Source organism: Streptomyces sp. NPDC048506, from assembly GCF_040651315.1.
Classification (GTDB): domain Bacteria; phylum Actinomycetota; class Actinomycetes; order Streptomycetales; family Streptomycetaceae; genus Streptomyces.
The window spans coordinates 1-57,671 of the sequence record NZ_JBEZIX010000050.1 but is presented as its reverse complement, the minus strand read 5'-3'; the positions used below and the strand labels follow the sequence as shown (position 1 = coordinate 57,671).

Sequence of the window (57,671 nt, the reverse complement as noted above, 5' to 3'; positions counted from 1 at the left end):
GCGGCCTCGCGCGGGGTGCGGCCGTTCAGCCCGGCGGTGGCCCGTTCGCTGCCGTGGAGGAGCGACTCGGCCCAGCGGTAGCAGGCCCGGGCGAGCTCGTGCGGGCGCTCCAGCGGCTCAAAGGCGGCGACCACGGCGGCCCAGGCATCGGGGGTCTCGCGGCCCTCGGCGCGGCGGAGTTCGGCGTCGACCGCGAGGCGGTGCGCCTCCCATACCGGGGCGAGCCCGGGCAGCTTCTTGACGGCGTCCCGGATGCCGTCCAGCACTGCGGGCCGGCCGGGCTCGGCGGCCGGCAGCCCGCGGGCGTCCGACTCGGCGGCGGTGGCCCACCACAGCAACGGCCAGGCGTAGCGCTGGGTGCCGGGCGGGAAGCCGAGCTCCATGGCCTGGCCGAGGATCGCGCGGGCGTCGAGGATCCGGCCCTGGCGGGCGGCGATGCGCAGGGCGTGCTGGGCGAGCGGGAGGGCGTGCTGCGGCTGGGGGTCGTGGGTGCCGTAGTGCTCCCGGGCAACGGTCAGTTCGCGCTCGGCGGCGGCGAGGTCGCCCTCGTCCAGCGCGAGGTCGGTGAGGCGGTTGGCGGCCAGGGCGAGGGAGCGGGCGCTCTGGGCGAGCCGGCGGCTGTCGGCGGCGGCTCGGCTCGCCTCCTCCCAGCGGCCCAGCGACTGGAGGGATTCGGCGCGGTTGGCCATCACCCAGCAGGTCTTGTCCTTGAGGCCGTAGCGGGTGGTGAGTTCGATGCCCTGCTCGGTGACCTCGGCCGCTTCGCGGGAGCGGCCGACGCCCTCCAAGGCGGACGGGAGGTTGACGTGGCCGCGCCCGATGACGGCGAAGTAGCCGCGCTCGACGGCCCGGTCGAGGGCGCCGCGGAGGTCGGCGAGGCCCTCGTCGACCTCGCCGGAGTCGACCCGCAGCCCGGCCAGGGTCAGCCGGGAGTTCAGCTCGGCCTCCTCGTCGCCCACCAACTGGGCCAACTCCACGGCCCGTTCGGCCGTGGCGAAGGTGCTCGGCCCCGGTTCGTGCAGGATCGCCCAGCTGGCGACAGCGGCCATCACCTCGGCGTGCACGGAGGACGGCGGCAGCCCGCGCACCAGCTCCTGCGCCCGGCCGAGGTCCTCCCAGCCGTTTCCGCGGCCGGTGCCCTGGCAGAGCCGGGAGCGCTGGACCAGGAACCAGGCGGTGCGGAGGGGGTCGTTCTCCGTGCGCAGGGCCCGCAGGGCGCGCTTGGTGATCGTGAAGGCCCGTTCGCCGTCGCCGGACAGCCGGGCGGCCACCGCGATCTCGGCGAGCAGGTCGAGGAAGCGGAGAGCGTCGTCGCAGCCGCAGGCCGGGTAGCTCTCGGCGTAGTCGACCGGGCGCACGCCCTGGCGGACCTCCGGGGGCGCGTCGTCCCACAGCTCCAGGGCGCGGTCCAGCAGCCGCAGCTGCTCGGCGTAGGCGTGGCGGCGGCGGGCCTGCACGGACGCGGCGAGGACCGCGGGCAGCGCCTTGGCGGCGTCATGGGCCTTGTACCAGTAACTGGCCAACCGGGCGGCGCAGGCGTCGGCCCGGACCAGCGAGGGGTTGGCCTCCAGCGCCTCGGCGTAGCGCCGGTTGAGGCGGGTGCGCTCGCCGGGCAGCAGGTCGTCGACGACCGCCTCGCGGACCAGGGCGTGCCGGAAGCGGTAGCCCGTGCCGTCCTGGGTGGGCACCAGGGTGTTGCTGCCGACGGCGACCCGAAGCGCCTCGATGAGGTCGTCCTCGGTCATCTGGCAGACGGCGGAGAGGAGTTCGTGTTCGACCGTGGAGCCGCCCTCGGAGGCCGTCCGCACCACCCGCTGGGCGTCCTCGGGCAGCGCCTCGACGCGCACCAGCAGCAGATCGCGCAGCGGGTCGCTGAGGCCGTGCAGACAGCCGTCGGCGAGGCTGCGGGCGAGCTCCTCGACGAAGAAGGCGTTGCCCTCGGAGCGCTTGAAGACCCGGTCCACGGTGCCCTCTTCGGGATCGCTGCCGTTGATCCCGGCGATCTGGGAGCGGACCTCCTCGCGGTTGAAACGGGCCAGCTCGATGCGCCGGACCGTGCGCATCCGGTCGATCTCGGCGAGGAACGGGCGCAGCGGGTGCCGGCGGTGGATGTCGTCGGAGCGGTACGTCGCCACCAGCAGGACGTTGGCGTCGTGCAGGGCGCGCAGCAGATAGGCGAGGAGTTCGCGGGTGGAGCGGTCGGCCCAGTGGAGGTCCTCGATGACGATGACGAGGGTGCGGTCGGCCGCGAGCCGCTCCAGGAGGCGGGCGGTCAGCTCGAAGAGCCGGGCCCGGCCGATCTCCTCGTCGTGCGCCTCTCCCGGCGTCTCGCCCAATTCGGGCAGGATGCGGGAGAGTTCGCCCTCCTGGCCGGCGACGGCGGCGGCGAGCTCGTCGCGCAGGTGCCAGTTGAGGGTGTGCAGGATCGCGGAGAACGGCGCGAAGGGCAGGCCCTCCGAGCCGATCTCGATGCAGCCGCCGAGCGCGACCAGCGCGCCCCGGGCACGCGCGGCCTCGCTGAACTCCTCGATGAGGCGGGTCTTGCCGACCCCGGCCTCGCCTCCGATGAGCAGGGCCTGGGGCTCGCCGGACGCCGCGATCCGGGCGAGCGCCTCGCCCAACGCGGCGAGCTCGGCCGTACGGCCGACGAACACGGGACTGACGGACCTGGTCTCCACGCTGCTGAGCATCGCACAGGGGTCTGACACTCCGGCAAGGGGTTCCCTCCCGCGGGACGGCCGGCGGCGCAGGTCAGACGGCGGCACGGCGTACCCGCCACCGCCGGGACGGGCGCGAACTCACCTGCCCTTCGGGTTCGTTCTCCCCGGAGCGGCGGCCGGCGCCACCGGCCTCGGCGCGCAGGACCTCGGTCGCCTCGCGCACCAGGCGCTGCCGGTCGGCCTCGCGGCGCAGCTCTTCGTAACGGACGTGCATCTCCAGCTCGGAGTGGAACATGGTGGGTCTCCCCCGGTGAGGTGGGCTTGGTGCCACGGCCTGCTGCGTTGGCTGTCTGCCGTGGCTTGTTGACGGGCTCAAGCCTCGTCGCCCAGGGGGGTCGCCCACATCGGGAGAGTTCCCGATCTCTGCGTACGGCGGTGCTTAGGCTGCCGGTGCGGTCGGCCGTACGCGACTTAGAAACCGGTCGGGGGCCGGTTCCGACAGCCGTACCCGGCCTCGGAACCGGCCCCCGCACCGCCGTGGTCCTTAGGCGCCCGGACCGGCCCCCTTAGGGATGCTGGGCAGGCTCGCGAACAGATCGAAGTACATGCCTGCGGAGATCAGGATCCCCAGCACCCCGAGCGCCAGCCCGCCCCACGCGACGGCCCGCACCCAGGCGGCCCGCGGCCGGCTCAGCACCACCGCGGCGACCAGCACCGCCAGCAGCGCGAAGACGCCGTTGACCAGGGCGGTGGTGTGCCAGGGGGTGCCGTACATGGCGGCGATCTGGTCGGTCGCCTGGCCGGACTGGAGCTTGATCTGCCCCACCAGCGTCTGCCGTTCGGCCATCAGCCGGCCGAACCAGGTGCCGGTGACGGACGCGAGGCCCAGTCCCGCGGCGACCACGGCGCCGGCTCCGGCGGCGACGGGGGTGGCGGTGGGCCGGGAGGGGTCGGGGTCCGCACCCTCGTCCGCGCCGTCGTCCGCGCCCTCGTGGTCCCCGTGTTCGGCGCCGTCGGACGCCTCGCTGCCGGCGGCGTCCGAGGCAGTGTCCTCGTTCTGCCCGGCGGCAGCCGCCCCCGCGGCCTGCTCTACGGCCTGCTCATCGGCCTTCTCGCCAGGCTTCTCACCGGCCTTCTCGCCGGCCTTCCCCTCCGTGGCGGCGGCCTGCGCCGGCACGGTCTCGTCGTCGGTTCGCTTGTCGGATCGCTGGTCGGATCGCTGGTCGGATCGCTGGTCGGTCGTGGTCGTCCTAGTCGTACTCGTACCCATGTGCGCGACCGTAGGGGCCGCGTCTGAGAGCGAGATGAGAGCCGCAGCGTGCGGTCCGCCGGCCACCGACGGGCACGTCCCGGGCCGGACCCGCCCGCCCGTACCGCCGGTACTCGCCTCAGACGCGCACCAGACCCGCCTCAGACGCGCACCAGCGGCCGCTCCCCGCCCGGCTCCGGCGTGGCATCGTCCTGCTCCGATGTGGCCCCGTCCCGCTCCGGCGGCGGTTCGATGCTGATCCGCGGCAACCTGCGGTCGAGCCAGGAGGGCAGCCACCAGTTGGCGCCGCCCAGCATGTGCATCAGCGCCGGGACCAGCAGCGTGCGCAGCACGAAGGCGTCCAGCGCGACCGCGGATGCCAGGCCGATGCCGAACATCGCGATGGTCCGGTCGCCGCTGAGGATGAACGCGGCGAACACCGCGATCATGATGACCGCCGCCGAGTTGATCACCCGGCTGGTCTCGGCGAGGCCGACCCGTACCGACCGGCGGTTGTCGCCGGTCAGCTGCCACTCCTCGTACATCCGCGACACCAGGAACACCTGGTAGTCCATGGACAGCCCGAACAACACCGACACCATGATCACCGGCAGGAACGGTTCGATCGGCCCGGCGCTGCCCAGCCCCAGCGCCTCGCTCCCCCACCCCCACTGGAAGATCGCGACCACGATCCCGAAGGACGAGGCGACGGCCGCGACGTTCATCAACGCGGCCTTGAGGGGTATGCCGATGCTCCGGAACGCGAGCAGCAACAGGAGCGAGCCAAGCGCCACCACCACGCCGATGAAGAGCGGCAGCTTGCCCACGATGACCGACGCGAAGTCGTCATAGCTCGCCGTGACGCCGCCGACCTGCACCCGCATCGTGGTCCCGTCGGCGGCCTCCGGAAGCACGTCCGTACGCAGCCGCTGTACCAGGTCGGAGGTCTGCCGGGACTGCGGTGAGCTGTCCGGTACGACGGTGATCAGCCCGGTGCTCCGGCTGCCGTCGAACTGCGGGCCGCTGACCTGGGCGACGCCGGGGGTGGTGCGCAGCTGGTGCGGCAGCTTCTCGAAGGCGATCCGGTCCTCGGGGCCGTCGAGGGCACCGACGAGGGTCAGCGGCCCGTTGAACCCTGGCCCGAAGCCCCTGCCGGGGCCGTCCCCCGGCCCTCCTCGCGCCAGCAGGTCGTACGCCTTGCGGGTCGTGGACGTGGCCGGATTGTTCCCCTGGTCGGAGGTGCCCAGGTGCAGACCGAACGTGGGCAGGGCGAGGGTCAGCATGACGGCCGCCGCGGTCGCTCCCAGCAGCTTGGGGTGTCGCTCGACGAAGCCGGCCCAACGGACGGCGATACCGGCGCGCCGCTCGTGCCGCGGCCCCTCCTCGGCGAGCCGACGCCGCTCCCGCCGGCCGAGCACCCGCGTCCCGATCAGCCCGAGCAGCGCCGGCAGCAGCGTCACGGACGCGGCCACCGTGAGGACGACGGTGAGCGAGGCGGCCAGCGCGACGCCGTTGAGGAACCCCAGCCGCAGGATCAGCATCCCCAGCAACGCGATGCACACCGTCGCGCCGGCGAAGACGACCGCCCGCCCCGACACCGCAACGGCCCGCTCGGCGGCCTCCTCGACGGAAAGGCCCGCCCTGAGGCCCTTGCGGTGCCGGGTCACGATGAACAGCGCATAGTCGATGCCGACCCCGAGGCCTATCAGGCTGCCGAGCATCGGCGCGAAGTCGGCGACCGTCATGGCGTGGCTGAGCAGGCTGATGCCGGCCGAGGCGGTGCCGACCGCGGCCACCGCGGTGACGATCGGCAGGAAGGTCGCGGCGAGCGACCCGAAGGCGAGGAACAGCACCACGGCCGCCGCACCCAGCCCGATGACCTCCGGCAACTGCGCCCGCGGCGCCTCGGTCAACGCGATCCCGGCCCCGCCCAGCTCGACCTGGAGCCCGTCCCCGCTCGCGGCCCGCGCGGTGTCCACGACCTCACGTACCTGCGCCGCCTCCAGCTCATCGGCGGGCCGGTCGAACATCAGCGAGGCATACGCGGTCCGCCCGTCCGCACTGATCTGCTGCCCGCCGTGCCCGCTGCCGCCACCATGCCCACCACGGCCGTGCTCACCACGGCCGTGCTCACCACGGCCGTGCCCGATATCGGCCTGCTTGCCGTAGGGCCCCCGTACCTCGGCAACGCCCGGTAGCTGAGCGACCTCCTCCAGCGTCCGCCGCATCGTCTTCTCGACCGCGCCGGACCGCACCGTCCCGTGCTCCGTGTGCCACACGATGGTGTCGCTGTCCCCGGACTGCCCCGGAAACGCGTTCGCCATCAGGACACTCGCCTGCCCGGACTCGGTCCCCGGCACCTCGTAGTCGTTCGAGTACGCGGATCCGGTCACCCCCGCCGCAACGGCAACGCCCGCAAAGGCCGCGAGCCAAAGAACGATCACCACGATGCGGCGCCTGAGACACCACCGAGCCAGAGCGGTCACGACGTCGATGCTTCCCGGGGTTGTGCGTCGATATCTCCCGGGTACGGGTGGTGCCGAGCGCGTATGTACGGGGACGGGCGGGCCCCCGCGCGCCGGTTCGGCACGACGACGGGCCCTAGCAGAGCAGAGTGACACCCGGAAAAGATCCTTTGCCCTGTTTGTGGGCTTCCCCACAAAGAAGCGGGAAGGGAGATCCTGGCCCGGGACTCCGGCTCCGTCGTCTGTGCGGCGCCGCGCCGGGGGCGCCCCGCCCCGGCCATCTGCCACGGCCATCCGCCCGGCCCGCCCGCACGTCAGCCCTTCAGCGGCACCTGCACCTCGGCCCGGATCTTGCCCGTCTCATCAGCAACCGCCTGAAGATCAACCGACTGCGGGTCCTTCCCCAGGTCGGCAGCATCGGTTTCCGCGACACTGACCGTCGTACTGGAGGTCCCCCACACACAGAACGACAGCGTCACCTTCTGCCCTGCTGTCGTCTTCACGTCCACTCCGCAGGTCAGCGGATCCCCACCACTGCCCGGCGTGAACTTCTTCTCGGGAACGGCGACTTCGACATCCGGAGAGTTCGTCATCCCGTGGATCATGCGGGTGACGCCCTCTTCGGGATCGTCGATGGTGCCGTTCAAACCCATCATCACCAACGATTTGGTACCCCCGGTGTACTGACCGGCCGCCGCATGCACACCGTGCGCATTCACCCCGTCATGCGGCACTTGGGCGTCCGCCTGCTGGGATATGTCCTTGGCCAGTGAGTACTTCCCGTCAACCAGCGACTGGGGCACAGTGATCTTGTACTTCGGCCCGCTGGAGGACTTACCGGAACCCCCATCGTCCCCACCGCGGAGCGCCATGGGCGCAACAACGCCGCCGATGACCAACACTCCGGCAATCGCCCCGAGAATTCCCCATACCTTCCCCGCGTTGCTCTTGGGCGGCTGCGGAGGTGGCGGCACCATCCCCGGCCCGCCATAGCCGTACGGAGTCTGCTGCGGCACCCCATAGGCCCCGGGCGGGGGCGGACCGTACGGACTCTGCTGCCCATAGGACCCCGGCGGCACCTGCCCACCCGGCGCCTGCCCGACGGGCGCCTGCGGCGGGTACCCGCCAGGCTGACCCTGCTGCGGAACACCCGACGGCGAGCCGCCCCATCCGTTGTTGGGGAACTGCGGCGTTGTCATTTACGGACCTCGGTCTCTTCCACTCATGGCCCCGCAACCGTGAGGGGCGCACCCGACCCGATCGGCAATGAGCCGGGCCCACTTGCCGAATGCATACGTCTGGACCGTTGTTCGGCGACGGCATCGACAGCACCACCGAACCGCTCGGCCCGGGTCGCGAACACGGTAGCCCAGGGCCACCCTCGTCGGGCCCACAACGACGGGCGCTGTCAGACCTCTTGACCGACCTATTGGTCTGAACCATTCTGTGCGCCAGGGACTGGGACCGCGATCGGCCCGGCCCCGTCACCGGTGGCCACCGTCTCGCGCACCTTCCCCGCACTTCCCCCACACCTCCCCCGCGCCTCCCCGGGCTCTCCCCTTCGGCACTGGAGACCGCCATGTCTCGCACCGCGCGTACCAGACCTTCTCGCCACAGACGCCTGCTCACCACGCTCCTGGCCGCCTTCGCCACCGTCGCAACGGCCACCGCGACGACCACCGCGACCGCGTCCGCAGCCCCCGCACGCGTACCCGCGGCCCCCTCCCCCACCACGTCCGCCACCACGTCCGCCACCGCCGATGTCAACGTCGCCAAGAACGCCGGCTACGAAGCCGGCCTCAGCAACTGGACCTGTTCGGCGGGCAGCGGCAGCACCGTGACCTCCCCCGTGCGCAGCGGCACCGCCGCCCTCAAGGCCACGCCCACCGCCTCGGACAACGCCACCTGCGCGCAGGCCGTCGCCGTCAAGCCCAACGCGACGTACCGGCTCAGCGCGTACGTCCAGGGTTCCTACGTCTACCTGGGCGCCTCCGGCACCGGCACCACGGACGTCTCCACCTGGACCCCGTCCGCCACGGGGTGGCAGGAACTCACGACCACCTTCACCACCGGCCCCAGCACCACCTCCGTCACCGTCTACACCCACGGCTGGTACGGACAACCCACCTACTACGCCGACGACTTCAGCGTCCTGGGACCCGACGTCGGAGGCGGGACCGACCCCGGCCCCGAGGTCCCGGCGACGCCCGGCGGCCTGACCGCCGGCACCGTGACGTCGTCCTCCGTCGCCCTCTCCTGGAACCCGGTTCCCGGCGCGACCGGCTACACGGTTTACCGTGACGGCACCAAGGACCGTACGGCGAACGGCACTTCGGCGACGGCTACCGGCCTCGCCCCCGCCACCACCTACCGCTTCCAGGTCTCCGCCACCAACGCCGCCGGCGAGTCGGCCCGCTCTGCGGAGGTCACGGCGACCACCGCGCCCTCGGGTGGCGGCACCGACCCCACCGTCCCCCGGCACGCGGTCACCGGCTACTGGCAGAACTTCAACAACGGCGCCACGGTCCAGAAGATCAGCGACGTCCCCGGCCAGTACGACATCATCGCGGTCGCCTTCGCCGATGCCACCACCACGCCCGGCGCCGTCACGTTCAACCTCGACTCGGCGGGCCTCGGCGGCTACACCGTCGACCAGTTCAAGGCCGACATCAAGGCCAAGCAGGCGGCCGGCAAGTCGGTCGTCATCTCCGTCGGCGGCGAGAAGGGCGCGGTGTCCGTCAACGACGCAGCCTCGGCGTCCAACTTCGCCAACAGCGTCTACGCGCTCATGCAGCAGTACGGGTTCGACGGCGTCGACATCGACCTGGAGAACGGCCTCAACCCCACCTATATGACGCAGGCGCTGCGCTCGCTCTCCCAGAAGGCGGGCGGCAGGCTCGTGCTCACCATGGCGCCGCAGACCATCGACATGCAGTCCACGTCGGGCGGCTACTTCCAGACCGCGTTGAACGTCAAGGACATCCTCACCGTCGTCAACATGCAGTACTACAACAGCGGTTCGATGCTCGGCTGTGACGGCAAGGTCTACTCCCAGGGCAGCGTCGACTTCCTCACGGCACTCGCCTGCATCCAGCTCGAAGGCGGCCTGGATCCCTCGCAGGTGGGCCTGGGGCTGCCCGCGTCCACCCGCGGCGCGGGCAGCGGCTACGTCGCTCCGAGCGTCGTGAACGCCGCCCTGGACTGCCTCACCAAGGGCACGAGCTGCGGCTCCTTCAAGCCGGCGAAGACCTATCCGGGCGTGCGCGGAGCCATGACCTGGTCCACCAACTGGGACGCGGCGAACGGCAACGCCTGGTCGTCGGCGGTCGGCCCGCACGTTCACGGACTGCCGTAGCCCCGGCCACGAACGCGGAATTCGCACCACACGATCTTCCCCGGCAGGCGCTCGCCGACGCCCCATGCGTCGGCGAGCGCCTGCACGAGCAGCAACCCTCGGCCCGACTCGGCCTCCTCGCCCACGACTGCCCCCGATACGCGCGGCTCCCCGTCCCCGCTGTCGTGCACCTCGACGCGCAGCGGCCCGTCCGCGGCCCCCAGCGTCAGCCACAGCCGGTAACCGCGCCCCGGCGGGACGCCGTGCAGCAGGGCGTTGGTGGCCAGTTCGCTCACGCAGAGCACGATGTCGTCCGCGCGTTGTCTCAGGTCCCAGTCGGCGATGACGGTACGGGCGAACTCCCTGGCCAGCGGCACGGAACGGCGCTCCCGAAGGTAGAAGGCCGAGCGGGTACAGAGAGCCTGGATCTCCTTGTGCATGGCGCCACTGTCACACCCTGTGATTACGCTGGACCACAGCGTGAAGTCGTACAGATTCGATGTACGACTTCCCGCCGCATCAGACAGTCACGACGGGGGGAAGGCAAGCCGCATGCACCCGGCGAACAAACCGAAGAGGATCACGTCCTGGCACGTGATCGGAGCCCAGCTGAGCCACTTCCGGCGGGCGGCCCGCTTAACGCAGCCAGCGCTGGCCGAGGCAGTGGGCCTGCACGAGGACACCATCGGCTCGATCGAGCAGGGCCGTAGACCACTGAAGATCGACCTGGCCGAGACGTTGGATGAACTCCTGGACACCAAGGGGGCGTTGGCGGTCGCGGTGAAGAACGTCCCGGAGCGGGAGAAGCTGCCAGCTTTCGTTCAGAACTACCTTGAGTACGAAGAGGAGGCGCTGACGCTGCTCTGGTACGAGACCCAGGTGGTGCCTGGTCTCTTGCAAACCGAAGCCTACGTCCGCGCCGTCTTCGGCTGCCTCTATCCCCCGGTCGATGGAGACGAGTTGGAGCAGTGGGTCAAGGCGCGACTAGACCGGCAAAAGGCTCTCACCCGCAAGCCGCCTCCGATGATGAGCTTCATCCTGGAGGAGTCAATCCTGCACCGGCCCATTGGCGGAGCCGAAGTACTGCGCAATCAGATCAGGCACTTGCGCCAATGCGCCGAACTCCCTTTTCTCGGGCTACAGATCGTGCCTACGAATAGAGGGAACCACGCTGGGCTGGCGGGGCCGATGATCCTGCTGGAGACCCCCGAGCATGATGATCTGGCCTACGTAGAAGGCCAGCTGACCAGCTTCCTCCATGATGACCCAGATCAGGTGAGTGTGCTCCAGCAGAAGTATGGGATGCTGCGCTCGCAGGCTCTCACGCCCGAGGAGACCATGAGCCTGCTGGACGATCTGCTAGGAGGGTCATGACCAGCGCAGCCGCCCCACACAGCTCGGACGATCTCCCCTGGTTCAAGTCCAGCTACAGCAGCGACCAGGGCGGCGCCTGCGTCGAAGTCGCCACCTGCTCCTCCCCCCGCCCCACCGTCCACGTCCGCGACTCCAAGGACCCCCACGGGCCGACGCTCACCCTCAGCGCCGGCGCCTGGGCCGCGTTCCTCACCCTCGCCACCGCCTGAGCGGTCACGGGCCACGATGCAGTACCGACGACTCGGTAGCCACGGGCCGGACGTCTCCGCGCTCGGCCTCGGCTGCATGGGGATGTCGACCTCGTACGGCGTGCCGGACGACGCCGAGTCCGTGCGGACGCTGGACCGCGCGGTCGAGTTGGGCGTGACGCTGCTCGACACCGCGGACGCCTACGGGCGGGGCGCCAACGAGCAGTTCCTCGGGCGCTGGCTGCGCCGTCGTACGGCGGCGCAGCGGGACGAGCTGGTGGTGGCGACCAAGTTCGGGCTGCGGCACGACGACGCGACCGGGCGGGTCGACGCGGTCGACGGGTCGGCCGCCTGGGTGCGCGCGGCGTGTCATGCCTCGCTGCGGCGCCTCGCGACCGACCACATCGACCTGTACTACCTGCACCGTCGCGATCCGGACGTCCCCATCGAGGAGACGGTCGGGGCGATGGCCGAACTGGTCGCGGCGGGCACCGTACGGCACCTCGGCCTCAGCGAGGTGAGCACGCAAACGCTGCGGCGGGCGCATGCCGTCCACCCCATCGGCGCGGTACAGCTGGAGTACTCGCTCTTCACCCGCGAGGTGGTGGAGGGCGAGATGCTGGCGACCTGCCGGGAGCTGGGCATCGGCATCGTGGCGTACTCACCGCTGGGGCGGGGGATGCTGACCGGCGCGCTGGCGTCCCGCGAGGACCTCACCGAGGAGGACGCACGGCGTCGGTGGCCGCGGTTCGCCGAGGAGAACATCGAGCGGAATCTGCGGCTCGTCCGCGCCCTCCGGGACGTGGCCGGCTCGCTCGGCTGCACCCCGGCGCAGGCCGTTCTCGCCTGGCTGCTGGCCCAGGGCGAGGACATCGTGCCGATCCCCGGCACCAAGCGCCGGGCCTATCTGGAACAGAACGCGGCGGGAGCCGGTATCGCGCTGTCCCCCGAGCAGGCCGCCCGGCTGCGGGCGGCCGTGCCCGACGGTGCGGTGGCCGGGGAGCGCTATCCGCTGGCCGCGCTGGAGCGCCTGGGCCGTTGAGCCGGGTACGTGGCAGCCCACCCACCCACCACGGCAGTACATGGCAGCCCACCCACCACCACCGTGCCTGACGTGCACCCGCTATCGTCTACAGTCCTGTAGACGACAGATCGCTGGGCAGCGACCACCGACCACGCGTGGTCCGCTGAACAGCGCCCGAAATGCAGTTGGTTGCCGAGGCGCGACGCACCGCGCCGGGAGGGCGGACGGGACGATGGCGCAGTCGACCGGCGGGGCAACGACCCTGCCCACCACGGGGGAAGGACGGGGGCACGAGCCCCTGCACCATGCCGGACACGGTCCCGGCTGGAGCAAGGTACCGCAGGTCACGGCCCTGTTCTGGGGAGTGAAGGTGCTCACCACCGGCATGGGCGAGACGGCCTCGGACTACCTCGGCCGGACACTCGGGCCGATACCGGCGGGCTGCCTCGGACTGGCCGGGTTCGTGCTGCTCCTGGTCCTCCAGTTCCGGGCCACCCGCTACCGGCCGTGGACGTACTGGTCCGCGATCGTCATGGTCAGCGTGTTCGGCACGATGGCCGCCGACGTCGTACACGTCATTGCCGGCATCCCCTACACGGTCTCGGCGGTCGCCTTCACCGTCGCGCTGGCAGCCATCCTGACGGCCTGGTACCGGACCGAGGGGACGCTCTCGATCCACAGCGTCCGCACCCGCCGCCGTGAAACGTTCTACTGGGCGACGGTGCTCGCCACCTTCGCGCTCGGCACCGCGGTGGGCGACCTCACCGCGGGCACCCTCCATCTGGGATACCTCCCCTCCGGCATCCTGTTCGCCGCGCTCATCGCGGTGCCCGCGCTGTCCGGGCGGTTCCTCGGGCTGAACGCCGTCGCCGCCTTCTGGGGCGCGTATGTGCTGACCCGCCCGCTCGGCGCCTCGTTCGCCGACTGGATGGGCGTCTCCACCGCTCGCGGTGGCCTCGGCTGGGGGACGGGGCCGGTCACGCTCGCGCTCACGGTGCCGATCGTGCTGCTCGTGGGCTACCTGGCGATCAGCCACAAGGACACCCCGCCCGAACAGACCGGCGCACACAACGCCGTCTGACGGGTGCCGACCGCCCTCCCGAACTCAGCTCTCGATCAACACCGGGGCCAGTTCCCGGAGTTGGTCCAGGCCCAGGCCTCGGCTGGCGGCGACGGGCTGGACGGCGACGTGGTCGGCGCCCGCATCGAGGTGCTCCCGCACGCGGCGCAGCACGGCGTCCTCGTCGCCCCACGCCACGATCGCGTCGACCAGTCGGTCGCTGCCGCCGTCGGCGAAGTCCGCGTCGTCGAAGCCGAGGCGGCGCAGGTTGCCGGTGTAGTTGGGCAGTTGGAGGTAGAAGGCGGTGTGGTGCTCGCGGATCAGGGCGCGGGCCTTCGCCGGGTCGGTCTCCAGCAGGACGGCCTGCTCGGGGGCGAGCAGCGGGTCCGTGCCGAGCACCTCGCGGGCGCGGGCGGTGTGCTCGGGCGTGACGAAGTACGGGTGGGCGCCGGCCGTCCGGTCCCGGGCCAGCTCCAGCATCTTCGGACCGAGGGCCGCCAGCACCCGGGCCGGGGCGGGGTCGACCACCGGACCGTCGTACGGGATGGAGTCCATCCCGTCGAGGTATGCGCGCATCGCGGCCAACGGCTTGGCGTAGGTGTGTCCGCGCTGGCCGATGACCGGGGCGTGGCTGGCGCCCAGGCCGAGCACGAAGCGCCCGTCGTACGCCTCGGCGAGGGTCTGTGCGGCGGCGTTGGCGGCGGAGGCGTCGCGCACCCAGATGTTGGCGATGCCGGTGGCGACGGTGATCCGCTCGGTGGCGGCCAGCAGAACGGCGGCCAGGCTGACCGACTCGGTCGTGGGATTCTCGCCGAACCACAGGGCGCCGTAACCGAGTTGCTCGATCTCGGCAGCAGCCTTGCGGGCGGTTGCGGCCGGGACGAGGCCGAGCCCGCCGTGCCAGACGCCGATCCGGCCGATCTTCGAAGCAAGAGCGCGCTGCTGCATCGTTCCGTTCCTCCACTGCCCGGGGTTGCTGTCCGTGCCTTCCGGAATCCCGGCCGTTCCAAGATCCCGTACCGTGCACAGCGTCCAGGATGCGCCGGGCATTCCCGCCGACACGGCGAACACAGCCAACACAACCGAAGCGGCCGCCCTTCCGGAGAAGGACGGCCGCTCGGCGGTACCGGATCAGCGGTGCGTCAGCCCTCGACGCCCGGCTTCTCCAGGCTGTGCTCGATCATTCTTTCGGGGCGAGCCGCTCAAGAATCAGTTCGCGCACCCGGGCCGCGTCCGCCTGGCCGCGGGTGGCCTTCATGACCGCGCCGACCAGGGCGCCGGCCGCGGCCACCTTGCCGGCGCGGATCTTGTCGGCGATGGCGGCGTTGGCGGCGATCGCCTCGTCGACGGCGGTGCCCAGGGCGCCCTCGTCGGAGACGACCTTCAGGCCGCGCTTGTCGACGACCTCGTCCGGGGTGCCCTCGCCCGCGAGGACACCCTCGATGACCTGACGGGCCAGCTTGTCGTTCAGGTCTCCCTTGGCGACCAGCTCAGCGACCCGGGCGACCTGCTCGGGGGTGATCGGCAGGGCCGCCAGCTCGACGCCGTCCTCGTTGGCACGGCGGGCCAGTTCGCCCATCCACCACTTCCGGGCCGCGGCGGCGTCCGCACCGGCCTCGACGGTGGCGACGATCAGGTCGACCGCACCGGCGTTGAGGATCGACTGCATGTCGTGCTCGCTGATGCCCCACTCCTCGCGGAGGCGGTTGCGGCGCACCCGCGGCAGCTCGGGCAGGCCCGCGCGCAGCCCCTCGACCCACTCACGGGCGGGGGCCACCGGGACCAGGTCCGGCTCGGGGAAGTAGCGGTAGTCCTCGGCCTCTTCCTTGATCCGGCCGGACGTCGTGGAGCCGTCCTCCTCGTGGAAGTGACGGGTCTCCTGGACGATCGAGCCGCCGGAGGAGAGCACCGCCGCGTGGCGCTGGATCTCGAAGCGGCAGGCACGCTCGACCGAGCGCAGGGAGTTGACGTTCTTGGTCTCCGAGCGGGTGCCGAACTTCTCGCCGCCCTTGGGCATCAGCGAGAGGTTCACGTCGCAGCGCATCTGGCCCATCTCCATGCGGGCCTCGGAGACGCCCAGCGCCTTGATGAGTTCGCGCAGCTCGGCGACGTACGCCTTGGCGACCTCGGGGGCCCGCTCGCCCGCGCCCACGATGGGCTTGGTGACGATCTCGATGAGCGGGATACCGGCGCGGTTGTAGTCCAGGAGGGAGTGCCGGGCGCCGTGGATGCGGCCGGTGGCACCGCCGACGTGCGTCGACTTGCCGGTGTCCTCCTCCATGTGCGCGCGCTCGATCTCCACGCGGAAGATCTCGCCGTCCTCCAGCTGTACGTCGAGGTAGCCGTTGAAGGCGATCGGCTCGTCGTACTGGGAGGTCTGGAAGTTCTTCGGCATGTCCGGATAGAAGTAGTTCTTCCGGGCGAACCGGCACCAGTCGGCGATGGTGCAGTTCAGGGCCAGGCCGATCTTGACGGCGGACTCCACGCCGGTCGCGTTGACGACCGGCAGCGAGCCGGGCAGGCCCAGACAGGTGGGACAGGTCTGCGAGTTGGGCTCGGCACCCAGGGTGGTGGAGCACCCGCAGAACATCTTGGTCTTGGTGCCGAGTTCGACGTGTACCTCAAGCCCCATGACGGGGTCGAAGGCGGCCAGCGCGTCCTCGTACGACACCAGGTCGGTGACAGTCACGGTGAAACTAACCTCTCAGGTCCGGCGCCGATCAGTCCGCGAGGACGTCGTCGTCGTTGAGACGGCGCAGTTCGCGGATGAGCAGGGCGACGCCGGTGACGATGGCGGCGGCGGAGACGACGGCGTCGATCAGCTGGAGCGTGTCCTGCTCCGTCTTGGCCTTCTTCGCCTGCTTCACGACGCTCACCGCGCCGAACAGCGTGGTGCCGATGGACAGGTACGTACCGGGCTTGGACTTCTTGAAGCCCTTGGCCTTGGCAAGCTTTCCACTCACAGTGCAGGTGCCTCCTCAAGCAGCGGGTGGCCCCAGCGCTCGGTGAACGCGGCCTCGACCGCGGCACCGACCTTGTAGAGCCGGTCGTCCTTCATGGCGGGTGCGACGATCTGGAGACCGACCGGCAGGCCGTCCTCGGGGGCCAGGCCGCAGGGCAGCGACATGGCGGCGTTGCCCGCCAGGTTCACGGGGAGCGTGCACACATCGGCGAGGTACATCGCCATCGGGTCGTCCACGCGCTCGCCGATCGGGAAGGCGGTGGTCGGCGTGGTCGGCGAGACGATGACGTCGACCTGCTCGAAGGCCTTCTCGAAGTCGCGGGTGATCAGCGTCCGCACCTTCTGGGCGGAGCCGTAGTACGCGTCGTAGTAGCCGGACGACAGGGCGTACGTGCCGAGCATGATGCGGCGCTTGACCTCGGGGCCGAAGCCGGCCTCGCGGGTCAGGGCGGTGACCTCCTCGGCGGACTTCGTGCCGTCGTCGCCGACCCGCAGGCCGTAGCGCATGGCGTCGAAGCGGGCCAGGTTGGAGGAGCACTCGGACGGCGCGATCAGGTAGTACGCGGCGAGCGCCAGGTCGAACGACGGGCAGTCCAGCTCGACGATCTCCGCGCCCAGCTCCTTGAGCAGCGCGACCGACTCGTCGAAGCGCTGAAGCACACCGGCCTGGTAGCCGTCGCCGCGGAACTGCTTGACGACGCCGACCCGCATGCCCTCGACGCTGCCGTTGCGGGCCGCCTCGACGACCGGCGGGACGGGGGCGTCGATGGAGGTGGAGTCCAGCGGGTCGTGGCCCGCGATGACCTCGTGGAGCAGCGCGGTGTCCAGGACCGTGCGGGCGCAGGGCCCGCCCTGGTCCAGCGAGGACGAGAAGGCGACCATGCCGAAGCGGGAGACGCCGCCGTAGGTGGGCTTCACGCCGACGGTGCCGGTGACGGAGGCGGGCTGGCGGATGGAGCCGCCGGTGTCCGTTCCGATGGCCAGCGGCGCCTGGAAGGAGGCCAGGGCGGCGGAGGAGCCGCCGCCGGAGCCGCCGGGGATCTTGGTCAGGTCCCAGGGGTTGCCGGTCGGGCCGTAGGCGCTGTTCTCGGTGGAGGACCCCATGGCGAACTCGTCCATGTTGGTCTTGCCGAGGATGACGACGTCGGCGGCCTTGAGCTTCTTGGTGAGCGTCGCGTCGTACGGCGGGATCCAGCCTTCGAGGATCTTGGAGCCGACGGTGGTGGGGACGCCCTCGGTGGTGAAGATGTCCTTGAGCGCGAGCGGGACGCCGGCCAGCGGGCCGAGCTTCTCGCCGCGGGCCCGCTTCTCGTCCACGGCGCGGGCCTGGGCGAGCGCCCCCTCGCGGTCGACGTGCAGGAAGGCGTGCACCTTCTCGTCGACGGCCTCGATCCGGGCCAGGTGGGCCTCGGTCACCTCGACGGCGGTGAGCTCGCCGGCAGCGATCTTCGCCGCGATCTCGGCGGCGGTGAGCTTGATCAGGTCTGCCATGTCGGTCACTCCTCCCCCAGGATCTGCGGCACCTTGAAACGCTGCTGCTCCTGGGCCGGGGCGCCGGAGAGCACCTGCTCGGGAGCGAGCGACGGACGGACCTCGTCCGGCCGCATGACGTTGGTCAGGGGCAGCGGATGAGAGGTCGGCGGGACGTCTTGGTCGGCGACCTCGGAGACGCGGGCGACCGCGCCGATGATGTCGTCGAGCTGTCCGGCGAAGTGGTCGAGCTCTTCGTCCTTCAGCTCCAGACGTGCCAGCCGGGCGAGGTGGGCGACCTCCTCGCGCGTGATGCCAGGCATGCAGAGATCCTCTGGTGTTCTTGGCGGAGTGTTTCTGTGAACGTTTTCGGCCCCAATCCTATGGCGTACGGCGGAGCGGCCGCGAAACCCTTTCGCCGGGACGCCGCACACGGGGCGGACGCGCCCCGTCAGGCCCCCTCTGAGGTCGGGGGGCCGGGGCCGTCGGCGCCGGGGTCGGCAGGCCCGGCGGGCGCAACGTTTTCACCGCGTTCGTCGTTGATTCCAGTGTTCGCGTCGTTTCCAGCGTTCGCGATGTTTCGTGCGTTCGCGCGGTTTCCAGCGTTCGCGCCGTTCTGATCCCTCTGGTCGGTGTTGTCGTCGTGCTGGTCGTTCTGTCCGTCGTTGTCGCTGGTGTCGCTGGTGTCGCTGCTGGTGCTCCGGTCGTGCTGATCGCGGCCGCAGGGCTCGTCGGCCTCGTCGTGCGCGGCGTGTGCACCGTTCTCGTCGGTCTCGTCGTGCGGGGCGTTCTCGTCGTGCGGGGCGTTCTCGGAACGGGGACACGGGACGGCCGGTGGCCGGGTCAGTTCAGGACCTGTCCCGAAGGGCGCTCTGCCTTCTCCGCCGCCAGGGCGGCCGTCTCCGACTCGCGGCGCCAGCCGTGCTCACCGCGGGCCCTCAGCCAGGCCGTGGTCTCGTCCGGTGGCATCGCGGCCGCCACCAGCCAGCCCTGTACGGCGTCGCAGCCGAGGTCGCGCAACCGCTCCCAGGTCTCGTCGTCCTCGACGCCCTCGGCGACGACCAGGAGGCCCAGGGAGTGCGCCAGGTCGAGGGTGCAGCGGACGATCTCGGCGTCCTCCGTGTCCACCGCGAGGCGGGCCACGAAGGAGCGGTCGATCTTCAGCTCGCTGACCGGGAGGCGCCGCAGGTGCACCAGCGAGGAGTAGCCCGTACCGAAGTCGTCGAGGGACATCTTCACGCCGTGGGCGGTGAGCCCGGCGAGGGTGTCGGCGGCCCGCTGCGGGTCCTCCAGGAGCACGTGCTCGGTTATCTCCAGTTGGAGGGCGCCCGGTGGGACACGATGTCGGGCGAGCCGGGCGGCGACGGCGCCGGCGAAGCCCGGGGAGTGCACATCGCGCGGCGAGACGTTCACCGCGACCGGCACCTCCAGGCCCATCGCGCGCCAGCGGGCCACCTGGGCCAGCGCGGTCTCCAGCACGTACTCCGTCAGCCGGGGCATCAGCCCGGAGGACTCGGCGATGGCGATGAACTCGTCCGGTGGCACCCGGCCGCGGTCCGGGTGGACCCAGCGGACCAACGCCTCCAGGCCGGCGACATGCCCGTCGAATCCCACCTTGGGCTGGTAGTGCAGTTCGACGTCACCGGCGTCCAGGGCGCGCCGCAGATCGCCCAACAGGCCCAGTCGGTCAGGGGTGTTGCCGTCGCGCTTGGCCTCGTACAGCTCCACGCCGCTGCGGTCCCGCTTGGCCTGGTACATCGCCACATCGGCGCGGCGCAGCAGGCCTTCGGCGTCCAGGGCGTGGTCGGGGAAGACGGCCACGCCGGCGCTGGCTTCGAGCACCAGGGTCAGCCCGTCGAGGTCGAGCGGGGAGCTGAGGGCCGCGACGAGGTTCCGGGCGACCCGCTGGGAGCTGGTGAGGGAGTCGGTGGCGGGCAGCAGGACGGCGAACTCGTCGCCGCCGAGGCGGGCCGCCTCGGCGCCGCGCGGCAGGGCGTGCCGCAGCCGGTCGGCGATCTGAAGCAGCAGCCGGTCACCGGCGAGGTGGCCGAGTGTGTCGTTGACTGAGCGGAAGCGGTCCATGTCGATGAGGACCAGGGCGGCGCGGACGCCGACCCGCTCGGCCTCGTCCAGCGCGGTCCAGGTGCGCTCCAACAGCCACTGGCGGTTGGGCAGTCCGGTGAGCGGGTCGCGCAGCTGCTCCTCGGCGCGGGCGCGGGCTATCCAGAGGGTGGAGTCCAGCGCGATGAGCGGGACCGCGAACAGCGGGAGCAGCAGCGGGGCGTGCACGGCACAGACCGCGATCAGCGGCGAGATGCCGAGCAGTGCGATGCCGACGAGCGCCTGGCGCACGACGGCCGTCCGGGGGATGGCGGGCAGTCCGCCGCTGCGCGGGGCGAGGCTGATCCACAACAGGGCGCGGCTGACGAGCAGGTAGCCGGCGGCGGTGACGACGACCTCGGGCAGGACGGTCAGGTCCCAGGCCCGAGGGGTCCAGGGGTGCCGGACGCTGGAGACCACGCCGAACGCGGCCAGGCCGAGCGCCGCGGCGCCGATGCCGAGGACGTCCACGGCACCGTGCACCACGGCCTGTCGCCAGCGGTGCCGGCGGGCGGCACCGACCAGCACGACGACGGAGAGGCTGACGAGGGTGGCCGGCAGCCAGCCGTAGAGCAGCAGGACGGCGAGGGCGAGCGCGGCGCCGGAGCCCGTGCCGCCCCACCAGCGGTCCCGGCCGAGGGCGACCAAGTGGCCGACGATGACGCCGGTGAGGATCGCCAGGGACCATCCCACGGACCCTCCGGGGAAGAGCGCGTCACCGTCGCCGAGGGTCCGGATCACGCCCGTGGCGAGCGCGAGGCTCGCCACGGTGACGATGGTCGCGGGCAGCGCGGGCACGACGAGCCGCCGGAGCCGCCACGCCGGAGCGGCGCTGTCGGTCGGTTTCATTCCGATCCCTCTCACAGCCGGCTGTGCCCGCGCCACGGCAGGCGCACCCCTCAACAGTAGGCCGCGGAAGGCCGCCGCGGGCAGCGATCGGCCACGGTTGCCCGAATGCGACCCGGCGTCCGGGATCAATCTGGTATGCGCCGATGGGGTGACACCTCACTCCTCCTCAGGCGGAGTGACGGCCACCGCTCGTGCCGCGTCAGGACCCTCTTCCAGCAGCACCGCGAAGCCGTCATCATCCAGGACGGGGACCTTCAACTGCATGGCCTTGTCGTACTTCGAGCCGGGGTTGTCGCCCACCACTACGAAACCGGTCTTCTTCGAAACGGAACCGGTCACCTTCGCTCCAAGCTTCTGGAGGGCCTCTTTCGCGCCATCTCTGGTGTGTGACTGAAGTGTGCCCGTTACGACGACGGTGACGCCTTCCAGGGGACGCGGGCCCTCTTCACCCGATTGCTCCTCCTCCATGCGGACACCGGCGGCCCGCCACTTCTCGATGATCTCCTGGTGCCAGTCCACGGCGAACCACTGCTTCAACGAGGCGGCGATGGTGGGCCCGACGCCGTCCACCGCGGCCAGCTCCGCCTCGTCCGCGTCCCGGATCCGGTCGATGGAGCGGAACTCCCGCGCGAGCGCCTCGGCCGCCACCGGGCCCACGTGCCGGATCGACAGACCGGTCAGGATCCGGGCCAGCGGGCGCTCCTTGGCGGCCTGGATGTTCTCCAACATGGCCAGGGTGTTCTTCTTCGGCTCGCCCTTCTGGTTGGCGAAGAAGGTGACGATCTTCTCCTTGCCGGTCTTCGGATCGCGCTTGGGCAGACCGGAGTCGGGGTCGAGGACGTGGGACTTGATGGGCAGCAACTGCTCGACCGAGAGCCCGAAGAGGTCTCCCTCGTCCTTCAGCGGCGGTTCCGCGGGCTCCAGCGGCTGGCTGAGCGCGGTGGCCGCGACGTAGCCGAAGTTCTCGATGTCCAGGCACTTTCGGCCGGCCAGGTAGAACAGCCGCTCACGGATCTGGGCGGGGCAGCCACGGGCGTTGGGGCAGCGCAGGTCGATGTCGCCTTCCTTGGCGGGCTGTAGCGCCGTCCCGCACTCGGGGCACTCGGCCGGCATCACGAACTCCCGCTCGGTGCCGTCCCGTAGATCGACGACCGGCCCGAGGATCTCCGGAATGACGTCGCCGGCCTTGCGGATCACGACGGTGTCCCCGATCAGCACGCCCTTGGCCTTGACCACGTCCTGGTTGTGCAGCGTCGCGAACTCCACCTCGGAGCCGGCCACCGTCACCGGCTCGACCACGGCGTACGGCGTGACCCGGCCCGTGCGCCCGACGCCGACGCGGACGTCGACCAGCTTGGTGTTGACCTCCTCCGGCGGGTACTTCCAGGCGATCGCCCAGCGCGGTGCCCGGGAGGTCGAGCCCAGCCGTCCCTGGAGACGGATCTCGTCCAACTTGACGACCACTCCGTCGATCTCGTGCTCGACGGCCGTACTGCGGGTGTCGGGGTCGCCGTAGTGCGCGATGAACGCGCGCACCTCCTGAAGGGAGTCGACGGCCCTGTTGTGGGTGGCCGTCGGCAGGCCCCACTCCTTGAGGAGGTCGTACGCCTGCGACAGGCGGTCGATCTCCAGGCCGTCGCGGGCGCCCAGGCCGTGGACGACCATGTGCAGCGGTCGGCTGGCGGTGACCTTGGGGTCCTTCTGGCGCAGCGAACCGGCCGCGGCGTTACGGGGGTTGGCGAACGGGGGCTTGCCGTCGGCCACCAGGCGCTCGTTGAGCTCCAGGAACTTCTCCATCGGGAAGTAGACCTCCCCGCGCACCTCGACCAGGTCCGGGATCCGGTCGCCCTTGAGGCGGTGCGGGATCTCGGCGATGGTGCGGACGTTGGGGGTGATGTCCTCGCCCGTGCGGCCGTCGCCGCGGGTGGCGGCGCGGGTCAGCCGGCCGTGCTCGTAGGTGAGGTTGACGGCGAGGCCGTCGACCTTCAGCTCGCACAGGAAGTGGTAGCCGGCGCTCTTGGGGTCGCCACCGAGCTCACCGGCGAGGCGCTCGGCCCAGGCCGCCAACTCCTCGTCGTCGAAGGCGTTGTCGAGCGAGAGCATCCGCTCGCGGTGCTCGACCTCGGTGAACTCCGTGGCGTACGCCCCGGCGACCTTCTGGGTCGGGGAGTCCGGGGTGCGCAGCTCCGGGTGCTCGTCCTCCATGGCTTCCAGGGAGCGCAGCAGCCGGTCGAACTCGGCGTCGCTGACGATCGGGGCGTCCTTCACGTAATACCGGAAGCGGTGCTCCTCGATCTGCTCAGCGAGCTGCGCATGCTTCTCCCGCGCCGCTGCGGGCACCTTGGACTCCGCTGCGTGCTGTTCGCCAGCCACCGTCTTGTCCTCCCGTGGTCCTTGAGTGCGGTCACTCAGGGTTGTCTGCGAGTGATCTCGCCGCCCGGACGCAGTGCGCGAGGGCCGAGCGGGCATATGCGGGCGAAGCGCCCGCCAGTCCGCACGACGGGGTGACGACCACGGACTCGCTCAGAGTCCCCGGCGCCAGCCCCAACCTGCGCCACAGCGTCCTGACACCCATGACGCTACCGGCAGGGTCTGACAATCGACCGTCCACGCCCGGCACCACGCCCGCGAACAGCGTGGTACCGCCCTCGACGGCCTCCCCGACCGCCTCCTCCTCACGCTCGGTGAGCAGGGCGAAATCGAACGAGATGCCCGTGACGCCGGCCCGCCGCAGCAGTCCGAACGGCACCCCGGGCGCGCACGAGTGGACGATCACCGGCCCGCCGTCCGCCACCCCGACGAGGTCGCGCAGGGCGTCCTCGACGACCGCCCGGTCCACCGCCCGGTGGGTCCGGTAGCCGCTGGCGGTCTTCACCCGCCCCTGGAGCACCGCGGTCAGCGACGGCTCGTCGAGTTGCAGCACGACCCGTGCGCCCGGCACCCGCCGCCGCACCTCGGCGAGGTGGTCGCGCAACCCCTCGGCGAGGGACGCCGCGAGGTCCCGGCACGCCCCGGGGTCGCCGAGGGCCGCCTCGCCGTTGCGCAGCTCCAGCGCGGCGGCCAGCGTCCACGGACCGACCGCGGAGACCTTCAGCGGCCCCGCGTACCCCTGGGTGAACTCCTCCAGCGCGTCGAGGTCCTCGCCGAGCCAGGAGTGGGCGCGCCGGGTGTCGCGGCCCGGGCGGTCGCTGATCCGCCAACCACTGGGCTCCACATGCCCGTAGACCTCGACGAGCAGCCCGAGGGTCCGCCCGACCATGTCGGCGCCGGGTCCCCGGGCCGGGAGCTCGGGCAGGTACGGGAAGTCCTCCAGCGACCCGGTGACGGTCTTGGCCGCCTCCCGCGCGTCACCGCCCGGCATCGACCCGATCCCGGTCGCCGCGCCCGCGGCCCACTTCTGCGTGCTGTTCTCGCTCACCCAGGAAGGGTATGCGGCACCGGGCCGGGTGCGCCCCCGGCGTCACCCCGACCCCGCGCCCCCGGCCCGTCCCGGCTCAGCTCCGGCCCGTCCCCGGCTCAGCTCCGGGCGCGCACTCCCAGCCGGCCGACCACCGCCGCGGCCGCCAGCGCCGCCGCCGTGAGCGCGAAGGCGTGGCTCGCGCCCTGGTAGCCGCCGCCCGCGCCGGTCAGCACCGCGCCCATCCCGGCGATGCCGACCAGGGAGCCGATCTGGCGGTTGGCATTGAGGGTCGCGCTGCCGATGTCGGCGTGCTCCCGGCCCGCGGCCTCCATCAGGACGCCGGTCATCGCCGGGGAGGCGACGCCGCTGCCGATGTTGGTGACGGCGAGGGTCACCGCGATCACCCCGTACGGCAGGCCCGGCGCGAGCAGCAGGAACAGCAGGACGTAGCCGGCGGCGGAGACGGCCAGCGAGCCCGCGAGCGCGGCCCGGTTGCCGATGCGCGGTCCGATCCGGGCGTAGAGCATGTTGCCGAGCGGGATGACCAGGACGGCCGGCAGCATCTGCAACCCGGCCGTCACCGGGCCCGCCCCGCGCGCGGTCTGGAGGAAGAGCCCGAGGACGAACAGCGCCCCGTAGAAGGCGAAGTTGAAGAGGAAGCCGACCACGTTGGCCGCGGAGAAGCGGCTGTCCGAGAAGAGCACGACGGGAAGCACCGGCGTACGGGAGGCGCGCTCGCGCACGACGAATCCGGCCGCCGCGAGCGCCGCGAGCGCGAACGCCCCCAGGACGAGCGGCGCGGACCACCCCTTGCCGGGCCCTTCGATGAGCGCGTAGCTCAGCGACCCCAGGGCGAGCAGGCCCAGCACATGGCCGCTGCCGCCGAGCGCCGAGCCGCGGGCCGGGACCGCCGCGACCACCCGCCGGGTGAGCAGCAGCCCCACGATGCCGATGGGGAGGTTGACGAGGAAGATGGAGCGCCAGCCGAGGGTGCCGACCAGGAGGCCGCCGAGGGTGGGCGCGAGCCCGACGGACGTGGAGACGATCGCCGACCAGACGCCGAGGACCTTGGCCCGGCGCGCCGGCTCGGGGAAGGCGTGCATCAGCAGCGACAGCGAGCTGGGCATGAAGAGCGCGGCGCCCACGCCCTGGGCGAACCGGGCCGCCACGAGGGCCGTGCCGTTCGGCGCGACGGCGCCCAGCAGGGACGCGACGGTGAACGCGGCGAGCCCGACGAGGTAGATCCGGCGGGCGCCGTACCGCTTCGCCAGCGAGCCGGCGAGCAGCAACAGCGAGGCGAAGGCGAGGACATAGCCGTCGACGACCCAGGTGAGGCCGGACATGCTCAGGCCGAGCCGGGCCCGGAGGTCGTTCGCGGCGACGTTCATGATGCCGGTGTCCAGACTCGCCATCACGAACCCGAGCGCCAGGACGAGGAGTTGGAGCCCGCCGCGGGCCTGCTTGCGCTGGTTCGCCGGGGCCTGCTCCCCGCTCGCCGCCGGGCGCGGCGCCGCCGTCTGAGTGATCATGGATTTAGTTAAAGCTGTACCCATCTCTCAAGGCAATGGTTACAGCTATAACTTTACTCAAGGCATACGGAACCGCGGAGACATCCGCCGCACAGGGCTCAGGCGCCCCGCCCCAACGCCTTCAACAGGTCGTCGCGCAGCGCCGCGCGCTCCTCGTGCGAGAGGTGGTCCAGCGGCGACGCGGTCCCCATCCGGCGCAGCAGATCGAGCCGCAACTCCCGCCCCGCCTCGGTCAGGACGAGCTGCTTGGCACGCCCGTCCAGCGGATGCGGCTGCCGTACGACCATGCCCTGTTTCTCCAGCTTGGAGATGACATAGGTGACGTTCGGCGGCTCGCAGCACAGCACCGCGGCCAGCTCCCGCGCGGTCCTCGGCTCGCCGAGCTCCTCCAGCGCCTTGGCCTGCGTGGGCGTCAGGTCCAGCTCGGCGATCCGGCTGCGCTGGTGAGCGTCCAGCCGGCGGCTCAACTCCGTCACCAGCCCCCGGATCTCCCGGAACCCGCATCCGGCCGCCGCGGTCGACTTCGCTTCAATGGTCACTCTTGCAGCGTACGTCGCCGCGACGGACGGGAGCGGACGGGCCGAACGGACGGGAACGGGCAGGCCGAACGGACGCGGACGGACGGCAGCGGACGGACGCGAGCGGCTGCGGACGGACGCGAGCGGCTGCGGCGGCCTCGTACGGCTCGGCGGGCCGCCCGCTCCCCGGCGGTCAGCGCCCGGGCCGCACCGACACGTCGTTGATCTCCGCGTCCCGCGGCAGGTCGATCGCCGTGATGATCGCCGTCGCCACCGACTCCGGGTCGATCCAGCGGGACGGGTCGTACTCCTTGCCCTCCTGCCGGTGGGTGCTCTCCTGCATCGGCGTGGCCGTCCGCCCCGGGTAGACCGACGTCACCCGGACGCCGTTGCCGTGCTCCTCCGCCCGCAGCGAGTCCGCCAGCGCCTTCAACCCGTGCTTGCTCGCCGCGTACGCGCTCCAGTTGGCGTGGGCGTTCAGCCCGGCACCGGAGTTGACGAAGACGACGTGCCCCTTGGCGACCCGCACCAGCGGCAGCAACAGCCGGGTGAGCTCGGCGGGCGCCACGAGGTTGGCGGCGAGCTGACGCTGCCAGGCCTTGGCCGGCAGATCGCCGACCGCCCCCAGCTCGATGACGCCCGCGATGTGCTGCAACGAGTCGATGCGGTCCGGCAACGGCTGCTGGCCGAGGGCCCAGGACAGCTTCTCGGGGGTGGCGAGGTCACCCACCAGCGCGTGGGCGCCGGGGAACTGCTCGGCCAGCTGCTTCGCCCGGACCGCGTTGCGTGCCAGCAGCCACAGGTCGTCCCCGCGCTCCGCCAGCCGCCGTGCGACCGCCGCTCCGATGCCCGACCCTGCGCCCGTGATCAAGTGCGTACCCATGCGGCCGATCCTAACGAGCGCCCGACCGACCGACCGGGCCGCGCGGGGTGGGCGCGGACCCGGCCGCGCGTCTTCGGGCACATTCGGGGGTGCGGCGCGCGGGCGGGCGCCTGCCAGTGCAGACGCCCGCTAGTTCTGGACGCCGGCCCGCTCCTCCAGGTACGCGAGCGCGTCGGTGGCGTCTGCCGTGAAGAAGACCAGGTCGGTCAGCGGAAGCGGCAGGAAGCCCTCGGCCTCCATGCGCTGGAACTGCTCCCGGAGCCCGTCGTAGAAACCGGCGGTGTTCAGCAGCACCACCGGCTTGGTGTGCATACGGTGCTTGCGCAGCTCCAGGATCTCGGTGGCCTCGTCCAGCGTGCCCGTGCCACCGACCATGATCACGACGGCGTCGGCGCGCGCCAGCATCTGCGCCTTCCGCTCGGCGAGGTCCTTGGTCACGATCATCTCGTCGGCGCCCTCGCGCGACTTGTGCGCCAGGAACTCCACCGAAACACCGATCAGTTTGCCGCCGGCCTCCTGCACCCCGTCGGCCATGACCTTCATCAGCCCGGTGTCCGAACCGCCCCAGACCAGCGCGTGCCCACCCTTGCCGATCAGCTCGGCGAACCGGCGGGCCGGGGTGACATAGCGGTCGTCGAGGTCGGCGGCGGAGCAGAAGACGCAGATATTCATGCGCCTCACCTTACGAGGCGGGGAGGGTGGGGTGCGGCGCCGTGCTGGCGGCACCGCACCCGGCCGGATCGGCCCCGGTCAGATCAGGCCCTGCGCCAGCATGGCGTCCGCCACCCGCTCGAAGCCGGCGATGTTGGCGCCCGCGACGTAGTCGCCCGGCAGACCGAAGCGCTCGGCGGTCTCGTAGCAGGTGCGGTGGATCTCGCGCATGATCGCGGCCAGTTCGCCCTCCGTGCGCTCGAAGGACCATGACTCGCGCGCGGAGTTCTGCCGCATCTCCAGCGCGCTGGTCGCCACCCCGCCCGCGTTGGCCGCCTTACCGGGGCCGAAGGCCACCCCGGCCTCCTTGAGCAGCGCCACCGCCTCCGGTGTGGTCGGCATGTTGGCGCCCTCGGAGACCGCCTTGACGCCGTTGCGGACCAGGATCCGGGCGGCGTCCGCGTCCAGCTCGTTCTGGGTCGCCGAGGGCAGCGCCACATCGCCGGCGACGTCCCACACCCGGCCGCCGGGCACGTACCTGGCCGACGCCCCGCGCTGCTCGGCGTAGTCGCCGACCCGGCCGCGCTCGACCTCCTTGACCTGCCGGAGCAGCGGCAGGTCGATGCCCTTCTCGTCGACGACATATCCGCCGGAGTCCGAACAGGTCAGCACATGGGCGCCGAGCGCCTGTGCCTTCTCGATGGTGTAGAGCGCGACGTTGCCGGAACCGGAGACCACGACCTGCTGCCCGTCCAGCTCCTCGCCGCGCTGCTTGAGCATCTCCTGGGTGAAGAGCACATTGCCGTACCCGGTGGCCTCGGTGCGGGCCTTTGAGCCGCCCCAGGACAGGCCCTTGCCGGTGAGCACGCCGGCCTCCCAGCGGTTGGTGATCCGCCGGTACTGCCCGAAGAGGTAGCCGATCTCGCGGGCGCCGACGCCGATGTCGCCCGCCGGCACGTCCGTGTGCTCGCCGAGGTGGCGGTGCAGCTCCGTCATGAACGACTGGCAGAAGCGCATCACTTCGGCGTCCGACCGGCCGTGCGGGTCGAAGTCGCTGCCGCCCTTGCCGCCGCCGATGTTCAGGCCCGTCAGGGAGTTCTTGAAGATCTGCTCGAAGCCGAGGAACTTCACGATCCCCAGGTTCACCGACGCGTGGAAGCGGAGCCCGCCCTTGTACGGACCGAGCGCGCTGTTGAATTCCACCCGGAAGCCGCGGTTGACATGGATCGTCCCGGAATCGTCCTGCCAGGGAACCCGGAACATGATCTGCCGCTCCGGCTCGCAGATCCGCTCCAGGATCTTCGCCTCGGCGAACTCCGGGCGGGCGGCCAGCACCGGCGCCAGCGTCTCCAGCACCTCAAGGGCCGCCTGGTGGAACTCCGGCTCCCCGGGATTCCGCCGCACCAGCTCGGCGTACAGGGACGCCGGCCGGGCCGGATGAGCGCCGGGCTTGACCTCAGTTTGAACCGTCGACATGGCTTACGTTCCCTTCGTGGCCGAGGAAAGGCCGCCCGTTGTCCGGACCGTGACGCCTCCTCACCCACCTTCAACTTCCCGCGAGCCCTGGGCGTCACCGGCCCTTTGCACAGCTGCTTCTGACGTCGATCGTCGCGCAGACCCTATGTGCGGGCCCGGGGTGCCGGCTGTGGGACGGACGACACCCGGCTCCTGCGCGCACCCCCGGCGCGCTCACCGCCCCGGGCCCCGCCCGCGCCAAGTCCGCAGGTCAGCACGGCGTGGGCAGACATCGAAGCCCACCCGCCCCACCGGGCCGCTGTGCGACACCTCACAACACCCGCCCCCTGCGCGACCGCACGGCGTCCCGAGTACTGCGCTACCGCTTCCGACGGGCGGTGCCGCGCCCTCGGCCGGAGCTGCTCACTCGCCCGCGCCGACCACCACGGCAGCCGGGGTGACCGTGCCCGCCCCGTCCTGCGGCGCCCCGGCGGCGCGCTCGACCTCGGCCTTGACCATCTTCTCCATCGGTTCGGCACAGCTGCCGCCCGCGACGAACATGGCCAGCAGGATGGCCACCACGGTGAGCACCGTGCCCAGCCAGACCATCGTGTGCACCGGCAGGGTGTACGCACCGACGACCTTCAGCACGCACTCGGTCAGCAGGACGGTCCCCCAGATCGCCGAGAACCTCCGCTCGACCCGCCGGAACGGCTGCGAGCCGGCTATCAGTCGGTCCCAGGCGGCGTTCCCTTCCGCACTGCCCTTCGTCACCCACGGCTTGAGGCCCGAGGTCATCAGCGGTCGTTGCGTCCGCACGGAGAGCAGGATCGCGATCCCGACGACGCTGCTGACGGCGCTGTCCTTGGCCATCATCAGCCGGGCGTCGCCGCTCACCACGGTCATGGCCAGACCGACGCCGTTGACGATCAGCATCAACAGCGCCAGGCCGTTCACCCCCCGGCTCGCGACCAGGTCCCAGAGCGTACGCACCGCCGGCACCACGCTGCTCCAGCCCAGTGCGGCCACCGTGCTCAGCCCGAAGCCGTCGCTGAGGACGTAGTACGAGGCGATCGGGATGCCCGCGTCCACGACGAGCGGGACAAGGCTCTTCAGGAGCGGGTTGGCTTGCTTGCCCCCGGCGACGGACTGGTGCTGACTCACGGCGGACTCCCCCAGGTCGGGCTGTGAACTGCTGCTGGTGTCGGCGTTCTTGCGACACCCTCAGCTTGGTCCACGGGCCGGGGCCGCCGACAGTTTCGGCTGTCCTGCCTTCGCCATGACATTTGTCAGTGCCACCAGCGATCCGGCCTCCCGGCCGGGCGGCGATCCGGCCCGCCCAGCCGACCTCGGACGGCCCCGCGACGCGCGGCCCCAGAGGGTCTTCCCGCTCTCCGCAGGCCGGGTCAGGCCCCGGCCGCCACCCGCCGCTCCGTGGTGGCGATCGTCGCCGAGCCGACCACCCGGGTGCCGTCGTAGAGGACGATCGCCTGGCCGGGGGCCACACCGCGGACCGGCTCGGCGAAGCTCACCCGGAGCTCGGTGTCGTCGACCAGCTCGGCGGTGACCTCGGTCTCACCGCCGTGGGCGCGGAGCTGGGCGGTGTACGCGGCCGGGCCGGCCGTCGGGGGGCGGCCGCACCAGCGGGGACGGATGGCGGTCAGCGCCGTGACGTCGAGGGACTCGACGGGGCCGACCGTCACTGTGTTGTCGACCGGGGAGATGTCCAGGACGTAGCGCGGCTTGCCGTCGGGCGCCGGGTGACCGATGCGCAGGCCCTTGCGCTGGCCGATGGTGAAGCCGTACGCGCCCTCGTGCGTGCCGAGGCGGGTGCCGGCCTCGTCGACGATGTCGCCGGGGGCCGTGCCGAGCCGCTTGGCGAGGAAGCCCTGGGTGTCGCCGTCGGCGATGAAGCAGATGTCGTGGCTGTCCGGCTTCTTGGCGACGAACAGGCCGCGGCGGGCGGCCTCCTCGCGGATCTCGGCCTTGGTGGTGCAGGTGTCGCCGAGCGGGAACATGGCGTGCGCCAGCTGCCGGTCGTCCAGCACGCCGAGCACATAGGACTGGTCCTTGGCCATGTCGGAGGCGCGGTGGAGCTCGCGGGAGCCGTCCGGGTTCGTCACGACCGTGGCGTAGTGGCCGGTGCACACCGCGTCGAAGCCCAGTGCCAGCGCCTTGTCCAGGAGCGCGGCGAACTTGATCTTCTCGTTGCAGCGCAGGCAGGGGTTCGGGGTGCGCCCGGCCTCGTACTCGGCGACGAAGTCGTCGACGACGTCCGCGCGGAAGCGTTCGGCGAGGTCCCAGACGTAGAACGGGATGCCGATGACGTCGGCGGCGCGGCGGGCGTCGTGCGAGTCCTCGATCGTGCAGCAGCCGCGGGCGCCGGTGCGGAACGACTTCGGGTTCTCGGAGAGCGCGAGGTGCACGCCGGTCACGTCGTGGCCCGCCTCGGCGGCACGGGCCGCGGCGACGGCGGAGTCGACGCCGCCGGACATGGCGGCGAGCACACGGAGGCGGCGGGGGGCGTCATCAGTCATAGCCCGTCCAGAGTAGACGGAACCACTGACAGGCCGGAAAGCGTTATGCAGCGCATGGGGCTGAAGGCCGGGGAGACGGGCGACGAGGGCAGTGCGGACGGGGCGGGCGGCGTGATCGGCGAGGGCGGGGCGACGACCGGTGCGGACCGGGTGACCGACACGGGAGCGGACACGGTGACCGGTGCAGACGGGGTGACCGGTGCGGACGCGGTGACCGGTGCGGACGGGGACGCGCCCCGTGCCGCGCGGCCCGGTGTGACGCGGCGGCGGGCGCTGTGGATCGGGGGCGGCGGGCTGCTGGCCGCCGGGACGGTCGCGCTCGCGGCGCGGGACGAGCTGCGGCACTGGTGGTGGCAGCTGCCGGGCAACGACAAGCCGCGGAAGCCGGGCGAGGTCGACCAGCCGGGCGCGCGCTGGGTGCCGGCGTCCTCGTGGAACTACCGGCGCGCGGACCGTCCGGGGGACTACGACATCGACCGCGTCGTGATCCATGTCGTCCAGGGCAGCTTCACGACCGCGCTGAACGTGTTCCAGGACCCGTTCCACGAGGCCTCCGCCCACTACGTCGTGCGCAAGGACGGGCATCTCGCCCAGGCGGTGCGGGAGCTGGACGTGGCCTTCCACGCCGGGAACCGCAGCTACAACGAGCGCAGCGTGGGGATCGAGCACGAGGGGTACGTGGACCGGCCGGAGTCCTTCACGGATGCCATGTACGCGTCGTCGGCGCGGCTGACGGCCGGGATCTGCCGGCGGTACGGCTTCCCGGCCGACCGGGAGCACATCGTGGGGCACGTGGAGGTGCCGGGGACGGACCACACCGACCCCGGGCGGCACTGGGACTGGGACCGCTATCTGCGGCTCGTCCGCGGCGAGCTGCACCGGCAGGCACGGGCGGCCGGGTCCGGTACGCGGGGCTGAGCGCCGGATGATCCTGGTACGCCGACGAGCGCCGGGACCGGCGCCCGTGGCCGAGTGGACGCCGAGGGCGGCCCGGCTCAGCTCAGGCCCGCGCTGCGCGCCCGCTCCACCACCGGGCCGATGGCCGCGGCGAGCGCCGCGACGTCCTCCGCGGTGGAGGTGTGGCCCAGGGAGAAGCGCAGCGTTCCGCGGGCCAGGTCCGGCGCCATACCGGTCGCCAGCAGGACGTGGCTGGGCTGGGCGACGCCGGCGGTACAGGCGGAGCCCGTGGAGCAGGCGATGCCCCGGGCGTCCAGGAGGAGCAGCAGGGAGTCGCCCTCGCAGCCGGGGAAGGAGAAGTGGGCGTTGGCGGGGAGGCGGCCCGCGGGGTCCGGGTCGCCCCCGAGGACGGCGTCCGGGGCGGCGGCGCGGACCGCCTTGATCAGGTCGTCGCGCAGGGCGCCGATGTCGCGGGCGAAGTCCGCGCGGTGCGCGGCGGCGTACCGGCCGGCGGCGGCGAAGGCGGCGATGGCGGGGGTGTCCAGCGTCCCGGAGCGCACATGCCGCTCCTGGCCGCCGCCGTGCAGCACCGGCACCGGGGCGTACTCGCGGCCCAGCAGCAGCGCCCCGATGCCGTACGGACCACCGATCTTGTGGGCCGAGACCGTCATCGCGGCGAGCCCGGAGGCGGCGAAGTCGACGTCCAGCTGACCGAACGCCTGCACCGCGTCCGCGTGCAGCGGGACCTCGAACTCCTTGGCCACCTCGGCCAGTTCGCGGACCGGTTGGATGGTGCCGATCTCGTTGTTGGCCCACATGACCGTGGCGAGCGCGACGTCGGCGGGGTTGCGGGCGATGGCCTCGCGCAGCGCCTCGGCGTGCACCCGCCCGTAGGTGTCGACCGGCAGCCACTCGACCCGGGCGCCCTCCTGCTCGGCGAGCCACTCCACGGCGTCGAGGACGGCGTGGTGTTCGACGGGGCTGGCGAGCACGCGGGTGCGGGCCGGATCGGCCGCCCGGCGGGCCCAGTACAGGCCCTTGACCGCGAGGTTGTCGGCCTCGGTGCCGCCGGCCGTGAAGACGATCTCGCTCGGGCGCGCGCCGAGCGAGGCGGCGAGCGACTCCCGCGCCTCCTCGACGGTGCGCCGGGCCCGCCGGCCGTCGGCGTGCAGCGAGGACGCGTTGCCGGTGACGGTCAGCTGGGCGGTCATCGCCTGCACCGCCTCCGGGAGCATCGGGGTGGTGGCGGCGTGGTCGAGGTAAACCATGGTGCCCACGATTCTACGAGGCGAGTGAGGGGCGCACGGCAGGCGCGGAGGAGCGCCGGGGTGCGCTGCCCCCCTCGACCTCGCCAGTAAGGAGCGATCAGCCTTACGCTCATGACAGAGTGGCTTCTGGATCGTACGTTCCGCACCTCCTCGGGCGACACGGTGCGGTGGGCCGTCCTCGGCGAGGCGCGCACTCCGAGGTCTTCGCGCAGCTGCCACCCGCGCTGCACCGGGCGCTGGTGCGCGAGTACGTCTCCTCCGCGAGCGGTCCCGGCCTCGCCCCGGCCGTCCTCGACCGACTGGTGGAGCCCTGGTGCACACAGGAGGGGCAGCCGGCGTTCTACCGGCAGATCCACCAGAACGACCAGCGGTTCACCGAAGAGATCCAGGGGCGTTGAGCGAGATCGCGCTGCCGACGCTGATCTGCTGGGGCACGCGGGACGGGTGGATCCCGGCGGCGAAGGGGCACGAGCCGGCCTCCCGGATCCCCGGCGCCCGGCTCCGGCTCATCGACGGCGCGGGCCATCTCGTGCAGGAGGACGCTCCCGCGGAACTCACCGCGGAGCTGGCCGAGTTCCTCGGGGGCGGCGGCTGAGGGTTGCCCCGTGATCCCTGGTGGGCGCTGCCCCGCCCGGCCTGGGGGTGTCCGCCCGATCTCCGTGGGCCTACGGCGCCAACCGCCGCGCCAGAGCGCGCACCGCGGCCGCCGCGTCGTCCACCTCGCCGACCCCGGCCACCGCGCCCCCGGACACGGCGGAGGTCAGCGCCTCCTCCAGGGCGGCACCCAGCCGTACGAGGTCGGTCCGCGACGGGCGGCGGACCGAGCGCTCGAAGTCGCCGAGCGCTGCCACCACTTCGGCCTCCAGAGCCGCCAGTCCACCGCCGTCCCCGTGCCCGGCGGCGAACCGGAGCCGGTCGCGCAGGACGCCGACCGCCGCCGCCAGATCGCGCAGGACCGTGCCGGTGGCCGCGGTGTCCGCGGTGCGCGACGGACGGAAGCCGCGCGCACCGGTCGGGCCCGGCCGGTCCCGCAGCAGCGCCCGCACCCCCTCGGCCTCCGGGGCGCCGAACGCCTCGTACACGGCGAGCGCCTCCCGCCAGTGCGCCTGGGCGCTCTGCTTCCGGCCCAGTGCGGCATCGGCGTGCCCCAGCGCGGTCAGCGCATCGGCCCGCCACCGCTCACCGCCCGGCACCAGCAGCCGCCGGGCCGCGTCCTGGGCGGCGGACACCGCCTCGCCGGGCCGGATCAGGGCCACCGTCGCCTCGGCCATTCGACAGCGGGTACGGCCCGCCCACAGGCGCTCGCGCTCCTCCTCGAAGAGCGGTAGCGCCTGGAACAGCGCGTGCAGCGCCTCGGTGTACCGGCCGGCCGACGCCTGCGCCTCGGCCAGCGCGTACAGGCCGTGCGCCAGCCTCGACGAGCCGTCGCCGGTCCGGCGGAGGATGCCCACGCTGCGCTCGGCGAACAGCACCGCCTCGGCGCTGTTGCCGGTCGCCGCCCACAGCCGCGCCAGCGCGGCGAGCGCACCGGCCTCGCCCGGCTCGTCCCGGGTGTCCCGGCAGCCCTCCCAGACCGCGGTCAGATGCCGTTCCGCCGTGTCGTACCGCCGCTGGTGGAGGGCGATGAGGCCATGTGCGTACGCGGCCCGGAAGCGCGCGACCGGGTCGCCCGAGCGGTCCGCGAGTTGCGCGGCGCGCCGGGCCTGCGGCTCGGCCTCGGCCAACCTGCCCAGCGCCGTGTACACCTCGGCGAGCGCGGCGCGCGCCCGGCCCTCCGCCTGACCGTCACCCTCCCGCTCCGCACGCGCCACCACGGCGTGCGCCGCCGCCTCGTACGCCGCGGAACTCACCCCCGCGTCCGCGGTCACCCGGGCCAGCAACAGCAGGTCGGCGGCGGGCCGGACGAGCCGGGGGGCCCGGGCCGCCACCTGGCGGAGGAGCGCCAAGAGGTGCGGCATCTCGTCCGCCCAGGCGGCCAGGGCCTGGTCCGCGTCCTGCGCCTCGGGGAGGGACGGGGCGGAGGCCCGGGTGAGGCGGCTCAACCACCGCTCACCCGGACAGCGGGTCTCGTGGAGCCGGCGCCCCATGGCCAGATACAGCTCCAACAACCGGGACAGCGCCCTCTCGCGCCGCTCCCCCGGCAGCTCGCTGTGGGCGATCCCCGCGGCGAAGGAGCGGAGGTCGCCGACGTGGCGGTAGTGGCCGCGGGCCGTCTGCTCCAGCGCGCCGATCGTCCGGAGCTCGTGCAGACGGGTACGCGCCCGCTCCGGCGTCGTGGCCAGCAGCGCGGCGACGGCCGGGAGCGACAGCCCGCCGCCGTCCGGAACGGCCAGGAGCACGAAGGCGCGCCGGGCCGGGACGCTGAGCTGTGCGTCGAGCCACTGGAGCAGCAACTGCTCGGGCAGCGCGGCGAGCGCCTCGGTCGCCGACAGCCTGGTCAGGGCGGTACCACCGGTGAGCCCGTGGACCTCGGGGCGGCGCCGGCCGGTGAGCAGCACCGCGCCGGTCCAGGCGCCCGGTTCCCCGAGCAGGGCGGCGAGCGCCTCGTCGTCATCGGAGACGTCGTCCAGGACGAGCAACACCCGCCGCTGGGTCAGCAACGCGCGACAGTGCGCCCACCGTTCGGAGCCGGCCTCCCGCATGTCGATGAAGAGCGTCCCGTCGTGGAAGTGGCCGGCCACCTCGTGCGCGACCCGCAGCGCCAGCGTCGTCTTGCCCGTACCGGGCGGCCCGTGCACGGCCCAGCAGGGCCGGTCCGCGTCCGCGCCGCGCAGCGCCGCCGTCAGCTCGGCGATCTCCTCGGCACGGCCGAAGAAGTGGTCGGGGGCGGGCGGCAGGGCGGCGAAGCCCTCCTCGGTCAGGGAGCGGTACCGCCCGGCCAGGAGGTCGGCGCGCCAGCGCTCCAGGCGCTCGCGGGGCTCCTGGGCGAACGCTTCCGGGAGGCCGGCGAACGGCTCACCGTCCCACAACGCCAGCGCGGCATCGCGGAGTTGACGCGCCTCGACCGGATCCTCGGCCTTCCGGGCGTGCGCCACCAGCCGCTCGGCCAGGTCGAGATCGAGGTCGAGGACGGGCGCCCGGCCGTCGGGGCGGCGCAGCCCGTACCTGCCGTCCTCCTCGGCGGCCACGAGGTCCCAGTCGAGCGCGTGGCCCAGCCGGGTGGCGTAGACGTCCAGCAGCGCATGGGCCTCCCGCGGTGGCACGGGACCCCAGAGGTCGGCGGCCAGTTCGTCCGCGGTGGCCGCGTAGCCCGGCCGCAGCAGCAGGCACGCCAGCAGCGCCCGCACCTCCGGTCCGCCCAGGGGGACCCGGGACTCGCCCCGCCAGACGCGCACCGGTCCCAGCACCGCGCACCGCAGCGGCGGCCCGGCCACCCGACGGCGCGGCGGCGGCAGGGGCCGGTCCGGCGCGGCCGGCGGCCGCTCCGGCACCGCGCCGCCCATCCGCTCCAGCACCGGACTCGCCAGCACGGCGAACGCCCGCGCCGAGGCGTGCAGCCGCAGCTCGCCCTCCTCGTCGCCCATCAGGACGGGGAAGTCCGGCAGCCGCCCCATGTACGGCTCCAGGGACCGGCCGACCGCCTCGACGACCTCCACGGCCTGTTCGGCACCGAGCCCGCTGAACAGCAACTCCCGTACGCCGGGCCGGAAGTCGTAGACCGGCTGGACCTGCTGCCCGAACGGCGACGCGCCCAGGGCGCGGTCCAGGGTCTGCGCGGCGGCCGTGTCCGGCATCCGGTCGGTGCGCTCCAGGAGCCCGCCGAGCAGGATCTCCGCGACGTGGGTGGGGCCCGCGTCGGGCATCGTGGCGACGCGGACCAGCTGCATCAGGGGCGTGGTCAGCGGGCGGATCGCGGAGAGCCGGACCGCGAGCCGGTAGGCCTCCGGCGAGAACGCGCCCCGGAAGTGGGTGAGCAACTCCTCGGCGGTGCCGTGTGGTTGGGGCGGCCGGGCGGGCGAGGAGGCCTCGTCCAGCAGCGCCGTTTCGATCAGGTGCGGTATGCCGGGGCGGGTGAGCAGCCGGGCCCACTGCTCCAACGCGGACGCGGTGGGGTGCAGGACGGGCAGCGCGAGGAGGCCGTCCGCCTCCGGGTCGCGCTCACCGCTCAACGGGTCGCAGACGACCAGCCGCCGGACCGGGTCGAACTCGCCCGGAGCGGCGAGCAGTCGGGGCCGGGCGTCCAGGGCGGTGCCGCGCCACAGCCGGCGGGGCAGCGGGTTCAGCACCGCCATCGGGCCGCCCCCGCTCCACGCGGACAGCGCCCGCACGGCCTGCGGATCGCGCCATCCCGGGCTCGTCCCGTCGGTGAGCAGGAACGTCACGGAGGCGCCCGCGGCGTGGGGGCGCGACATCGGGCCGCTGGGGTCCCGGGGGTCGACCGGGTGGACCTGGACGGAACGGAACGCGGTGCTCCGGGCGAGCAGGGCCCGCAGCTCGGCGGCGAGCGACCCCCACACCTGCATGGACGGCGAGCAGTCCACCAGCAGCACGGCGGACCAGCGCCGCTCCTGCTCCGGGCGGGAGACCACGTCGAGGAAGCCGGTCTCGGCGGCGAGCCGGACGGTGGCCTCGACGTCGGTGACGCTGCGGTGCGGATGGTCCCGGGACCGGCGCAGCGGGCGCAACGCCCGGCCCAGTTGCTGGGCGTCGGGCAGCGCCCGCCCACCGGGCACCCGCGCGGGGCGGGCCCGGTCCGCGCCCGGTCGACCGCCCTGGCTGCCCATGGCGTAGAGCGCGCGGCGGGGCGGTCCGGCGGGGGTGTCCGGCTCGGCCGGTTCGGCGCCGGTCGGATCTGCCGGGCCGTCGGGTCGGCCGGCGAGGTCGGTGCGCGCGGGATCGACCGGCTCGGCGGGATCGGCGGCCGCGGACGGCCCGGCATCGTCCTCCTCCGTGGCCGTCGTGGCCGCCGTGGCCTCGGTGCCGTCGGCGGGTTCGTCGGTCCCAGGGGCCGGGCCGGACTCCCCGGCGGGTCCGACCGGCTCCCCCGCCGTCGTCGCCGGCCGCCCGGGGGTCGCCGCACCCGTCTCCATCGCCCGTGCCAGCCAGAGCACATCGAGGAGTTCGGTGGCGCCGAGGTCGTAGCCGGCGGCCGCCACCGCCTGTCGCAGTCGGTCGATCATGGCGACATGGGCTCGTCGAGGCGGTGCAGCACCGCGGCGAGGAGCTCTTCCTTGGTGAGGTCGGCGCCGCTGATGCGCAGATGGACGGCGGCTAGCAGCTGGTCGGTGGCGAGCGTCTGGGTCTTGGAGCGCTGGTGGAAGACCTCGATCAGGTCCTCGGCGGCGGCCACCGCCCGCTCGCCCAGGTTGTGTTCGATGATCTTGCGGAGCCGGTCGCCGGTCGGTTCGGGCAGGTCGAGCCGGACGCAGCGGCGCATGAACGCGGGCGGGAAGTCCCGTTCGCCGTTGCTGGTCATGATGACGATCGGGAAGTGGGCGCAGCGCACCACCCCGCGGTGCACCACGACCCGCTCACGGCTGCCGCTGAGCAGGACCGGCACCTCCTGCTGGTGTTCGGGCAGCCGGGCCAGCTCCGGGATCTCGAACTCGCCCTCCTCCAGGACCACCAGCAGGTCGTTGGGCAGGTCGATGTCGGCCTTGTCCAGCTCGTCGACGAGCAGGACCCGGGGGCGGTCGGCGGCCAGTGCGCTGCCCAGCGGGCCCAGGCGGAGGTACTGGCCGATGTCGCCGGGCCCCCGGCGGCGCACCCGGGGGCGGCGCGCGGAGCCGCGGTGCGCCTCGCGCTCGCGGCGCAGCGACGCCTCGCGCAGCCGGCCCACGGCGTCGTAGCGGTAGAGGGCGTCCTGAAGCGTGGAGCGGCTGTTGACCGACCAGCGCAGGACGTCGCCGAGGCCCAGCTCCTCGGCAACCGCGCGGGCCAGCGAGCTCTTGCCGGCACCGGGGCGGCCGGTGACCAGCAGCGGGCGGTGCAGGTGCAGGGCGGCGTTGACGACCGAGATCTCGTTGCGCTCCAGGAGGTAGGGCGCGCGCGGTGCCGTACCGCGGGTGGCCGGAAAGCGTCGCCAGGGCGGCGGGGCGGGCAGGTCCGACGGGCCGCGGAAGACCCACCAGTCCTCCGGCTCCGGCGCCGGTTCGTCGTGGGCGCCTGCTGCGCGCTGTCCGGTCACCGCTGCGTTCTCCTCGTTCATGGTCGCGTCCGCACTCCGGTGTGCACGGTCGGTCATGGTTGTGTCAACACCCAGGCATCGGGGGCGAGTTGCGGGGGACGGTGGTCCGGGGCGTCGTACAGCAGGGACAGCCGGCTGCCGTGGTGGGCGCTGCTGTCCGGCTCGGCCACGGCCTTGGCCCGCTCCAGGCGCACCACTTCGGGGACCTCGGCGTGGTCCGCGACGTCCACCAGGGCGAGCAGGTCCTGCACGATGCGCTCGCCGTGTTCGGCGCGGTGCCACAGCACGGTGTGCACGCCGGCCTGGACGCACTGGCGCAGCAGGGTGCCGTGGTGGTGCGGTTCGCAGCACACGATCACCGTGCCGGCGTCGCGGTGCACTTCCAGTTGAGCGCGGGCCACCTTGCGGTCGGTGTGCCGGTGGTCGAGGACGATGCGCTTGGCGTGCGGCAGGGCGGCGGTGCGCTGTTTCCAGCCCGCGTAGCTCTCCCGGGAGCGTTCGGTGGTGCGCACCACCACCCGGCGGGTGATGCCCGGCGCGAACGGCCCGTCCTCGTCGCTGTCCGGCGACTCCCAGGAGTCGACGTCGAGGCCGAGCCAGGCGGACGGCAGGAAGTACTCCACCAGGGCCGTCTCCGGGTCCTCCCGGACCTCGGTGCGCAGCACCCGACGGATGTCGTCCACCACCTGCTCGCTGCCTGCCTCCGCGTCCCGGACCAGCGCGAGACGGTGCGACTGGCCGTCGGCGAAGGTCCAGATCTGGTACGTGAAGCGACGGCCGGTGGGGGTGGGCAGCAGCTCCACCTGGACGCGCGGGGCGACGACAAAGGGGCGGGCGCCGCCGGCCGGCGCGGCGGGGGCGGGGATGAGGACGGGTGCCGCGGCGGCCGCCACATCGGCGCGGAACTGGCTCACCGCCGCCTCGTCCACCCCCGACCGGGCGGCCACCCGCTCGACCCAGGCGTCCAGGTCGTCGGCCGGATACACCTCACCGGCCGCCCGCTCCGCGACGCTGATCCGCACCACCCCCTGGAGCAGCGGCGGCACCGGCGCGCCCGTCGTGGAACTGAAGCCCTCCAGTGCGTCCATGGCATCGGCCAGGCCCGTCACGGCGGGCAGTTCCGGGGCGTGCGGCAGTACGCATCCCAGCAGCGTGCGGGGGTCGGTGCGGCCGCAGTGGGCCAACAGCCCGGAGAGGTCGCGGCGTTGGCGGGTGGTCAGGTACTCGCCGGGACGGACCGTACGGGCGGCGCGGCGCAGTCGCTCCCAGTCCTCGCGGGCGCCGTACGGGCCGGGGCGGGCATGGAGGTCGTACGGGTCGGCGTGGGCCGGCGGTTCGTAGTCCCGGACCAGGTCGAGGAGTTCGGGGATGCCGCGGCGGACGCTCACCGCGAGGCCGACGAGTCGTTCGAGGTCGGCGGCCGGGCCGGCCGAGGTCCGGCCGAGCCGGGCGGCGAGCCGTTCTTCGCAGGCCAGCACCGCCTCGCGACCCTTGAGCACCCGTTCCAACGCGGTGAGCAGCTGCTGTACGCCACGGCGGGCGGTGGGCACCGCCGAGGGCGGGAGCGTGGGGAGTTCGGCCTCGATGGCGGGGACGCTGATGGCGTACATCGTGGCGGGTTGGCCGCCGGGAGCGGCCGCACCGGGGGCCCGGTGCACGGCGGCGACCAGGCCGACCACGGCCTGTCGTTCGCGGTCCCACAGCGGGCCGCCGCTGAAGCCCTCGGTGACCTGGGCGCCGCCGAGCACGTCCAGGGCGATCCAGGGCGGCGCCGAGACCCGGGGCACGGCGCGGACCGTGGGCAGCGGATGGCCGCTGGCCCATAACGCGATGGTCTCGCCCGCGTAGTTGTGCTGGAGGAACGGCGCCGGTTCGGCGCCCTCGGGCGGAGCGGCCGCCAGCTCCAGCACGGCGAGGTCGCCGTGGTACGGCACCCGTCCGGGCTCGACCGGGTCGCGGCCGGCGGCCCGGGCCCGCGGCGGCACCCACATCTCCCGTACGACCCGCGCCATGAGGTCCGTACCGGCCGCGACATGGGGCAGCCGGAGGGTGACGGTGTCGCCCCGGTCGGGGGTGTCCTGGGCGAAACGATCCCTGCCCAGCGCGCTGTTGACGACATGGGCGCAGGTCAGGACGTACCGCTCGGCGACCAACACGCCACCGCCGACGGCCCGTTCGCCGTCCCGTACGGAGGCGAAGGCCATATGGAGCGGGGTGTCCGGACCTGCGCCCGCGATCATGGCGTGGCCCCGCCCGACTCGCCGGCGCTGCTGCCGTTGCTGTTGCCGTTGCCGTTGCCGTTGCCGTTGCTGTTGCCGAGGTTCCAGGTGGCGGAGACCTTGAAGCTCGCCTCACCGTTGCCGGAGAACACCCCCAGGCTCAGATCGGAGCCGAGGGTGACCCCGAACTCGACGGTGACCTCGTCGGGGCGGTGGCTTCCGCCGGAGAGGGAGCGGTGGATCTGGCCGAGGACGCCACCGAGCGGGCGCAGGGCCTCCTCCAGCACCTCCCCGCCCCGGGTCAGCGCACGGCCCATCCGGCTGTCCACGCTGACCGGCTGGGCGGAGCCGAACGCGTCGGGCAGCTCCAGCTCACCGTCCCCGCCGTCAACGGCGGGGGGCTGCTTCCGGCCCGCGTCCGGCCGGCCGTCGGCTGCCGGCCCCACGGCTCTCAGCCATACGACGGTCCCGTCATCCAACGTCAGTGCCGTGTCCCCCATGGCGTCAGTCTGACACGGGGCACAGCGCCAACGCGCGCTCTTTTGCGTCACACTCCGCCCTTCCGCACCCCCTTGCACACCGGTGGTCACCTGCGGAAAGGAGGCTCCTCCAGGGCAACCGCGGTGCCGCGGGGGAACCGCCCGTTCCGGGCGGGTCGGGGCGAGTCGGACGTCCCTCTCACGGCGTCTGGAGCACCCGCGCCAACTGGCGTGATTGCGCCACCAGTCGGTCCTCCGTGTCCCAGACCTCGGTGTCCTCCTCCAGGAATCCGCCGGCCAGATTGCGGGTGGTGATGGCGACCCGCAGCGGGCCGGGAGCCGGCCGCTGACGGACGTGCGCGGTCAGTTCGACGGTGGGCACCCAGCCGGACAGGCCCATGTCGAAGGCGGTGGGCGGCAGCGCGTCGACGGTCAGCAGCAGGGAGAGCGGGTCGGGGTCGCGGCCGTCGGCGAGCCCGAACCAGGCCCGCATCTCGCCCTTGCCGGAGGGCGCGCCGATCGCCCAGCCCGCGGTCGCCGGGTCCAGCCGGAGGGCGAGCCGGTCGGCGATCTCCGTGCTGCCGGGGATGGCGGGGCGGGCGCCGGGGGTATCAGGGGCGTTGTCAGTGCCCAGGCAGTGCTCGTACGGCGGGATGGCGGGCGGCTTGGCGGTGGTGCGGACGTCGTCGGGGAGCGCGCCGAGATCGCCGTAGGTGGCGAGCACCCGCAGCCGCTCGACCTCGCGGCCGTCGTGCGTGAACTGGATGAGGCTCGCGGTGCCGGTGGACATCGTGCGACCGGTGCGGACGATCTCGGTGCGGATGACGGCGGGGCCGGGCTCGGAGGCCGTCAGGTAGTGGCCGGTGATGGTGAGCGGGTCGGGGTGCGGGAGCGCGTCGCCCAGGGCGCGTCCCATCATGGCGAGGAGGTAGCCGCCGTTGACCGCCTGGATGATCGTCCAGCCTGCGGAGAGATGGGCTTCGTAGACGCCGGTGGCGCGGCGGGTGACCGCCGTGTCGCGATCGAACTCACTGTTGCCGATGGTCACCTGGGACATAGCGGGGACGGTACACGCTTTTATTACCGGCCGGTAGTGTCAGTTTTCACCACCTCACCGGAAGCCCGCCTTCCGGGCCTGCGATGATGACGGCATGCTTCACGTGCTCTACCTGGCCGGTGTCGCGGCCTTCGCGGCGAGCGGGGTGTTGGCCGCCTACCGCGCCAACATGGACCCCTTCGGCGGCCTGGTACTCGCCTTCGCCGCGTCCATCTCCGGCGGCACGCTGCGCGACGTCATCCTCGACCGACGGCCGCTGTACTGGACCCATGACTGGGTGCTGCTGACCGTGATCATCTGCGTCGGCGTCGGCACCATGATCTACCTCAGGTTCTGGACCCTGCCGCGCAAGTCGCTGCTGGTCGTCGACGCGATCGGACTCTCCGTCGTCACGGTCATCGGCGCCCGCGCGGCCATCGAGGCGGGCGCCACCCCGCTCGCCGTGATCATCCTGGCCGTGCTGACCGGTGTCACCGGCGAGGTCATCCGCGACGTGCTCTGCGGGGAGTTCCCGCCGCTGCTGCTGCGCGAGGACGTGTACGCCATCGCCGCGCTGGCCGGGGCCTGTTGCTACCTGCTGCTGCACCACCTCGGCACCGGGGGCACCCCCGCCGCGGCCGCCTCGGCGGGGGTGGTCTTCGCACTCCGGATGGGCGCGGTCTACCTGGGCCTCCATCTGCCGCGACCCCAGCAGCTCCGCCCCCGGCCGGGCCAGCAGGACATCGACTGACCCGGCCCGAGAGCCCAGCTACCCGGCCCGCAGGGCAGCGACCCGGCCCGAGAGCCCCTTACTTGCCCGGCAGTGCCGGCTTGCCGCTCGTGTTCAGCCAGGTGTGGAAGAGATCGTCCAGCTGCTGTCCCGAGATCTTCTCGGCCAGCGCGATGAACTGGGAGGTCTCCGCGTTGCCGTAGCGGTGCTGACGCGTCCAGGTGGGCAGCAGGGTGAAGAACGCCTTGTCACCTATGCGCTCACGCAGCGCCTGGAGCGTCATCGCGCCCCGCTGGTAGACGGCGCTGGAGAACATGGTGTCCCGCTGCGGATCGGCGACCTTGATCTTCCAGAAGGGGTCGTCGGCCGGGCGGGAGCCGTAGGCCTTCAGGAAGGAGTCGTGGGCGGTGCTGCGGCCCCTGTGCTCCTCCCACAGCCACTGCGCGTACGTGGCGAATCCCTCGTTCAGCCAGATGTTGGGCCAGGTCTTCACCGACACCGAGTCACCGAACCACTGGTGGGCCAGCTCGTGGACGATGGTCGTCTCGTTGCGGACGGCCGAGTAGACGGGCTTGGACTGCACCTCCAGCGAGAAGCCGGCCTGGGGCATGTCGTCGACGATGGCACCGGTCTCCTCGAAGGGGTACGGGCCGAAGACCTGCGACCAGTAGTCGGTGGCCTCGGCGGTGATGCCGTAGACGTCGACCTTGCCGGTGGGCAGGGTGGGGTCGGTGGCGACGTAGATGGGGACGCCGCCGGGGGTGGTGCCGGTGCGGACGTCGAACTTCCCGATGGTGGCGGTGGCCAGGTACGACGCCATCGGCTTGGTCTCGCGCCAGTGGAAGTACGCGCGGTCGCCCGCGACCCGCGAGGAGACCAGCCGGCCGTTGGAGACGCCGGTCAGCCCCTTGGGGGCGTCGATGCGGATGTCGTAGGTGGCCTTGTCGCCGGGGTGGTCGCTGGAGGGGAACCACGTCGAGCCGGCGTTCGGCTCGCAGGCGACGAAGACGCCGTCCTTGGTCTTCATCCAGCCGTAGTCGGAGCCGAAGATGATGGGGCCGTTGAGCGGCTGGGGTATGCCGCCGTAGGTCACCGTCACGGAGAACCGCTCGCCCTTGCGCAGGCGGGCGGCCGGGGTGACGGTGATCTCGTCGCCGGATCTGGTGAAGGCGGCCTTCCGCCCGTTCACCTTGACCGAGTCGACGGTGAGCTTCTGGAGGTCGAGGTCGAAGGCGGAGAGGTTCTGGGTGGCCTTGGCCTTGAGAGTGGTGCGGCCCTCCAGGAGGCCGCTTTCGGGGTCGTAGCTGACACCGAGGTCGTAGTGCAGGGCGTCGTAGCCGCCGTTGCCCAGGTCGGGGAAGTACGGGTCGCCCACGCCGGGTGCACCGGCCGAGGGGCCGGGGGCGGAGGCCGACGCGCCGGGCGCGGCGGCCATGGTGGCGGCCGTGGCGACCACGATGGCGAGGGCGAGCAGGCGGGGGGTGCGACGCACGGAACGGGAGAGCACCATGAGCCGTCCTTTCGAACATACGGATGAAGGAAACAACCGTGCTGACTCTGCACTCTCCCGCCCCGTTTTAACCAGGACTTTGCCAATTCCTCAGGTATTACTGGTCGGTTGCTGCCTCACCGGCCGCCGCCGCGGCGGGCTGCTCGGCGTTCTCCGGGTGGTGGCAGGCCACCTGATGCCCCGTCCGCAGCGCGACCAGCAGCGGCTCGGTGGTGGTGCACACCTCGGTCGCCTTCCAGCAGCGGGTGCGGAACCGGCAGCCGGAGGGCGGGTTGATCGGCGAGGGCACGTCGCCCTTGAGCAGGATCCGGTCGCGCTGGGTGCGCCGCTTGGGGTCGGGCACCGGTACCGCGGACAGCAGCGCCTTGGTGTACGGGTGCATCGGCGTCTCGTAGAGCCCCTTGCGGTCGGCGAGTTCCACGATCTTGCCGAGGTACATCACCGCGATCCGGTCCGAGACGTGCCGGATGACCGAGAGGTCGTGGGCGATGATCACATACGTCAGGCCCAGCTCCTCCTGGAGGTCGTCCATCAGGTTGACGACCTGCGCCTGGATCGACACGTCCAGCGCGGAGACCGGCTCGTCGGCGACGACCAGCTTGGGCTTGAGGGCCAGGGCACGGGCGATGCCGATGCGCTGCCGCTGCCCGCCGGAGAACTCGTGCGGATAGCGGTTGTAGTGCTCCGGGCTCAGGCCCACCAGCTCCAGCAGCCGCTGCACCTCCTTCTTCACCCCGCCCTCGGGCTCGACGCCCTGGAGGCGGAAGGGGGTGGAGACGATCCCGCCGATGGTGTGCCGCGGGTTCAGCGAGCCGTACGGGTCCTGGAAGATCATCTGGATGTCGCGGCGCATCGGACGCAGCCTGCCCGTCGACAGATGGGTGATGTCCTGGCCCTGGAACTCGATGGAACCGCCGGTCGGCTCGTCGAGCCGGGTGATCAGCCGGCCCATCGTCGACTTGCCGCAGCCCGACTCGCCGACGACGCCGAGCGTCTCGCCGGGCCGGACGTCGAAGTCGATCCCGTCGACCGCCTGCACCGCCCCGACCTGCCGCTTGAGCAGGCCCTTGGTGATCGGGAAGTGCCGGACCAGCCCACGGACCCGGAGCAACGGCTCGGCGTCGGAAGACGCGTCGGACCCGGCGGACCCGGTGGCCTCGACCGGTGCCTCGGCCCCCTTCTGGAGCGGGATCTTCTTGTTCTGGTCGTCAGTCGTCTCGGTCACAGCTTCGGCGCAATCTCTTCGGTCCAGATACGCTCCCGCTCCTCCGGCGCCATGTGGCAGGCGGAGAAGTGGCCGCCGCCGGCCTCGCGCAGCTCGGGGCGGACCGTACGGGTGAGGTTGTCCTTGGGCACATCCGCGTACGGGCAGCGGGGGTTGAAGGCACAGCCGGACGGGACGTTGATCAGGCTGGGCGGGGAGCCCTTGACCGGGATCAGCCGCTCGGTCTGCTCGCGGTCGATGCGCGGCATGGAGCCCAGCAGGCCCCAGGTGTAGGGGTGTTGGGGCTGGTAGAAGACCTTGTCGGCCGGACCGCGCTCGATGCACCGGCCGCCGTACATCACCAGCAGGTCGTCGGCGAGCTCGGCGACCACCCCGAGGTCGTGGGTGATGATGATGACCGCGGAGCCGAACTCCTTCTGAAGATCGCGGATGAGGTCCAGGATCTGCGCCTGGACGGTGACGTCCAGGGCGGTGGTCGGCTCGTCCGCGATCAGCAGCTCGGGGTTGTTGACCAGCGCCATCGCGATCATCGCGCGCTGGCGCATACCGCCGGAGAACTGGTGCGGATGGTCGTCCACCCGCTTGTCCGGCTGCGGGATGCCGACCCGGTCGAGCATCTCGATGGCCCGCTTGCGCGCGGTCTTCTTGTCCACGTCGTTGTGGACGCGGTAGGCCTCCATGATCTGCTTGCCGACCGAGTAGAACGGGTGCAGGGCGGACAGCGGGTCCTGGAAGATCATCGCCATCTCGCGGCCGCGCAGCCGGCGCACCTCGTCCGGGTCGGCGCCGACCAGCTCCTTGCCGTCCAGCCAGATCTCGCCGGACATCTGCACCCTGCTGCGCTGCTGGCGCGAGGCGCGGTGCAGGCCCATCACGGCGAGCGAGGTCACGGACTTGCCGGAGCCGGACTCGCCGACGATGCCGAGCGTCTTGCCCTTCTCCAGGCTGAAGGTCAGCCCGTCGACGGACTTGACCAGGCCGTCGTCGGTGGGGAAGTGCACCTTCAGGTCCCGCACTTCGAGGAAGGCGGTCGGCCGCGGTGCCGTCTCGGTGGTGGCCGCGGCGGGCTGGGCCGTCGCGGTCTCGGTCTTGTCCTCGGAGGAGTCGGTCACGAGAGCCTCACCCGCGGGTCGACGGCGGCGTACAGAACGTCCACCACCAGGTTGCAAATGACGATGAAGAACGCGGCGAGCAGGGTGACGCCGAGGATGTTCGGCAGGTCGTTGGCGTTGATCGCCTCGACGGCGAAGGCGCCGACTCCCTTGAGCGAGAAGACCTGTTCGGTGATGAGCGCACCGCCGAGCAGCAGGCCCAGGTCCATGCCGAAGACCGTGATGATCGGGGTGAGCGCGGCGCGCAGACCGTGCCGTACGACCACCTTGCGCTCCCGCAGGCCCTTGGCGCGGGCGGTGCGGATGTAGTCCTCCGCCAGCGTCTCCAGCATGCCCGCCCTGGTGAGCCGGGCGTAGAGCGCGGAGTAGAGGAAGGCCAGGGTGACCCAGGGCAGGACCAGGGTCCGGGCCCAGAGGAAGGGGTCGTCCAGCAGCGGCACGTAGTCGCTGCGCTCGAAGATCGGCCACTGGTAGGTGAACAGGGCCAGCGCCAGGGCGCCGGTGAAGAACATCGGGAGGGAGACGCCGGCCAGCGCCACGCCCATCGCCATCCGGTCGAAGAACGAGCCGGGGCGCAGCGCGGAGAGCACGCCGGTGGCGACGCCGGAGACGACCCACAGCACGGCCGCGCCGGCGGCCAGCGAGAGCGTCACCGGGAGCCGGGACTGGATCTCCGGCCAGACCTCGATGTGGGTCTTGAACGAGTACCCGAAGCACGGCACGTGGCACTTGGCCGCTTCCGGGCCGAACTTGTAGTCGACGCCGACGAAGATGCCCTTGAGGAAGTCCCAGTACTGCTCGTACACGGGCTTGTCCAGGCCGAGGTTCTTCTTCACCGCGGCGATGTCCGCGGGCGTGGGGGCCTTTCCGATGTACTGCTGGGCAAGCTGGTCGGTGCTCTGCCCGGCCAGCTTCGGCAGCAGGAAGAAGATGCCGAAGGTGACCGCGCTGACGATCAGCAGCAGGATCACTGCGCTGATCAACCTGCGGATGATGTACGAGAACACGGGGATGCGGCGCCGGCGCCGCGGGCCGGCCGGAGGCGGCCCGCGGACACCAATGCCTTCACCTGCCTTCCAGGGCTGCTACTTCTTGACGCCGATGTTGAGGTAGTCGTACTCACCGCTGAAGGCCGAGGTGGACACCAGGTTGGTGGCCTTGGGCGAGCGGTACATCAGGACCTTGAAGTAGGTGAGCGGGACGATCGCCGCCTGCTCCATCGTCTTCTTGTCGATCTCGGCGTACGCCTTCTCGCGGGCCGCCTGGTCGGTGTTGGCGATGGCGGTGTCGAGCAGCTTGTTGATCTCCGGGTCGTCCAGCTGGGAGAGGTTGGTGTTGCCGGACTTGCTGATCGCCTTGCCGTTGAGGATCTGCTGGAGGTAGCCGTAGCCGGTCGGGAAGTCCGCGCCCCACTGCATCATGATCAGGCCGACGTTGTTCTGCTTGTTGAACTCCGGCACACCGGCGTAGTCCGAGAAGTACTTGCTCGTCGGGTACGACTGGATCTTGGCGGTGACGCCGATCTTCTTCAGCGACTCGATGACCGAGGTGGCCGCGTCGACCTCGTCCTGGCGGTCGTTGCGGGCCAGGATGGTGGTGGTGGCCTTACCGGCGCCGCACTTGTCCCAGTGCTTCTTGGCCTCGGTCAGGTCCAGCTTGTCCTTGTCGTACTTCTGCGGGTACAGGTCGTACTTCTGGTAGCCGGCGAGGTCGGTGGGCAGCGTCGTCGAGGCGATCTCACCGCGGATCGGACCGCCGAGCGCGGTCTGCACGGCCTTCTTGTCGATCGCGTACTCGACGGCCTTGCGGCACTCGATGTTGTCGAACGGCTTCACCTTGGTGTTGATCGCCGTGTAGACGAGGCGCTGACCGGGCGCGTTGTCGGTGCTGGCCTTCTCCTTGGGATCGGTCAGGAGCTGGGCCTGCGTCTGGCCGTCGACACCGCGGCCGGCCAGGTCGACCAGGGTGTTGCCGGACTGGAGGTCCTTGTCGATCGTCGACTGGGCGACCTTCAGGTTCAGCACGATCTTGTCCGGCAGCTGCTTGCGCAGCGGGTCGGTCTTGGCGGACCACTGCGGGTTGCGGACGAGGGTGAGCTGCTTGCCCTCCTGGTAGCTCTCGAACTTGTACGAGCCGGTGGACACCACGGACTTGGTGTAGTCCGCGCCCTTGTCCTTGGCCTGCGGGACCGGGGCGGTTTGCGGGGCGCTGACCAAGTAATCAAATTCGGCGAACGGCCTCTTCAGGTGGAAGACGATCGTCTGCTCGTCGGGGGTCTCGATGGACTTCAGACCCGCCTTGCTCTTGTCCTTGTAGGGACCCTTGTAGCCGCCGTCGTTGTCCTGGAGGAACTGCTGGAAGTAGTTCGGGCCCAGGGAGAGGACGTCACGCGCGAAGTTGGAACGCTCGACGGCGTACTTGACGTCCTGGGAGGTGACGGTGGAGCCGTCCTCGAACTTGACGCCCTTGCGGAGCTTGTACGTCCAGGTCTTCCCGCCGTCGCTGGGCTTGCCCATCGACTCGGCAAGGTCCGGCACCAGCTGGTTGCCCTTGGTGCCGGGGCCCGGCTTGAAGGTGGTCAGCGGGCGGGCGTAGAGCCGGCTGAAGTTGTAGATGAAGGCGTAGTACGTGTTGCCCGGGTCGAACGACTCGGGGGCGTCGCTGATCGCGTAGGTGACCGTGCCGCCCTTCGCGTCCGAGGCGTTGACGACGCCCTTGGTGGCGGCGTTGGCCTCCGCCGAGCCGTCCGAGGAGCTCTTGCCCCCGCTGCAGCCGGCCAGCAAGAGGCCCGCACTGGTGATGGCCGCTATCGCCGCGACCGGAACTGACCTTCGCATGTGGTCGGTGTCCCCTTCGTGAGTCGAGAAACGCAGACGAGATACAACGAAACGGGTGAGGAGCGGGGCAGTTGCCGCTGCGCCGTCAGCGGCTGCGCGGGTCCAACGCGTCCCTCAATCCGTCGCCGAGCAGGTTGAACGCCAGCACGGTGACGAAGATCGCAAGGCCGGGGACGATCATGTACTGGGGGTCGACCTCGTAGTACTTGACCGCCTGGTTGAGCATGCCGCCCCAGGAAGCCTGGGGCGGCTGGATGCCGACGCCCAGGAAGCTCAGGGCCGCCTCGAAGAGGATGTTGGAGGGGATCAGCAGCGTCGAGTAGACGATGACCGGCCCCACCAGGTTGGGAAGCAGTTCCCGGAAGAGGATGAACGGCCCGCGCGCGCCCATGCCCCGGGCGGCGTCCACGAATTCCCGCTCGCGCAGCGAGAGCGTCTGGGCGCGCACGATCCGCCCCATGTACGGCCAGTTGAAGAAGCCGATCACGAAGATCAGGACCGAGATGTGCAGCGGCAGGCCCTCCAGGCCGAAGGCGCCGCCCTGGAGCGAGGCGGAGATCGCAATGGCGAACAGCAGCAGCGGGAAGGCCAGGAAGACGTCCATCATCCGGCTGATGAAGGCGTCCACCCGTCCGCGGTAGAAGCCGGCGATCACACCGAGGACGGTGCCGATGGCGACCGACAGCAGCGTCGCGCCGAACGCCACGATCAGCGACACCCAGGAGCCCTCCAGGATCCGGGCGAGCAGATCACGACCGAACTTCGGGTCGACGCCCAGGAGGTGGTCCCCGCTCATCCCGCCGAAGTCACCTTTGGGGAGCGTGGTGTTCGGGTCGATCAGCGAATCGTTGGGGCTGTTCGGGTCCAGGCCCAGCAGGGCCTGGAGGGGCCGGGAGAGCGCGGCGACGACGATGAGCAGGATGACAACGATGGCACCCGCCACCGCGACCTTGTCCCGCCGGAAGCGCAGCCATGCGATCTGACCGAGCGAGCGCCCTTCGATGCGCTTGCCCTCCACGCCCTTCAGCACCGCTTCCGGCTGCGCCTCAGCAGCCGCGCCGGTGGTCTCGATCGGTGCGGTCACGGTGCCCTTGACCCCTCTCGGCCGACGGTGGCCGGCTTCTGCATGCCGCGATGGCGGCCTCGATCACATCACTGGTGCAATTCGGTGCAAGTCCTGCAAGTCCCGTGAGCAGCACGGAAGTTCGCCATGCGGAAGTCCGCAATTCACGCGATGCGGTACGGAGTGACGCTCGTACAAAGGACCGAGGCCCTGTTGTTTCCGGAGTCTTCATCCCCTTCGCGATCAGTCACCAGCCCTGATGGGGAAAGGATGCGCAACCGTGATGTGCCCCACGACGTTCCGTTATACGGACGACAGTTCGGGCTGAGCGGAGCGAAAGCCCGCGGGAGAGGTCCTCAACCGCGGGGCGTACGGGGCGAATTTCACACCAAGGGGACGCCCGGGTGACACGTTCGGACAGCGAAGACGGACTGTCAGTAAGGGCGGGGGTAGCCGTAGCCGTACGAGGGCGCGGCGGCCGGCTGCCCCGGCTGGGCGTAGCCGTCACGGTCGAAGAAGGGGCGCGCACAGGCCCGCATCCACATCCCGACCGGGTCGTACTCGTCGTTCATCGCGACCGTGGAGACCGGCAAACCGTCCGGAACCGCACCGATCGACTGCTGAATCATCAACCGGGCGGAATCCACCGCTTGTTGACCTGTGTCGTACAGATCCAGCCCGACCGCCAGATACGGGGCACCGAGCGCGGGCTGCACCCAGGCCCGGCGCAACGACCGCACGGCGGGCGTACGGTGGGCGTTCTGGGCGAGCAGCGCATAGAACTGCGGGATGTCGATGACCGGTTCGGAGATCCGCAACGGTCCGGCCGGCAGCCGGTCCAGGCCGCCGGCGATCCGACGCAGATCCAGCCAGGGGATGCCGACGCCACCGCCGGGAGCGTGCGGATTCAGCCACAGGCCCCAGCGGTCGGGGAAGAGCGAACCGGCGATCTCCAACCCGGTGACGACCTCGTGGTCGCGGTTCCAGCCGGAGGCGGCGAGTTCGGCCGCGGAGGTCACGCACGGCGCATAGCCGAGGCCGTCGACCTCCATGTTCCCGTACTGCGCATCGGGCGAACCGGCCCGGCCGTGCCACAGGAGCATCCGGACCTGGCCCCCGGCGAGCGCATGCAGCAGCGCCTCATAGGCGTCGTACCGGCCGGGCGAGACCTGCTGTAGCAACTGCTCCAGCGCTCCGGCCGCCGCCGGCCCCTGATGCGCACCCGCGCTCACGTGGTCCGTCCCTTCTCTCGGCAGGGCACGTGTGGGTGCGCCCGCCCGTCATCCAACCAGCTTAGGGCTTGCCGATGGACCAGGGCCGGATAGACCACGGCGTCCGGTGCAGAGCGCGCGGCGGAGCATTCGCTGCGAACCGGGCGTCCGTGGACGCGGCGACCGCGCGGCGTGCGGGCGCTGCCGGCGTCGGCGAGGGGGAGCGCCGTGCCCGGGGGCGCCTCCCGGCGTCGGCCGGGGGCGCGTTGCGGACCCGGCCCTGTCCCCTCGGCGAGCCTACGCGTGGTCGCGGGAGAAGAAGGGCCGCACGCGCTCCACCATCCAGTCGGCGACCGGGTCGCCCTGGGCGAGATCGAGCATCACCAGCTGTACGGGCCAGGGCACCGGCACCGCACCGAGCGCCCGCCCGAGGGCCGTCAGGACCGTCTCGCGGGCGGTGCCGTCGTGCAGCGCGGCGGGGGCCGCCTCGACCTGGACACCGACGAACAGCGCGGGCGTGTCGCCCTCGACACTGGCCAGGGCGCGCCGGGCATTCAGAATAATTCCGGCACCGGAGAACTCCAGCCCGGCGGCGGCCAGGAAGTCCACCGGCTCCTCCTGCCAGTCCGGTTCGAAGAGCCGCACCCGGCCGCCGCCCGGCAGCCCCTCCGCCTGCTGACGCCCCGTCCGGCACAGTGCGGCCACCGCGGTCGGCGGCAGCGGGACGCCGACCGCGCCGTCCGGGTTGACCGCGATCCCGACCGTGGGCGGCAGGCCGCGGGCGAACTCCTGGGCCGGGGCGACGGTGAAGGACATGTGCGAGCCGACGACCCGCAGGAACTCCTGCTCGGAGCTGTAGACCGGGACGTAGGCCGCACCGTCGATCTCGACCGTGGGCAGGTCCAGGCCCTGGGCACCGAAACCCGCGCTGTCCGGGCCGCCGCCGTTGGGCAGCGGCACCCACAGCCGGCTGCGACCCAGCACCTCGACGATCCGGCCACCGGCGCCCGGATGCCCGACCGACGCGGCCAGCACCTCTTCGAGCTCGTTGGCCGGCCACGCCAGCTGCGGTATCCCCTGCTCCGGAAAGTTCATCTGCACCCACCCGTTCCACGCCGCGCTCTTCGGCCAACGACCCTAGACGAGAAGGCGCCAGGTCGAGCGTACGGGGCCGGTGCACGCGGTGGCCGGAACCGATCGTCCCACCAGCCGGAACGGGTCGTCCGCTCAGTGGAAGCCGACCGTCTCCAGTGCGCTCGCCGCCCGTCGGTCCAGCAGCACCGCCGAGCGGAAGCCCTTCGGCGGCCCGGCCGACTCGGCGGCGCCGACCAGCCGGCGCACCGCCCTGCGGTGCCGGGCGAAGGCGTACCCCGACACCCCGCGCCCTCGCGACTCCTGGCCGGAGCGCGCCACCTCCGGCGGCACGTCCAGCAACACCAGGTGCAGCTCGCGGTCACCGCGCCGGGCCGACCTGGCGATCCAGCGGCGCACCCACGCCAGCGTCCCGCAGTCGTGCACCACCACGCTGCCGCCGGACCGCAGCGCCCGGTGCAGCGCCAGATAGTGGGCGGCCCGGACCAGCGGCCGGTACAGGGCGTACGGCAGCCGGCGCAGCCGACCGCGCTCCCAGCGCTCGCGCACGTCCTGCGAGTCGATCCGGTGCACCGCGGCGCCGCGGCCGTCCAGCGCCGGCACCACCCGGTGCATCAGGGTGCTCTTGCCGCTCCCCGGCAGGCCGGAGACCACGACCAGGTCACCGGCCGGGAACCGCAGCTCGGCGGCGTCGCCGGCCCGGCCCGCCCCGCGCAGGTCCAGGACCCGTGCGCGGCGCCCCGGCCGGACGACGGACCGTGCCGCACGCCGGGCCCGGGAGGCGGCGGCCGGGGCCACCACCGCTGCGGCGTCCTGGGGCACGGCCCCTGAAGTGGCCGCGTATGCCGCTTCCCTGTGCACCGTGATCGCCCTCCCCGTCCGGTTCCGGTCCGGCCCGAGTCCGTTCCCTACCCGCAGAGTGTCAAGAAAAGGTAATGCCCTTCAAGGCGATTCCCCGATCCGCCCACGTCGGGAGCGGGTCGCGGTCAGGGGCTCCTCCATCCGGCGATCCCGTGCAATGATGTGGCCGCCGCGTGCACACCACAGCTCACCCGTGCACCGCCAACTCCATACCGGCCGCTTGAATCCGCGCGGGAGAGTCCCCGGCCGTCACGGCGGGGCGCCGAAGGAGCAAGTCCTCCCTTGAATCTCTCAGGCCCCTATACCGCGCGGGCGAGGCAGATCTGAAAAGCGAGCCGTCGCCGGTCGACGGGGCGGCTCCACCCAAGGTGCAAACCGGTCCGTTCGCGGGATCCCGGTGAACCTCTCAGGTTCCGATGACAGATGGGGAGAACGTCTCGTCACCCCTGCCTGGGAGCCCGAACATGACTGAAGCCCCCCGCCGCACCGCGCTGGACGCCACCCACCGCGCGCTCGGTGCGACCATGACCGACTTCGCCGGCTGGGACATGCCGCTGCGCTACAGCAGCGAACGCGAGGAGCACGTCGCCGTCCGCACCCGCGCCGGCCTCTTCGACCTCTCCCACATGGGTGAGATCACCGTCACCGGTCCGCAGGCCGCCGACCTCCTCGACTACGCGCTGGTGGGCAACATCGGCGGCGTCAAGACCGGCCGGGCCCGCTACACCATGATCTGCAACGCCGAGGGCGGCATCCTCGACGACCTGATCGTCTACCGGCTGGCCGACCAGGAGTACATGGTCGTCGCCAACGCCAGCAACGCCCAGGTGGTGCTGGACGCGCTCACCGCCCGCGCCGGCGGCTTCGACGCCGCGATCCGCGACGACCGGGACGCCTACGCCCTGATCGCGGTGCAGGGCCCGGAGTCGCCGGGCATCCTCAAGGCGCTGACGGACGCCGATCTGGACGGCCTGAAGTACTACGCGGGCCTGCCGGGCACGGTCGCCGGCGTCGAGGCGCTGATCGCCCGTACCGGCTACACCGGTGAGGACGGCTTCGAGCTGTTCGTCCGACCGACGGACGCGGTCACCCTCTGGGAGGCGCTGGCCGCTGCCGGCAAGGACGCCGGGCTGGTCCCCTGCGGCCTGTCCTGCCGCGACACGCTGCGCCTGGAAGCGGGCATGCCGCTGTACGGGCACGAGCTGACTACCGCGACCACGCCGTTCGACGCGGGCCTGGGCCGGGTCGTGAAGTTCGAGAAGACCACCAACGACGGCGACTTCGTGGGCCGGGCCGCGCTGGCGGCGGCCGCCGAGCGCGCCGAGACCGCCCCGCCGCGCACGCTGGTCGGCCTGATCGCCGAGGGCCGCCGGGTCCCGCGCGCCGGGTACCAGGTCACCACCGCCGAGGGCACGGTCGTCGGCGAGGTCACCTCCGGCGCCCCCTCCCCCACCCTCGGCAAGCCGATCGCCATCGCGTACGTGGACGCGGCCTACGCCACACCGGGCACCGAGGGTGTCTGCGTGGACATCCGTGGAAGCCATGAGCCGTACGAGGTCGTCGCACTGCCCTTCTACAAGCGACAGAAGTAACGGTTCACCCGCGGCAGACCCGACAGCGGCGCGTCCCCGCGCGTCTCACTGTGCAAGACGCTCCCCCCGGACTCCGTCCGGAAGGCGCCCCCATTCACGATCACACCCTCGCGTACAGGAGAATCGAGCCATGAGCAACCCCCAGCAGCTGCGCTACAGCAAGGAGCACGAGTGGCTGTCGGCCGCCGAGGACGGTGTGTCGACGGTCGGTATCACGGAGCACGCCGCCAACGCGCTCGGCGACGTCGTCTTCGTGCAGCTCCCCGAGGTGGGCTCCGACATCACTGCGGGCGAGACCTGCGGTGAGCTGGAGTCGACCAAGTCGGTCAGCGATCTCTACGCCCCCGTGGACGGCGAGATCGTCGAGGTCAACGAGGACGTCGCCGCCGACCCCTCGCTGGTGAACTCCGCCCCGTTCGAGGGCGGTTGGCTGTTCAAGGTGAAGGTGACCGGCGAGCCCGAGGACCTGCTCTCGGCCGACGAGTACGCCGCCTTCGTCCAGAGCTGAGACCTCGCCCCTCTCGATCAGGAAAGACTCATGTCGCTTCTCAACAGCTCCCTGCACGAGCTCGACCCCGACGTGGCCGCCGCCGTCGACGCCGAGCTCCACCGCCAGCAGTCCACCCTCGAAATGATCGCCTCGGAGAACTTCGCTCCGGTCGCCGTCATGGAGGCCCAGGGCTCCGTCCTGACCAACAAGTACG

General features: G+C 71.9%; 45 protein-coding genes, 2 pseudogenes and 1 riboswitch (1 of these 48 running past the window's edge). Of the genes and pseudogenes, 11 read left to right on the top strand and 36 right to left on the bottom strand.

Translation table 11 applies throughout. The features are described 5' to 3' along the window. From AB0C96_RS33085 to AB0C96_RS33065, 5 genes are all read right to left on the bottom strand, one after another. Positions 1-2,690 carry the 5' portion of an AAA family ATPase gene (locus AB0C96_RS33085; protein ID WP_362922596.1) on the bottom strand. Its footprint begins 403 nt before the window's first position, so the window shows 2,690 of its 3,093 coding nt (coding positions 1-2,690); its start codon is at positions 2,688-2,690; its stop codon lies off the left edge, out of view. Positions 2,691-2,751: 61 nt separating this feature from the next. Then, positions 2,752-2,955, bottom strand: a complete 204-nt coding sequence (locus AB0C96_RS33080; protein ID WP_362922594.1) for a hypothetical protein — start codon at positions 2,953-2,955, stop codon at positions 2,752-2,754. A 249-nt stretch (positions 2,956-3,204) separates the two neighbouring features. Continuing rightward, on the bottom strand, positions 3,205-3,930 hold the full coding sequence (locus tag AB0C96_RS33075; protein ID WP_362922593.1) for a hypothetical protein: 726 nt from the start codon (positions 3,928-3,930) through the stop codon (positions 3,205-3,207). 140 nt (positions 3,931-4,070) lie between these two features. Continuing rightward, complete coding sequence (locus AB0C96_RS33070) at positions 4,071-6,395, bottom strand: MMPL family transporter (protein ID WP_362922591.1); 2,325 nt, start codon at positions 6,393-6,395, stop codon at positions 4,071-4,073. 293 nt (positions 6,396-6,688) lie between these two features. After that, on the bottom strand, positions 6,689-7,390 hold the full coding sequence (locus AB0C96_RS33065) for a hypothetical protein (RefSeq protein WP_362922589.1): 702 nt from the start codon (positions 7,388-7,390) through the stop codon (positions 6,689-6,691). Between the two features lie 563 nt (positions 7,391-7,953). Between AB0C96_RS33065 and AB0C96_RS33060 the strand changes: the two genes are divergently transcribed. Continuing rightward, on the top strand, positions 7,954-9,729 hold the full coding sequence (locus tag AB0C96_RS33060) for a glycosyl hydrolase family 18 protein (protein WP_362922588.1): 1,776 nt from the start codon (positions 7,954-7,956) through the stop codon (positions 9,727-9,729). Here AB0C96_RS33060 and AB0C96_RS33055 read toward each other — a convergent pair. After that, a complete protein-coding gene (locus AB0C96_RS33055; RefSeq protein ID WP_362922587.1) occupies positions 9,714-10,148 on the bottom strand; it encodes an ATP-binding protein in 435 nt (144 codons plus the stop codon). The two genes, AB0C96_RS33060 and AB0C96_RS33055, sit on opposite strands and share 16 nt — an antisense overlap. A 112-nt stretch (positions 10,149-10,260) precedes the next feature. On the opposite strand from AB0C96_RS33055, the gene AB0C96_RS33050 reads away from it, so the two are divergent. From AB0C96_RS33050 to AB0C96_RS33035, 4 genes are all read left to right on the top strand, one after another. Then, a complete protein-coding gene (locus AB0C96_RS33050; RefSeq protein WP_362922585.1) occupies positions 10,261-11,082 on the top strand; it encodes a helix-turn-helix transcriptional regulator in 822 nt (273 codons plus the stop codon). Next, positions 11,079-11,291 carry a DUF397 domain-containing protein gene (locus tag AB0C96_RS33045; protein ID WP_362922584.1) on the top strand — a complete coding sequence of 71 codons (213 nt, stop codon included), beginning with the start codon at positions 11,079-11,081 and terminating at the stop codon, positions 11,289-11,291. Before AB0C96_RS33050 ends, AB0C96_RS33045 begins: the two co-directional genes overlap by 4 nt. A 16-nt stretch (positions 11,292-11,307) precedes the next feature. Next, complete coding sequence (locus AB0C96_RS33040) at positions 11,308-12,312, top strand: aldo/keto reductase (RefSeq protein ID WP_362922582.1); 1,005 nt, start codon at positions 11,308-11,310, stop codon at positions 12,310-12,312. 214 nt (positions 12,313-12,526) lie between these two features. After that, positions 12,527-13,375 carry a hypothetical protein gene (locus AB0C96_RS33035; protein WP_362922580.1) on the top strand — a complete coding sequence of 283 codons (849 nt, stop codon included), beginning with the start codon at positions 12,527-12,529 and terminating at the stop codon, positions 13,373-13,375. Between the two features lie 24 nt (positions 13,376-13,399). Here AB0C96_RS33035 and AB0C96_RS33030 read toward each other — a convergent pair whose 3' ends face one another. From AB0C96_RS33030 to mnmA, 15 genes are all read right to left on the bottom strand, one after another. Further along, entirely contained in the window at positions 13,400-14,302 is a 903-nt protein-coding gene (locus AB0C96_RS33030; RefSeq protein ID WP_362922578.1) for an LLM class F420-dependent oxidoreductase, read from the bottom strand. Between the two features lie 232 nt (positions 14,303-14,534). Beyond that, a complete protein-coding gene (gene gatB / locus AB0C96_RS33025; protein ID WP_362922576.1) occupies positions 14,535-16,043 on the bottom strand; it encodes an Asp-tRNA(Asn)/Glu-tRNA(Gln) amidotransferase subunit GatB in 1,509 nt (502 codons plus the stop codon). Positions 16,044-16,074: 31 nt separating this feature from the next. Further along, positions 16,075-16,317: a hypothetical protein gene (locus tag AB0C96_RS33020; RefSeq protein ID WP_362922575.1), complete on the bottom strand. Its 243-nt coding sequence runs from the start codon at positions 16,315-16,317 to the stop codon at positions 16,075-16,077. Then, on the bottom strand, positions 16,314-17,816 hold the full coding sequence (gene gatA / locus AB0C96_RS33015) for an Asp-tRNA(Asn)/Glu-tRNA(Gln) amidotransferase subunit GatA (protein WP_362922573.1): 1,503 nt from the start codon (positions 17,814-17,816) through the stop codon (positions 16,314-16,316). The genes AB0C96_RS33020 and gatA overlap by 4 nt, the downstream gene beginning before the upstream one ends. Further along, complete coding sequence (gene gatC, locus AB0C96_RS33010) at positions 17,813-18,109, bottom strand: Asp-tRNA(Asn)/Glu-tRNA(Gln) amidotransferase subunit GatC (RefSeq protein WP_362922571.1); 297 nt, start codon at positions 18,107-18,109, stop codon at positions 17,813-17,815. Before gatC ends, gatA begins: the two co-directional genes overlap by 4 nt. A 520-nt stretch (positions 18,110-18,629) precedes the next feature. After that, a complete protein-coding gene (locus AB0C96_RS33005) occupies positions 18,630-20,735 on the bottom strand; it encodes a bifunctional diguanylate cyclase/phosphodiesterase (protein WP_362922569.1) in 2,106 nt (701 codons plus the stop codon). A gap of 156 nt (positions 20,736-20,891) precedes the next feature. Beyond that, the gene (gene ligA, locus AB0C96_RS33000; protein WP_362922567.1) at positions 20,892-23,108 is read right to left on the bottom strand and encodes an NAD-dependent DNA ligase LigA; all 2,217 of its coding nucleotides are present in this window, start codon (positions 23,106-23,108) and stop codon (positions 20,892-20,894) included. Between the two features lie 31 nt (positions 23,109-23,139). Continuing rightward, positions 23,140-24,153 carry a methionine synthase gene (locus AB0C96_RS32995; RefSeq protein WP_362922566.1) on the bottom strand — a complete coding sequence of 338 codons (1,014 nt, stop codon included), beginning with the start codon at positions 24,151-24,153 and terminating at the stop codon, positions 23,140-23,142. A 98-nt stretch (positions 24,154-24,251) separates the two neighbouring features. After that, positions 24,252-25,664, bottom strand: a complete 1,413-nt coding sequence (locus AB0C96_RS32990) for an MFS transporter (protein WP_362922564.1) — start codon at positions 25,662-25,664, stop codon at positions 24,252-24,254. A gap of 98 nt (positions 25,665-25,762) precedes the next feature. After that, positions 25,763-26,140 carry a MarR family transcriptional regulator gene (locus AB0C96_RS32985; RefSeq protein ID WP_362922628.1) on the bottom strand — a complete coding sequence of 126 codons (378 nt, stop codon included), beginning with the start codon at positions 26,138-26,140 and terminating at the stop codon, positions 25,763-25,765. A gap of 235 nt (positions 26,141-26,375) precedes the next feature. Next, entirely contained in the window at positions 26,376-27,065 is a 690-nt protein-coding gene (locus AB0C96_RS32980; RefSeq protein WP_362922563.1) for an SDR family oxidoreductase, read from the bottom strand. A 129-nt stretch (positions 27,066-27,194) separates the two neighbouring features. Next, positions 27,195-27,737: a TIGR00730 family Rossman fold protein gene (locus AB0C96_RS32975; RefSeq protein ID WP_362922561.1), complete on the bottom strand. Its 543-nt coding sequence runs from the start codon at positions 27,735-27,737 to the stop codon at positions 27,195-27,197. A gap of 78 nt (positions 27,738-27,815) precedes the next feature. Then, positions 27,816-29,192 carry an NADP-specific glutamate dehydrogenase gene (gene gdhA / locus AB0C96_RS32970; protein WP_362922559.1) on the bottom strand — a complete coding sequence of 459 codons (1,377 nt, stop codon included), beginning with the start codon at positions 29,190-29,192 and terminating at the stop codon, positions 27,816-27,818. 402 nt (positions 29,193-29,594) lie between these two features. Next, complete coding sequence (locus tag AB0C96_RS32965; protein ID WP_362922557.1) at positions 29,595-30,335, bottom strand: VC0807 family protein; 741 nt, start codon at positions 30,333-30,335, stop codon at positions 29,595-29,597. 242 nt (positions 30,336-30,577) lie between these two features. After that, positions 30,578-31,708 (bottom strand): tRNA 2-thiouridine(34) synthase MnmA, encoded by a 1,131-nt coding sequence (gene mnmA, locus AB0C96_RS32960; RefSeq protein ID WP_362922555.1) that lies wholly within the window; start codon positions 31,706-31,708, stop codon positions 30,578-30,580. A 54-nt stretch (positions 31,709-31,762) separates the two neighbouring features. On the opposite strand from mnmA, the gene AB0C96_RS32955 reads away from it, so the two are divergent. Continuing rightward, positions 31,763-32,626, top strand: coding sequence for an N-acetylmuramoyl-L-alanine amidase (locus AB0C96_RS32955; RefSeq protein WP_362922626.1), 864 nt, complete (start codon positions 31,763-31,765; stop codon positions 32,624-32,626). Between the two features lie 77 nt (positions 32,627-32,703). On the opposite strand, the gene AB0C96_RS32950 is transcribed toward AB0C96_RS32955, so the two are convergent. Next, the gene (locus AB0C96_RS32950) at positions 32,704-33,873 is read right to left on the bottom strand and encodes a cysteine desulfurase family protein (RefSeq protein ID WP_362922553.1); all 1,170 of its coding nucleotides are present in this window, start codon (positions 33,871-33,873) and stop codon (positions 32,704-32,706) included. 185 nt (positions 33,874-34,058) lie between these two features. Here AB0C96_RS32950 and AB0C96_RS32945 point away from each other — a divergent pair. Beyond that, positions 34,059-34,468: pseudogene (locus AB0C96_RS32945) on the top strand (alpha/beta hydrolase); the annotation flags it as partial. A gap of 70 nt (positions 34,469-34,538) precedes the next feature. Here AB0C96_RS32945 and AB0C96_RS32940 read toward each other — a convergent pair. The 5 genes from AB0C96_RS32940 to AB0C96_RS32920 form a co-directional block, all read right to left on the bottom strand. Next, positions 34,539-38,993, bottom strand: coding sequence for an SAV_2336 N-terminal domain-related protein (locus tag AB0C96_RS32940; RefSeq protein WP_362922551.1), 4,455 nt, complete (start codon positions 38,991-38,993; stop codon positions 34,539-34,541). Continuing rightward, positions 38,990-40,057, bottom strand: coding sequence for a MoxR family ATPase (locus AB0C96_RS32935; protein WP_362922550.1), 1,068 nt, complete (start codon positions 40,055-40,057; stop codon positions 38,990-38,992). Before AB0C96_RS32935 ends, AB0C96_RS32940 begins: the two co-directional genes overlap by 4 nt. Next, a complete protein-coding gene (locus tag AB0C96_RS32930) occupies positions 40,054-42,240 on the bottom strand; it encodes a trypsin-like peptidase domain-containing protein (protein WP_362922548.1) in 2,187 nt (728 codons plus the stop codon). The genes AB0C96_RS32935 and AB0C96_RS32930 overlap by 4 nt, the downstream gene beginning before the upstream one ends. Beyond that, positions 42,237-42,719 (bottom strand): CU044_2847 family protein, encoded by a 483-nt coding sequence (locus AB0C96_RS32925; protein WP_362922546.1) that lies wholly within the window; start codon positions 42,717-42,719, stop codon positions 42,237-42,239. The genes AB0C96_RS32930 and AB0C96_RS32925 overlap by 4 nt, the downstream gene beginning before the upstream one ends. Positions 42,720-42,897: 178 nt before the next feature. After that, complete coding sequence (locus tag AB0C96_RS32920) at positions 42,898-43,755, bottom strand: thioesterase family protein (protein ID WP_362922544.1); 858 nt, start codon at positions 43,753-43,755, stop codon at positions 42,898-42,900. Positions 43,756-43,849: 94 nt separating this feature from the next. On the opposite strand from AB0C96_RS32920, the gene AB0C96_RS32915 reads away from it, so the two are divergent. Further along, on the top strand, positions 43,850-44,485 hold the full coding sequence (locus tag AB0C96_RS32915) for a trimeric intracellular cation channel family protein (protein WP_362922542.1): 636 nt from the start codon (positions 43,850-43,852) through the stop codon (positions 44,483-44,485). Positions 44,486-44,543: 58 nt separating this feature from the next. On the opposite strand, the gene AB0C96_RS32910 is transcribed toward AB0C96_RS32915, so the two are convergent. The 9 genes from AB0C96_RS32910 to AB0C96_RS32870 all read right to left on the bottom strand — a co-directional run bounded on the left by AB0C96_RS32910 (position 44,544) and on the right by AB0C96_RS32870 (position 55,312). Further along, positions 44,544-45,974 carry a M1 family metallopeptidase gene (locus tag AB0C96_RS32910; RefSeq protein ID WP_362922541.1) on the bottom strand — a complete coding sequence of 477 codons (1,431 nt, stop codon included), beginning with the start codon at positions 45,972-45,974 and terminating at the stop codon, positions 44,544-44,546. Positions 45,975-46,071: 97 nt separating this feature from the next. Continuing rightward, positions 46,072-47,085 carry a dipeptide ABC transporter ATP-binding protein gene (locus AB0C96_RS32905; RefSeq protein WP_362922625.1) on the bottom strand — a complete coding sequence of 338 codons (1,014 nt, stop codon included), beginning with the start codon at positions 47,083-47,085 and terminating at the stop codon, positions 46,072-46,074. Positions 47,086-47,195: 110 nt separating this feature from the next. After that, entirely contained in the window at positions 47,196-48,215 is a 1,020-nt protein-coding gene (locus AB0C96_RS32900) for an ABC transporter ATP-binding protein (protein ID WP_362922623.1), read from the bottom strand. A 92-nt stretch (positions 48,216-48,307) separates the two neighbouring features. Further along, complete coding sequence (locus AB0C96_RS32895; protein ID WP_362922539.1) at positions 48,308-49,318, bottom strand: ABC transporter permease; 1,011 nt, start codon at positions 49,316-49,318, stop codon at positions 48,308-48,310. Between the two features lie 78 nt (positions 49,319-49,396). After that, positions 49,397-51,148, bottom strand: coding sequence for an ABC transporter substrate-binding protein (locus tag AB0C96_RS32890; protein WP_362922537.1), 1,752 nt, complete (start codon positions 51,146-51,148; stop codon positions 49,397-49,399). 85 nt (positions 51,149-51,233) lie between these two features. After that, on the bottom strand, positions 51,234-52,232 hold the full coding sequence (locus AB0C96_RS32885; RefSeq protein ID WP_362922536.1) for an ABC transporter permease: 999 nt from the start codon (positions 52,230-52,232) through the stop codon (positions 51,234-51,236). Between the two features lie 413 nt (positions 52,233-52,645). Continuing rightward, entirely contained in the window at positions 52,646-53,443 is a 798-nt protein-coding gene (locus AB0C96_RS32880; protein WP_362922534.1) for an enhanced serine sensitivity protein SseB C-terminal domain-containing protein, read from the bottom strand. Between the two features lie 276 nt (positions 53,444-53,719). Continuing rightward, positions 53,720-54,517, bottom strand: a complete 798-nt coding sequence (locus AB0C96_RS32875; RefSeq protein WP_362922532.1) for an enhanced serine sensitivity protein SseB — start codon at positions 54,515-54,517, stop codon at positions 53,720-53,722. Positions 54,518-54,649: 132 nt separating this feature from the next. Beyond that, positions 54,650-55,312, bottom strand: coding sequence for an AAA family ATPase (locus AB0C96_RS32870; protein ID WP_362922621.1), 663 nt, complete (start codon positions 55,310-55,312; stop codon positions 54,650-54,652). A 284-nt stretch (positions 55,313-55,596) separates the two neighbouring features. Further along, positions 55,597-55,692, top strand: a riboswitch (glycine riboswitch). 147 nt (positions 55,693-55,839) lie between these two features. Here AB0C96_RS32870 and gcvT point away from each other — a divergent pair. The 3 genes and pseudogenes from gcvT to AB0C96_RS32855 form a co-directional block, all read left to right on the top strand. Continuing rightward, positions 55,840-56,967 carry a glycine cleavage system aminomethyltransferase GcvT gene (gcvT, locus tag AB0C96_RS32865; protein WP_362922531.1) on the top strand — a complete coding sequence of 376 codons (1,128 nt, stop codon included), beginning with the start codon at positions 55,840-55,842 and terminating at the stop codon, positions 56,965-56,967. Positions 56,968-57,097: 130 nt separating this feature from the next. After that, the gene (gcvH, locus tag AB0C96_RS32860) at positions 57,098-57,475 is read left to right on the top strand and encodes a glycine cleavage system protein GcvH (protein WP_362922529.1); all 378 of its coding nucleotides are present in this window, start codon (positions 57,098-57,100) and stop codon (positions 57,473-57,475) included. A 30-nt stretch (positions 57,476-57,505) separates the two neighbouring features. After that, positions 57,506-57,671, top strand: a pseudogene (locus tag AB0C96_RS32855) (serine hydroxymethyltransferase); the annotation flags it as partial.

Bases quoted from the DNA above. Each gene is read 5' to 3' on its own strand.
- AB0C96_RS32935 (WP_362922550.1), bottom strand. From the start codon at position 40,057: ATGACCGACCGTGCACACCGGAGTGCGGACGCGACCATGAACGAGGAG.
- AB0C96_RS32930 (WP_362922548.1), bottom strand. From the start codon at position 42,240: ATGATCGCGGGCGCAGGTCCGGACACCCCGCTCCATATGGCCTTCGCC.
- AB0C96_RS32980 (WP_362922563.1), bottom strand. From the start codon at position 27,065: ATGGGTACGCACTTGATCACGGGCGCAGGGTCGGGCATCGGAGCGGCG.
- AB0C96_RS33080 (WP_362922594.1), bottom strand. From the start codon at position 2,955: ATGTTCCACTCCGAGCTGGAGATGCACGTCCGTTACGAAGAGCTGCGC.
- AB0C96_RS32875 (WP_362922532.1), bottom strand. From the start codon at position 54,517: ATGAACTTTCCGGAGCAGGGGATACCGCAGCTGGCGTGGCCGGCCAAC.
- mnmA (WP_362922555.1), bottom strand. From the start codon at position 31,708: ATGACTGATGACGCCCCCCGCCGCCTCCGTGTGCTCGCCGCCATGTCC.
- AB0C96_RS32915 (WP_362922542.1), top strand. From the start codon at position 43,850: ATGCTTCACGTGCTCTACCTGGCCGGTGTCGCGGCCTTCGCGGCGAGC.
- AB0C96_RS33035 (WP_362922580.1), top strand. From the start codon at position 12,527: ATGGCGCAGTCGACCGGCGGGGCAACGACCCTGCCCACCACGGGGGAA.
- AB0C96_RS32940 (WP_362922551.1), bottom strand. From the start codon at position 38,993: ATGATCGACCGACTGCGACAGGCGGTGGCGGCCGCCGGCTACGACCTC.
- AB0C96_RS32890 (WP_362922537.1), bottom strand. From the start codon at position 51,148: ATGCGAAGGTCAGTTCCGGTCGCGGCGATAGCGGCCATCACCAGTGCG.
- AB0C96_RS33030 (WP_362922578.1), bottom strand. From the start codon at position 14,302: ATGCAGCAGCGCGCTCTTGCTTCGAAGATCGGCCGGATCGGCGTCTGG.
- gdhA (WP_362922559.1), bottom strand. From the start codon at position 29,192: ATGTCGACGGTTCAAACTGAGGTCAAGCCCGGCGCTCATCCGGCCCGG.
- AB0C96_RS32975 (WP_362922561.1), bottom strand. From the start codon at position 27,737: ATGAATATCTGCGTCTTCTGCTCCGCCGCCGACCTCGACGACCGCTAT.
- AB0C96_RS32920 (WP_362922544.1), bottom strand. From the start codon at position 43,755: ATGTCCCAGGTGACCATCGGCAACAGTGAGTTCGATCGCGACACGGCG.
- AB0C96_RS33060 (WP_362922588.1), top strand. From the start codon at position 7,954: ATGTCTCGCACCGCGCGTACCAGACCTTCTCGCCACAGACGCCTGCTC.
- AB0C96_RS32950 (WP_362922553.1), bottom strand. From the start codon at position 33,873: ATGGTTTACCTCGACCACGCCGCCACCACCCCGATGCTCCCGGAGGCG.
- gatC (WP_362922571.1), bottom strand. From the start codon at position 18,109: ATGCCTGGCATCACGCGCGAGGAGGTCGCCCACCTCGCCCGGCTGGCA.
- AB0C96_RS33055 (WP_362922587.1), bottom strand. From the start codon at position 10,148: ATGCACAAGGAGATCCAGGCTCTCTGTACCCGCTCGGCCTTCTACCTT.
- AB0C96_RS33050 (WP_362922585.1), top strand. From the start codon at position 10,261: ATGCACCCGGCGAACAAACCGAAGAGGATCACGTCCTGGCACGTGATC.
- AB0C96_RS33075 (WP_362922593.1), bottom strand. From the start codon at position 3,930: ATGGGTACGAGTACGACTAGGACGACCACGACCGACCAGCGATCCGAC.
- AB0C96_RS33005 (WP_362922569.1), bottom strand. From the start codon at position 20,735: ATGAAACCGACCGACAGCGCCGCTCCGGCGTGGCGGCTCCGGCGGCTC.
- AB0C96_RS32990 (WP_362922564.1), bottom strand. From the start codon at position 25,664: ATGATCACTCAGACGGCGGCGCCGCGCCCGGCGGCGAGCGGGGAGCAG.
- AB0C96_RS32910 (WP_362922541.1), bottom strand. From the start codon at position 45,974: ATGGTGCTCTCCCGTTCCGTGCGTCGCACCCCCCGCCTGCTCGCCCTC.
- AB0C96_RS32955 (WP_362922626.1), top strand. From the start codon at position 31,763: ATGGGGCTGAAGGCCGGGGAGACGGGCGACGAGGGCAGTGCGGACGGG.
- gcvH (WP_362922529.1), top strand. From the start codon at position 57,098: ATGAGCAACCCCCAGCAGCTGCGCTACAGCAAGGAGCACGAGTGGCTG.
- AB0C96_RS33045 (WP_362922584.1), top strand. From the start codon at position 11,079: ATGACCAGCGCAGCCGCCCCACACAGCTCGGACGATCTCCCCTGGTTC.
- gcvT (WP_362922531.1), top strand. From the start codon at position 55,840: ATGACTGAAGCCCCCCGCCGCACCGCGCTGGACGCCACCCACCGCGCG.
- AB0C96_RS33040 (WP_362922582.1), top strand. From the start codon at position 11,308: ATGCAGTACCGACGACTCGGTAGCCACGGGCCGGACGTCTCCGCGCTC.
- AB0C96_RS32925 (WP_362922546.1), bottom strand. From the start codon at position 42,719: ATGGGGGACACGGCACTGACGTTGGATGACGGGACCGTCGTATGGCTG.